Genomic DNA, 57,671 nt, shown 5'->3' with positions numbered 1-57,671 from the left:
AACATCTAACATTAGGAAACCTTTTCCATCTAGCGTTGGTAATGTTGGGCTTAATGCCGGACGATCAATTCCTTTAATTCGACCAACGACAAATAGTCCCGCACTCATTAGAGCCCCTGTATTTCCTGCAGATACACATGCATCTGCTCTATTTTCTTTTACTTCTTTAGCCATTAGAACAAGAGAAGCATTTTTTTTTCTTCTTACAGCCCGGACAGGCTCGTCTTCCCCAGTAATCATTTCTGTTGTATGTAAAACATTAATATTTGTTTGATTTGTTAAATAAGGTTTTATTTTTTCTTTATCACCAACTAGGGTGATCTGCAAATTATCTATTTGTTGAACTGCATCCATTGCACCTTCAACAATTGCTTTTGGTGCATGATCGCCACCCATAGCATCCACTGCTATCCTCATTATTTCTTTCCCCTTTAAATATAGATTATGATGAAAATGTATGTATAAGTATATTAATCATCTGTTGAACGAAACATATGAAATTCCCCAGAAAAAACAGGTTCTTCATGAACAAAACTATCAACTTTTACAATGGTTAATCCTTTGTCAGTCTTTCCCTCTACAGAAGCTTTAGCTATAACTCGTTCCCCCTCTTTTACTTGGCGTGTAAAAGAAATATTTGCTGTTGCTGTCAATGCTAATTCATCATTAATAACAGCAACGGCAAGAGAATTTGCTTGAGCGAACAAATGATGGCCGCGAGCAATGTTTTTTTGTGAAAATACATGCTCTTTTTGCACATCAAAAATAGAAATAGCTCGATTGTCTAACTCCAAATCAACCACTTCACCAATAATATCTTCAACTGCTAATGCACGAACTTGTTCATTCCATTGCAATTTCGCAACAGATTTAATACGTTCCCTTAACTCTGGGATCTGAAGTTCCATTCGATCTAGCCGTATTGTTTGGATACTAACTTCAAATATTTTAGCTAATTCTTCATCTGTAATAAATGGTGTATATTCAATCGTTTCTTTTAATAAACGTTGTCTTTCTGTTTTCGTTTTCTTCATAACTTACCTTGTCTCCCTTAAACCAATCAGTTGCATCATCCCATTGTACAAAATAAATATTAAGACTTGGTACTAAAAGTAATATATAATACCAATAAAAATTATGCAAGTGTAACTTAGTCTAATTTCAAAGAAAATACTCCTTCTTCCTCAAGATATTGAAGTAATGGCCGGTATTGAATATCCGAAATTAATAATTCCTCTTCTAAAATTTGACTTGCATCATTTCTAGCAGTCTCTAATGCTCGGTAGTCATGTACTACGTCTGCCACTTTAAATTCGGGTAACCCACTTTGTTTTTTTCCAAAAAAATCTCCAGGTCCCCGTAATTTTAAATCTTCCTCAGCTAGAAAAAAGCCATCCGTTGTTTCGGTCATAATACGCATTCGTTCTTTTCCAACCATTCCTTTTGGTTCAGCGATTAAAATACAGTAACTTTTAAGACTCCCACGGCCAACACGTCCTCGTAACTGATGTAACTGTGCTAGCCCAAAGCGTTCTGCATCATATATCACCATGACTGTTGCATTCGGTACATTGACACCAACTTCAATAACAGTTGTAGAAACAAGAACATGTAATTGATTATTAATAAAAGCCTTCATCACGTCGTCTTTTTCATTTGGATGAAGCTTCCCATGCATTAAACCAACTCTTATCTCTGAAGGATAATACGTAGCTAATTGTTCATATAAATCAACAGCATTTTGAATATCAAGTTTGTCCGACTCTTCAATCAATGGACAAATGACATAGGCCTGTTCACCATTCTTAATTTTTTTCTGAATAAAATCAAGAATTCGTTCTAACATATTTTCTTTTACCCAATAGGTTTCAATTTCTTGTCTTCCTGCAGGCATTTCATCAATAATAGAAACATCCATATCCCCAAATGCAGTAATTGCTAGCGTACGTGGTATCGGGGTCGCCGTCATGAATAATACATCTGCATGTTTTCCCTTATCTCGTAACATTCGTCGTTGTTTTACACCAAAGCGATGTTGTTCATCAATAATGACTAATCCTAGTTCATGAAAATACACATCATCTTGAATCAATGCATGAGTTCCAATAACAATATCTATTTCATTTTTCTCAAGTGCTGATAGAATTTTTTCTCTTTTCTTCCCTTTGATAGAACCTGTTAGTAATTCAATTGTTACTGAATCCCCATATAACTCACACAGGGATTCGTAATGCTGCTCAGCTAGAATTTCTGTAGGAACCATTAAAGCCCCTTGTCTATTGGCTGTAATTGATGCGTAAAGGGCAATCGCAGCAACAACTGTTTTACCAGAACCTACATCTCCTTGCAACAGACGATTCATTCGATATGGTGACTGGATATCATTTAAGATTTGCTTTAATGCTTTATCTTGTGCATTTGTGAGTGAAAATGGAAGTGAATTTTTAAATTGTTGAACACGTTCAAGCGAAAAATCTTGTTTTTGTCCAACTGTTGCCTCACGGTTTAACTTTCGTAATAATTGTATTTTTAATTGAAATAATAAAAACTCCTCATATGTAAATCTTCTACGTGCATGTTTCAACGCCTTTCTATTGGGGGGGAAATGCATTATTTTTAATGCCTCGTGTCGAATGGGCAATTTATAATTGATAAGATAATGCTGTGGTAAACGTTCTTCTATTTCCTCTCCATATCCATTTAATGCATCACTCATAATTTTTCTAAAACGATGGTTTTTCAAATCACCTTTTAAAGAATAAACAGGTTGAATCTCATCAGTTTGTTGGGTTTCACCCACCTTGTATTTATTAACTGTAATCTGCAGGCGATGTGCGTCCCATTTTCCTGTTAATGTAACAACATCCCCTTGTTTAATATGTTTTTTGGCAAAAGCCTTGTTAAACATGACTGCCTTAACAGCTACATTTTCTACCATTACATTGAAAAAAAGGCGTGATTTTTTTTTGCCAAAAAAGTTTAGGGAAGGTTCATTTGCCACCCTTCCCATAATTGTTACTTTATCCTCATGAATCAATTCGATAAGCGGTTTTATTTCAAAAATGTCATAACGATAAGGGAGATAAAACAATAAATCTTCTACAGTATGAATGTTCATTGACGCTAAATCCTCTGCTACCTTTTTTCCTACTCCCTTTATTTTCTTCACTGAATCGCTTAACACAAAGAATCACTCACTCTTTCCATTCTAATTCGTTCCAAATATCTTCTCTTTTAATAAGCGTCCTGTTGGTGTGTCTGCTAAGCCACCTTCGCCTGTTTCACGGAGAGTTGATGGCATTGTTTGACCAATACGATACATCGCTCCAATGACTTCATCACAGGGTATTCTACTTTTCACTCCTGCTAGTGCTAAATCAGCACTTACAATGGCTAAAGAAGATCCTGCAGCATTTCTTTTGACACATGGTACTTCAACAAGTCCTGCAACAGGATCACAAACAAGACCAAGCATATTTTTAAGCGTCATCGCAAATGCATCTGCACTCTGTTGCGGGGTCCCGCCAGCCATTTCAACAATCGCTGCAGAGGCCATTGCACCTGCCGAACCAACTTCAGCTTGGCATCCTCCAGCTGCACCAGAAATAAAAGCATTATTTGCTACAATAAAACCAAATGCACCGGCAGTAAATAAATAACGTACCATTTGCTCATGTGTTGGCTTTAACTGCTCCTTAACAGCAAATAACGTACCAGGGACACATCCAGCACTTCCAGCTGTTGGTGTTGCACATACCAACCCCATTGCCGCATTCACTTCATTTGTTCCCATCGCTTTACTGACAGCATCCAAAAGAATCGGACCTGACAATGTTTGGTTGTTTTTCATATATTGTTGCACACGTACTGCATCTCCACCAGTAAGCCCTGTTACAGATTGAATACCTTGTAAACTATCTTCAACAGCTCTTTCCATGACACGTAAGTTTTTCTCCATTTGGCTGAAGATTTCTTCACGCGACTGATTTTTTAAATCCATTTCCTGCTGAATCATGACTTCAGAAATGGATATATTTTTCTTTTCAGCTATTTTAACAAGCTCTGCTACTGAACGAAACATAAAGACACTCCCTTCCCTTTCTTTACTTCTATTCAATCAATTAAGTAAAGGTTTTCATTCTAACTTACTATTTTAGAAATTCGTATAATATGGGCTGCATTTCTTAATTCATTTAATATCGAATCACTTATATTTTCATCTACCTCAATAACCATCAATGCTTCTTTCCCAATATCTTTACGATTCACTTCCATATGCCCAATATTAATTTGATGTTTAGCAAGGACAGAAGTAACGGATGCTATTGCTCCGTATCGATCATTATGCATAATTAGTATAGCTGGATGATTTCCTGACAGACGAAGTGCAAAACCATTTAATTCTATAATTTCTACTTTTCCACCACCAATAGATACACCAATCATTTCAAGTGTATCTGTATCATCACCAATAATAATTCGTGCTGTATTTGGATGGTCTACTCTTGCACTTTCTACAATAAATTCGACTTTTAAGCGATTTGTTTTTGCGATCTGAAGTGCATTTTTCATTCGTTCATCATCTGTATCAAAACCTAATAGGCCACCAACTAAAGCCATATCTGTGCCGTGTCCTTGATATGTTTTGGCAAAGGATTCGTATAAATGAATCTTCGCCCATTTTGGTTGACGTCCAAATAAATTCCGAGCCGCAAGCCCTATCCGTGCTGCACCTGCTGTATGTGAACTGGAAGGACCCACCATTACAGGGCCAATGATATCAAATACAGACTGAAATTTCATTCTCTCCACCCCTATTCATCCTTGTAGCTTAATCTAAATTATAACAAAAATATGCCCATTTATCATATAAAATTCTTTCCAAACCAAATAGTATCTTCCTATATAAAAAAGAATCATATTTCAAGAAATATGATTCTTTTCATCACTATTCTACAGAAAAAATATAGGAATAGATGGGCTGTTTTCCATTATGAGTTTCTATTTCGAGATCTTCAAAATTATCTTCAACAAATTCCTCTAATTTTTCAATCTCATCTTCATCTACATCTTCACCATATAGAATGGTTAGAATTTCATCATCATCAGAAATTAGACTTTGAAGAAGTTTGGTTACTGTTTCTTTTTTATCAGATTCCGTTACTTTAATCTCACCATCCACAATTCCCATAAAATTGCCTTTTTTGATCAACATTCCGTTAATTGTAGTATCTCTTACAGCATATGTAACCTGTCCCGTTTTAACAACTTGACAATTAGCCTCCATTTGCTGCTGGTTTTCGGTTAAATCTTGCTCGGGATGGAATGCCAATAATGCACTAATACCTTGAGGAATTGTTTTCGTTTTCACGACAGCAACATTTTCTTTCGCTATTTCAGCAGCCTGTTCTGCTGCCATTACAATATTTTTATTGTTTGGTAAGATTAATATGTTCTCTGCGTTTGCTTTTTCAATCGCATCTGCAATATCTTTAGTACTTGGATTCATCGTCTGACCGCCTTCGATTACGACAGTTGCTCCCAGACTTTCAAATAGAGATTTTATACCAGTTCCCATTGCAACCGTGACAATAGCATATGTTTGTTTCTTTTGTTTGACTTTCTGCGGCTTTTGTTCACGTAATATAGTAGAATGTTGTTCGCGCATATTCTCAATTTTCATATTTATTAAGCTTCCATACTGCTGTCCTAGACTAAGAACATTTCCGGGATATTCTACATGAACATGCACCTTAACGACATCTTCATCACTAACAACTAATAAAGAATCTCCATGCTTACTTAATTCATTACGGAAATTTTCTTCATTAAAAGGGGTTTCTTTTGTTTTTTCATCTTCAAATTTCACCATAAACTCTGTACAATATCCAAATTCTATTTCGGATGTGTCCATAAATTCCTGATTAATTTTATGGTGTTCAGCATTGATTATTTCATCATATCGAATTGTCTCAACTTCTTCTGGTAGTTCTTCACCTTTAAGAGCTGCGATGAATCCTTCATAGATGGTTACAAGCCCCTGTCCCCCAGAGTCAACAACTCCGACCTCTTTTAATACAGGTAATAAATCTGGTGTTCTTTTTAATGAAGCTTTTGCTTCTTGAAGCACCATTTCCATAAATGAAATAATATCTGTCTCTTCTTCTGCTTTTTCGGATGCTTTCTCAGCTGCATCTTTTGCAACAGTTAAAATCGTCCCTTCAACAGGCTTCATTACTGCTTTATAAGCAGTCTTCACCCCTTCTTCAAATGCAACAGCTAACTCCTTTGTTGTTACATATTCATTATTTTCCATTCCTTTAGCAAATCCACGGAATATTTGTGATAAAATAACCCCAGAATTTCCTCTGGCCCCCATTAACAAACCTTTTGAAAAGGCTTTGGCAACATCTGAAATATGATTACTTTCTACTTGTTGAACCTCTTTGGCCCCAGAAGTCATTGACAAATTCATATTTGTACCCGTATCTCCGTCTGGTACCGGGAATACATTTAAAGCATCGATATTTTTAGCATTATTTGTTAAATGGCGCGCACCAACTAACACCATCTTAGCAAACTGTGTGCCATTTAATTTTTCCAATGTCACAATACTTCCTCCTCTTACTACTCATGCAACAAACTACTCTTTGTTAACACGAACACCTTGTATGTAAATATTTACAGAATCAATTTCTAGTCCTAATATTTGCTGTAAAGTATATTTAACCTGAGATTGAACATTATGTGCTACCTCAGAAATTTTCGTACCATAACTGACAATTATATACATATCTACGTGTAAATGTGTATCGTCTTGGCGGACGACAACACCACGGGAGTAATTTTCCTTCTTAAGAATTTCTGCTATACCATCTCGAATTTGACTCTTTGATGCCATGCCAACTATTCCATAGCATTCCACTGCGGCTCCACCGGCAATTGTTGCAATCACTTCATTTGTGATTGTCACTAAGCCATCATTTGTATTAAATTCGATTGCCATGTTAATCCCCCTTCATTACTAACTTATGCTTATACATATTTTACTACAAGCAACCTTTTTTTAAAAGTAGATATCGGTTATGACATCCTCTGAAACTACAATGAAAATTTACTACTTGCTATCAACCAAACCAAGATACAGAATACATATTTCTTATCCGATACATTAACTTATATTTTATTTTATGTTTTTCCTTTTCCCTTATATAGAATGAATGAATCTTTTTATTCTGTCAAGATTTATTACTTGAATACTTCATATTGCATCTTTTTCGTTCTTATGGTAAATTAAATAAAGTATTCGTTAGTTGTTAGATTAGGAGGGATTACTATGGCGAGAAGATGTGTTGTAACTAAGAAACAAACTCGCACTGGAAACAAGCGTTCCCATGCTTTAAATGCAAATAAACGTAAGTGGAAAGCAAATGTACAAAAAGTTCGTATCATGGTTGATGGTAAACCAAAACGAGTTTATGTATCTGCCCGTGCGCTTAAATCTGGAAAAGTAGAACGTGTATAAATGCACTAAATAAAACACCTTTAAAGACGTCTTTAAAGGTGTTTTTTATTATGTTTCTTTTCGGATAATCGTTATGATTTTTGGTTCTATGCTGATTGTGGTAGCCCCCCTTAGGATGATACGTCATACCAATTTTAAAAAATTCAGTTGTTTACACATGGTTTGTAGCTAATCGGAAAACAAAAAAGCTTTTGCCATTATTCGGCAAAAGCAAGAGGGTTTATTTCTCTTTTTTAAAAATACTAATAACTACTCGAACAAATCCTCCAATAAACCGCGGAAGTTTAATAGTATAAAATTTCATGAGTTCAACCTCCTCAAATAACAAACAAAGCTAATCCCTTACATAAAAGGCCCCTGTTGTGAATCACGACTCTTTATTAATAATAGTATGCCACTTCTAAAGGAAAAAGTACCATTATTTCGAAGAAGCTTGTTAGAAATACAAAGTGTTGAACCCAAATGGACTGTTTCATTTTTCAATGGATAATAAAATCCTTTCAACGTTAAGCCATAAACAGTTTCTGTCAAAGGAAGGAATGAGATATTAGGATACTTGTCATCCTTTACTACCATATGCACGCCTGGATAAAATAATTGTAATTCATTATATAAATCAATGACAAACCCGCGTACTCCTTGTTTCAAAAGTGGTAGAAGTAATTGAATATTAACAAGCAAGTGATCCATTCTCCCGCCAGTTACTCCAAATAAATAAATCTGCTTTGGATTATATTCAAGCGCTTTATCAATTGCTAATTCTAAATCTGTTTTATCTTTTTCTATTGGATAAGATTCTATTGATTTCGCATGATTATTAATCATAATTTTTTGTTCGTAAGTGGTTGAATCAAAGTCCCCAATTGCATGCTCTATCATTATATCTTGCTTAACTAAACATAGAGTTCCGCGATCTACACCAATCCAAATATCTATCTGTTTATTATAATTGGATAAGTCAGGAACCAATTCAGTTGGCCCATTCGCTACAATTCCTATTTTCATATAGTTTACTCCGTAAGATTCTTGGCCTGTTTAATTTTTTCGATTGCTAATGCACGATCTTTTTTACCGAAGATTGCACTGCCAGCTACAAGGATATCCGCCCCCGACTTTGTGCATTCTTTAGCGGTATGTTCATTAATACCACCATCTACTTCTATTTCAAAGGAAAGGTTTTTTTCTTTTCGCCATTTTGCTATTTGTTCAATCTTTTGAATCGTACCATCGATAAATGATTGTCCGCCAAATCCTGGGTTTACTGTCATAATTAAAACTAAATCTACATCAGGAAGTATTTCCTTAATCATTTCAACAGGTGTAGCAGGATTGATACTGACTCCTGCTTTTTTTCCTGTACTTTTAATCAATTGAATCGTGCGATGCAAATGTTTACATGCTTCTTGATGTACCGTAATAATAGAAGCACCAGCATTTGCGAATGTTTCTATGTATGAGTCAGGATTTTCAATCATTAAATGTACATCAAGTGGCAAAGTGGTTACTGGCTTAATTGCATCTACAACAAGTGGCCCAATTGTTATATTTGGAACAAAATGGCCATCCATAACATCTACATGAATATAATCTGCACCTGCATGTTCCACTTCCATAATCTCATTTTTTAATTTGGAAAAATCTGCTGATAAAATGGAAGGAGCTATTTTTACCATGTTTAATACCTCGGCTTTCGTGATTGGATTTCTTGTAAAAACTCAAGATAATGTTTATATCGAAAAGGAGCAATTTCTCCTTCTTCAATCGCTAATTTCACAGCACATGCTGGTTCCCTATGATGAAGGCAACCCCGGAATTTGCATTGATTCTCTATTTTTTTCATTTCTGGAAATAGTTGTCTTAATTGAAATTCTTCTACATCATTAAAATCAATAGAACTAAATCCAGGGGTATCTGCTATCAATCCATTTCCGATCTTCATTAATTCTACATGGCGTGTCGTATGTTTACCTCTTCCAAGACTTTTAGAAATATGTGCCGTATCCAGTAATAATGATGGATTTAATGTATTTAAAATAGATGATTTCCCTACCCCGGATTGTCCAGAAAACACCGAAATTTTATTATCGAAGTGCTTTTTGATTTGTTCCATATTTGTTGGTTGTTTAGCAGAAAATAGTTCAATTAAATAGCCAATTTTTTCATATGCCTTTTGATAATGTTTAATTAAATCTAATTCTTCCTTAGTAGCTAAATCAATTTTATTTATAATAATCATCGGTTTAATATTCCTAGATTCAATATATGCTAAAAATCGATCAAGTAATAATGTACTAAATTTCGGCATCACAACAGATGTAATTAAAATAGCTTGATCAATATTTGCTACTGGAGGTCTGATTAATTCCGATTTTCTTGGTTTCACTTCTTTAATATATCCTTCACCATTGCTAGATTTCTCAAATAATACGATATCCCCGACAAGGGGGGTTATCTTTTTCTTTCTAAATAATCCCCTCCCTCTACACTGAATAATTCCTTCATCTGTTTGTACATAATAGAATCCACTCAAGGCTTTAATAATTCGACCTTCTGTCATTCATTCACCTTCTTCTTTATAAGGTACTGTTTTCTCAATGATGATGTCTCCGTCACGAACAACTTTGTATTCACCTAATGAATCTGGTGCAATCACTAATGTAATTGTATATTCTGTATCTTTTTTGATTTTATCTTCTTTAAATACATCAGAAATTTTATGTTCCATGTCGTCGATGTAAATTTTCACAGTCTGTTCTATCTCTTTTTCATCATCTTCTTCATCTTCTTCATCTTGATGTTTAGTTGATGGGCTATATGGTACCGTAAATGTGATATTTTCCGATATTGGGGGTTTTTCTTTAGGGCCACTAGAAATATAAACCTCTACAGAATCCCCTTCTTTTAATTTTGCACCTGATTCAGGTGAATGCCGGATAACCTCTCCCTTTGCAACTGAGTCTGAATGTTCCTTTTTCTTATCCATACTCAAGCTATTCTTATTCAAATAATCTTTTGCCTCATCTTCCGACATACCTTTTAAATTGTTTAAACTGACCATTTCCGGACCACTACTAATTTCGAAAATGACCTTTGTCTCACCGGGTATGACCTCTGAATTAGGTGTAGGCTGAATTTGATTTAGTATTTCACCAACCGGTTTATCGGAATGTTTTTCATAGGATCTAACTTCCTGATATCCCTTTCCTTCCAATTCTTCTTTTACTGCTCCGTAGTCACTTCCAACATAATCATCCATTTTGGCCTTTTCTTTTCCTTCACTAACAAAAACAGTAACTGCTGACTCTTCTTTGACCGTTCTTCCAGGATTAGGATTGGTCTTTACAACATAACCCTCTTCCACATCTTCTGAATGAGTGAATTCTTGTTCTGCCTGGAGATTACTTTTTTCCAGCTCTTCTATCGCTTCTTCATAGGTATATCCCGTCACATCAGGAATAACTACATCTTTCGGTTGGAAAATAGCTGGAATTATAAATAAAGCAGCAATTCCAGATAAAAGCAATATCGTTAAAATCGTGAATATCCATCGCCATCTTTTTTTCTTTGGGTTTTTCTTTTTCTTTTTATTGCTAACTTTATTTTGTTGTTTATTTGTTTGCTTTTTATCATCTGTAATATTTATTGTTTGTTTATCTGTCTGATGAACAATTGTTTCATCATCTAGATTATTTGTTTGTGGAATATCTGTAATAATGGGAATTGCTTTTGTTTCTTCCCCAACTTCTTGTGGTGGTGTATATTTTTCTTCATCCATTTTATTCGGATTTAAAGCTTCCACAAGGCTTTGTCCCATCTCTTTTACTGTCTGGAATCGATGAAAGGGATCTTTAGCTGTTGCTTTTAAAACAATATTTTCCACACTTTGTGGGATATCTGGATTAAAATCCTTCACAGAGGGAGTATCCGTTTGTAAATGTTTTAATGCAATAGAAACAGCTGAATGTCCTGAAAAAGGTAGACGACCTGTTAACAATTCAAAAAACACAATTCCTAATGAATAAATATCCGACTTTTTTGTTGCCATTCCCCCACGTGCTTGTTCAGGAGATAGATAATGAACAGAACCTAGAATTGAATTCGTTTGTGTTAATGCTGTTGAACTAATTGCAATTGCAATACCAAAATCGGTGACTTTTATTTGACCATCTTTATCCATTAAAATGTTTTGTGGTTTAATATCACGGTGAACAATATTATGTTCATGAGCATTATTGATAGCAGCAGTAATTTGTTTCATAATACTAATAGCTTCAGGAACAGCAATTGGCCCAAAACGTTGTATGTATTCTTTTAATGTCATTCCTTCCACATATTCCATCACCATGTATAGGAGATGCTCTTCATCACCCACATCATAGATATTAACGATATTAGGATGGGATAAACTTGTGGCAGATTGTGCTTCACGATCAAACCTGGCAATAAATTCATCGTCATTAGCAAATTCTATCCGTAGCATTTTGATGGCAACTTTACGGTGAAGAATTAGGTCCTCAGCTAAATAAACATTTGCCATCCCTCCACCGCCAATTGTCTTTATAATCCGGTAGCGTTCATCTAATATATGTCCTATTAACATTCTTTGTCACCTTTTTCTTCAAGGAGCATATATTTCATGATAACTAAAGAAACATTGTCCTCGCCACCTCGTTCATTTGCTAGGTCAATCAATTGTTTACCAATGGTTACGATCGGCTGATCGGAGGTTAAATATTTTAAAATAGTATCATCACTGACTTTATCTGTTAAACCATCTGAACAAAGTAGAACCATATCTTCTTGTTCCCAACTGAGTGATTGTATGTCTGCTTTAATATCTGATTCTGTTCCTAATGCTTTTAAAACAACATTTTTTTGTGGATGATGTTGTGCATCTTGTTTTGATATTTCACCGGATCGAACAAGCTCATTGACAAGCGAATGATCTTCTGTAATTTGGGTTAGTTTACTGTTTTGGATTTTATAACATCTACTATCACCGATATGGGCTACCGTAATAAATTCTTCCGTAAAAATAGCAATAACGATCGTCGTTCCCATTCCACTACATTCTTGTTGTTTCTGTGATAGTTCATAGATTTCTGTATTAATAGACTGAATTATATTGCCCAGCCACTTTTCTGCTTGTTCAGGAGTATCGAGTTTATTTAGTTGTTTCCATTTTTTCCGAAACATAGTGGATGCCATTTCACTTGCAACATCTCCAGCCTTATGACCACCCATCCCATCAGCAATAACACCTAAATATTGCCCAGATATGTTTTGGAATAATCCACCTGCATCTTCATTATGGGATCTAACTTTCCCTCGGTCTGTATAAAATATCCCTTCCACCGTCTCTCACCTCTTTACTAAACGAGTAACTACTATCATATTAGTAACAGTATGCCACAAAAAGATAGAAAAAAGAATAACAAAATAACACTTTTTCTTTATTTCATACCGTGTGTTGTATGTATATAATTAAACTGTCATACGTAATTTAGTTTATTTTCTTTAAACGTGTTAGAAAAAAACCATCTGTTTCATAGGTTTGTGGAAAAAGCTGTAAACCAACATCGCTGAGTCCGGGAGATTCTTTTAATTGTTTTGGTAAATTCATAAAAAATGTTTCATCGACTTTATAGTTTGTATGCTCATGAAGGAAGTTTCGTACGACCTCCTCATTCTCTGTTGGTTCAATTGTACATGTACTATATATAAGTAAACCGTTCTTTTTTAATAATGGTGCGACTTCATGGAGAATACGCAATTGAATATCAGCCAGATGAATAATATCATCACTCTTTTTGTGATATTTAATGTCCGGCTTCCCCCTAATTACACCAAGACCAGAACATGGTGCATCAACTAAAATTCGATCAAAGCTTTCTTCCTCATATTTCTCAGATAGATGTCTTGCATCATGACAACTGGCGTCAATGATTGATAAATCAAGTTCTCTGGCTTTTCTTTCAATTAAGTTAATTTTCTTCGCATGTAAATCATGAGCATAAATCTTTCCCTCATTTTGCATTTTTTCTGCTAAATGGGTAACTTTTCCTCCAGGTGCACTACATGTATCTAAAACATTCATACCTGATTTCACATCTAACATTTCCCCTACCAGCATGGAACTTTGATCTTGAATGGTAATAAAACCAGATTGGAATAAATCAGATGTTAAGATGTTCCCCTTTTCGATAATTATCCCTTGTTTTGAAAAAGAAGAAGGCATTACTTGATAACCTTCTTTTCGTAGCTGATCAATTGCTTGTTCACGTGATAGTTTCATCGGTTGCACACGGACAGAGATTGGTTTATGGATTAGATTCGCTTCACAAATGTCTTTTGTTCGTTCATATCCATAATGGTTAACCCAACGTTCAACAAGCCATTTAGGGTGGCTTGTCTCAATAGATAGACGTTGTATGTCATCAGAAATTTCTGTCGTATCAGGAACACCTTTTCGCTGTATATTTCGAAGAACACCATTGACAAGCGAGGCAATCCCCTTATGACCGCGTTGTTTTGCTATCTCAACTGCTTCATGAATAATCGCATGTGCTGGAACTCTATCTAAATAAACCATTTGATAAATAGACATTCTTAATAGGTTTCTTACCCAAGGTTGCATTTTTTTATTAGGATTTACGAAGTCATTTAAGTAATAATCCAATGTGATTTTTCGCTGTATTGTCCCATAAACAACTTCTGTTAGTAACCCACGGTCTGCTTTTAAAAATTGTTCCTTCTTCATTTCATTGTCAAGCAATAAATGACTATATCCACTATCTTTTTCAATTCGGTTTAATAAATCAAGCATTGTATTCCTAAGTTTGTATTTATCCAACATTTTCACCCATTCTTGAACCAATTCTAATTTGGTCACGGTGTCCTTTTAGAAACGCTTTTACAGACATTCTTTTTTTACCAGCTGGTTGAATTTCTGTAATACGAACTGCTTGTTTGTCACCACAACAGACAATAATTGCTTCTTCTGTAATATCAATTATTTCTCCAGGTTTGTTTTCATATACATGATTATCTAATTCTGCCCACCATATTTTCATTGTTTGTTGATTATATTTCGTAAAAGCAACTGGCCATGGATGTAAACCACGAATTTGGTTATAAATTTCAAGATTTGATCTTGTCCAGTCAATTTTTTCTTCTTCTCGCTTGATATTTGACGCAAATGTTGCCTTTAAATCATCTTGCGGAATAGCTTGTATTTCCTGGGAGAAAAGTTTCGGTAATGTATCCAACAATAAATCCGTACCTAATTTAGATAATTTATCATGTAAAGAACCCGCATGATCATTCATTTCAATTGGGATACTTTGTTGCGTTAAAATATCCCCAGCATCTAACTTCTCCGCCATATACATAATGGTTATTCCTGTTTTTTCCTTTCCTTGAATAATCGCATAATGAATCGGTGCTCCACCACGCAATTCTGGAAGCAGTGATGCATGGACATTAATACAGCCAAATGGTGGAAATTCTAGTAGTTCATTTGGAAGTAATTGACCATATGCTGCTGTTACAATGAGATCTGGTTTATATTCTAGTATTGTTTCAAAGTCATTCCTTAGCTTCTCTGGTTGAAAGACAGGAATATGAAGGTTTTCTGCTTCTATTTTAACTGGTGGAGGGGTAATTTTCTTTTTTCTTCCAACAGGTCGATCTGGTTGTGTTACAACAAGTACAATTTCATAATTTGTATTTGCTAATGCTTGCAAAATTGGCACCGAAAAATCTGGTGTCCCCATAAAAACAATTCGTTTCATATTATTTCCTTCTTTCTACATAAATTGATATGGATTGGTATCAATTATAATTTGTAAATCTTCTTTTAAAATTTGATCTTCAAAAGGTCGAACAACACGTTCCAATTTTTCTTTTAAATTCGGTTCACGTTTGTATTTTATCATGCATTGATATCGATATCTATTTTTCAAACGCATAATCGGCGACGGTGTTGGGCCTAAAAGAGTTGTATTTCTCTCTATTATTTGTGATAAAAACTGCACAATTTGCTGCGTTACTTTAATTGCTACTGCATGTACAGGATGTGAAACGGTAATAAGTGTTAAAAATACATATGGTGGATACTGAAATTGCCTTCGAATCTTCATCTCCATATTAAAAAAACGTTTATAATCATATTGACTTGCTAACTGGACAGTATAATGGTCTGGTGTATATGTTTGAATAATTACTTCTCCAGGAAGTTCGTGCCTTCCCGCTCTCCCACTTACCTGTGTTAAAAGTTGGAATGTCTTTTCGGATGACCTAAAATCAGGTAAATGGAGCATAGAATCCGCAGCTAACACACCAACTAATGTAACATTTTCAAAGTCTAGTCCCTTAGCAATCATTTGTGTACCTAATAAAATATCTGCTTCTTGATTACTGAATTTTCCTAATAACCGTTCATGCGATCCTTTTCTTCTTGTTGTATCAACATCCATGCGAATAATTCTCGCATGGGGGATGAGCTTTGTTAAACTTTCTTCTACACGTTCTGTTCCCGTACCAAAATAACGAATTAATTCACTTTCACATGATGGACAAGTAAGTGGCATTCGTTCTTCATACGAACAATAATGACATTTCAATTGATTACTACTTTTATGATATGTTAAAGCGATATCACAATGTGGACATTCATTTACATGGCCACAATCACGACACATCACAAAAGTAGAAAAACCACGGCGATTTAACAGGAGTACAATTTGTTCATTCTTATCCATAGCTGTTTCCATTTTATTTTTTAAAGTCCTTGAAAACATGGTACGGTTTCCTGCATGAAGCTCTTTTCGCATATCTATAATTTCAACGCTTGGCATTGGTTTGTTATTTGTTCGTTTATCTAATACAGCTAAGTCATAGACTCCTTTTTGCGCTCGTGCATAGGTTTCTAATGTTGGAGTTGCACTTCCAAGAACAACTGGACATTTATGATAGTTTGATCTTTCGATGGCAACATCTCTCGCGTGATATCTTGGCTGGTCTTCTTGTTTATAGGATGTTTCGTGTTCTTCATCAATAATAATGATACCAAGATTTTCAAACGGAGCAAAAACGGCTGACCTTGCACCAACAACCACTTGAACCTCTTTGCGAAAAATTTTACGCCACTCATCATATTTTTCCCCTACAGAAAGTGCACTATGGAAAACAGCCACATTTGAACCAAATCTTCCTTTAAAACGTTTTACCATTTGGGGTGTAAGGGATATCTCTGGTACTAATACAATCGCTTCTTGTCCTTTTTGAAGCACATCTTGAATGGCTTGTAAATAAATCTCTGTTTTTCCACTTCCAGTTACTCCATGTAAAACAAATACACCTTGTTCTTGGTTATGAATGAATTCTTTAATTGGCTTAATTGCCTGTTGCTGCTGCTTTGTTAATGATAGTGGCTCCGTGCTTTTAAAATTATCATCATTGTATGGGTTCCGGTATACTTCTTTTTTATAAACATGAAGGAGTTGTTTATCTGTTAAACTTTTTATGGTGTTATGACTAGTTTTGAATTTTCGTAATAAAGAAGCTTGGTCTATTTCCGATGGATGGTTTATAAAATATTGTAAAATAGCACGTTGTTTTGTCGCAGTTTTTGATAAGTTATGGAAACCTTCCATTAGTTGATGTTCTTCTTTTCCTGGTTTTACCATCGTGATTGCTTTTTTAGCACCTTTTGATTTCACCAGATAATCAACATAAATCTCCCCGTTTTGGATTGCTTTTTGAACAACTGTGTATGTGATAGGAGAATTAACTAATCTCTCATAAGGAATTCTCTTTTTATTAGCAAACAAAAACTCTAATTCTTTTGAAATTTGTTCTTCTGTCGAACGAACAAGTTCTTTTTTATATGTCGCCTTCAATGCTTGAGGAAGCATCGCCTGGTATGCTGTAATATAAAAACTTAATGTTTGATTGCTCACCCATTTACCAAGCTGAATAAGCTCTTTCGTTAAAACAGGTGTTAAATCTAAAATTTCTTCAATTTCCTTTAATCTTGTGAAGTTTGATTGATCTGTTTTTCCAATAACAAATCCCATTATTTTTCGTGGGCCAAACGGTACAATTACACGCATACCTTCAGATAATACACCTTGAAAATGCTGTGGGATAATATAATCAAATGTTTGATTCACTTGTTTTGCTGGCACATCAACAATCACTTGTGCAATATTCAATTCGTTTCATCCTTTAAATCCCGGTGAATTCGCTTTAAGATTTCTTTAGCAATATCTTTCTTCATTGCTAATGGAATCATTTCTTCCTGTTCTTTCCTGTTGATATATGTAACAATATTCGTGTCTCCTGCAAACCCTGCTCCTTGTTTGGAAACATCATTAACAATGATGGCATCTAAATTTTTCCTTTTTAATTTCTTTCGTCCATTTACAAGCGGTTCATTTGTTTCAGCAGCAAAACCAACTAAAAATTGTTCTTTCTTTTTTTCACCAAGGGATAGTAATACGTCTTTCGTTCTTTCCATTTCTAACTTCATGTCCCCAGATTGTTTTTTCATCTTTTCTTTGTGAATTGTTTTAGGTCGATAATCTGCTACAGCAGCTGACATGATCACAATATCATGGAGTGGAAATTGTTCATTCATTGTTTCATACATTTCTTCTGCTGTTATAATATCAATTCGTTTCACATGTCTATGTTCTAATGTTTCTTCAACAGGTCCAGCTACTAATGTAACTTCTGCTCCGAAGTTTGCAGCAGCTTCAGCAATGGAGAACCCCATTTTACCGGTGGAACGATTTGTTAAATACCGGACCGGGTCAATTTTTTCTCGGGTTGGTCCAGCAGATACTAGTATTTTTTTATCTGAAAATAATTTTGTTTGTGCTTCTTGTTCTTTCAATACATTAATTATTATTTCCGGTTCTTCTAAACGACCTTTTCCAGTCCAACCACAAGCCAAGTATCCTGCATTCGGTTCTATAAATTGATACCCCCATTTTTTTAATGTGTTCAAATGCTTCATTACCGCAGGATGCTCATACATATTTACGTTCATAGCAGGAGCAATAAAAATCGATGCTTTTGTTGCTAAAATGGTCGTTGTTAACATATCATCGGCAATCCCATTGGCTAGTTTTCCAATAATATTAGCAGTTGCTGGTGCAATAACTATATAATCGGCCCAATCTGCTAAATCAATATGTGCAATCTTTAATGGATCCTTTTCATCAAATGTATCTGTATAGACCGGATTTCTCGATAATGCTTGAAAAGTTAATGGTGTTACAAATTTTGTAGCACTTTCTGTCATGATTACTTTTACCTCAGCACCTTCTTGTGTTAACTTACTCGTTAATGCACACGCTTTATATGCCGCAATTCCTCCAGTAACTCCAAGTACGATTTTTTTATTTGCTACCATTTATATCCCTACCTTCATACATTTGGTGAAATTCTATTCAGACAGTTTATCACGAAATATAATAAACGTAAAAAAACCCCTCGCGAAAAATTACGTGAGGGTTTTTTTACATGAAAAAATCATACATCTTCTTTTAATGTAATTTTTCCTGCATCAATTTCTTCTAGAGCTTTTCCTACCATCTTATAAGATTTTGGGTTTTCAATTTGTAAATTATCTAGTTCTTTCAATTGTCTAGCTCGTCTTGCCGAAAAAGTTACAAGAGAATATTTTGTATTTATTTTTTCTAATAAAGAATCAATTGATGGGTATAACATTATTCTACCTCCAATAATTTTTTATATTGATATGCCACTCGTTCACGTTTTAAATGTTCACTTTGGATAATGGATTGCACTTTTGATGCTGCATGCCTTACATCGTCATTCACAACAACATAGTCATATGCATCCATCATGTTGATTTCATTTTTTGCTTCGTTCAGGCGATTTCTTACAAGTTCTAAGGATTCTGTTCCACGATGCATGATACGATTCTTTAATTCCTCTAAACTCGGTGGTAAAAGAAAAATAAATACTCCTTCAGGAAAGTTCTTTTTAACTTGTAGTGCACCTTGTACCTCTATCTCCAAAAAAACATCATATCCATCTGTCAGCTGCTTTTCCACAAATTCTCTTGGTGTCCCATAATAATTATTGACATACTCAGCATATTCTAACAGTTTATTTTGTTTAATTAATGTTTCAAATTCTTCCCTTGTTTTATAGTAATAATCGATTCCTTCCCTTTCACCTTTTCTTCTTTCTCTCGTTGTCATAGAAATCGAATATTTTAAATCCGGCTTTCTTGCAAATATTTCTTTTCTTACTGTCCCTTTTCCGACACCTGATGGGCCAGAAAGAATGAAAAGAAGTCCCTTTTGTTTAATCAACGATGCTCCTCCTAACAGGTTCGTCCATTTCTATTCCTCGTACATTATCTATGTTGAAGGCTAAATAAATCTTATCATTTGTATTTATTCATCTGATAATTCGTCATGACTCATAAGGCGTTGGCCAACTGTTTCCGGTTGCACAGCCGATAATACAACATGATCACTATCTGTAATAATTACCGCTCTCGTTCGCCTTCCATAGGTAGCATCAATCAATTTATCATTATCTCTCGCAACTGTAATAATTCGTTTTATTGGTGCTGATTCTGGTGAAACGATTGATATAACCCTGTTAGCGGAGATAACATTCCCAAAACCAATATTAATTAATTGCAACCCCAATATGGTTCCCCCTTTAAAATAAATTAACATATTTTTTGAAAGGCTATTTTCGCTTTTTTAAAAGATAGCCTATTGGAAAGAATCACTGGTGACACTCTCCGCTGATAAACATCTTCATCTCTATCTGTTTCTACTTATACTATATTATAGAAGAAATGTTCTTTAAAAAACAACTATTTACTCGATATTTTGCACTTGTTCCTTTATTTTCTCAATCGCACTTTTTAATTGAATACTCCATTCACTGATTCTATGATCAATGGATTTGGAACCAATCGTATTTACCTCGCGAAGCATTTCTTGTGTAATGAAATCCATCTTTCTACCAATTGCCCCTAATTCCTTTGTTATCTTTTGAAAATGATCTACATGACTATACATTCGAGTAATTTCTTCCGTAATATCTCCTTTTTCCGTTAGAAGTGCAATTTCTTGTGCCAGTCTTTCTTCTTCTACAGGCGTGTTTCCTTCCAAGAAATCATAGATGCGATCCTTGATGCGTAAACGATATGCTTCGATTACCTTTGGGCGATATTTTTCTAACTGATGAATAAGCTTTTCAATCATATGTAAATACTTATGAATATCTTCTATTAAAAATTGTCCTTCCTTTTTTCTCATTTCTTGTAAATTCTCACATGCTCGTGTTACACCATCTAATAGTTGTTTTTCCCATTCTCCGGCCTCATTAATCTCGTCTATTACTTGAATACAATCTGGATTTGTCGCTAAAAAAGATAAAGATATATTGTCTGTTAATCCATATCTTTCTTTCATTTGTTTCATATAAGAGACATATTGATCCATCATTTCCCATTCAATACGCAATGTTTTTTTCATTAATTTTTCCCCAGATAGAGAAATGAACACTTCAATCCTCCCACGTTCAAAATAAGATTGAATGATTTTCCTTATTTTATCTTCTAAAAAGAGTAATGACCGTGGAATTTTAGGCACACAATCTAAAAAGCGATGGTTCACACTTTTTATTTCAACAGTTACAACGGTATCCCCTAATTTAATCACATCTTTACCGTATCCTGTCATACTTTTTACCATCTTTCTCACATCCTACAACAATAAAGAACCCTAAGACAAAAAGGGTTCTTTATTAAACATTATATCCATTATAACATAGGATTCTTTTATTACTTTTTAGATAAGCCAAAAACAACTGTAGGTATCGCACTTAATCCAATGATTAGGAGCCAATCATATAGTGATAAATATGTTGTTTGAAAGATAGGTTGCAAAGGTTCCCAATAAATTGTTATAAGCATAAGAAGTAAAGAAGACAACACAGCAATAATTAAATAAATATTTTCAAATGGATTACGATCAAAAATAGAATTTTCACTACGACAATCAAATACATGAATTAATTGGGCCATAACTAATGTTGTAAATGCGACAGTTCTCGCATATTCCAAATTACTTTCATTATTTTGATAAACAACCATAAATCCGATTAATGTCACGACACCAATTAAAAAACCACGGCTAATAATTTTAAATCCCAAACCTCTAGAAAAAATCCTCTCACGCGGACTTCTTGGTGGACGTTTCATCACATCTTCTTCTGGCTGATCTAATCCTAATGCCATTGCTGGTAGGCCATCTGTAACTAAATTCACCCATAATATTTGAACTGGAACTAGAGGTAGCGGCATTGCCATCAACATAGCAAATAACATGACTAAAATTTCCCCTACATTCGATGACAATAAATAACGAATAAACTTCCGGATATTTTCGTAAATATTTCTACCTTCTTGAATGGCATTTTTAATAGTTGCAAAATTATCATCCATTAATATAAGGGATGAAGCTTCTTTTGTAACATCTGTACCGGTAATCCCCATACTAATTCCTATGTCACTCGCCTTAATTGCCGGTGCATCATTGACACCATCACCAGTCATTGCTACAATATGCCCCTTTTCTTGAAAAGCTTCCACGATTTTCAGTTTATGTTCTGGTGTTACTCTAGCAAATACATAAACGTCTTCAATGATATCTGTCAAATCACTAGATGACATCCCATTTAACTCACGACCTTCTATAACTAATCCATCTTCTGGCATCATATTTAAATCATTAGCAATGGCCGCTGCCGTTTTTACATGATCACCAGTAATCATAACAGTCTTTATTCCAGCCTCTTTACAATCTTGAATAGCTTGTTTCACTTCTTTCCTTGGTGGATCTATTATTCCATAAACACCGATAAAAGTAAGATCTTTTTCTAAAATTGTTGTTTCCAGAGATTCTGTTCTAGAAAGAGGTTTCATTCCTATTGCAATCGTTCGGTAAGCCTTATCAGCCATTTGATTGACAGCATCTTCTAACTTATTTTTTTCCAATAAATCAAATGGGCGCCTCCCATTTTCTGTATAGTGATTGGAAAATCTCGGAAGTAATACATCTGGTGCTCCCTTTGTAATTAAAAATCGCATTTGATTTTCATCTTCTATAACAATACTCATTCGTTTTCGATTAGAGTCAAAGGGGATCTCCTGGATGATTTGAAATTTCTGGTCATAATTATGAGATAAACCTAATTTTCTTGCTGCCACCAATAAAGCCCCATCTGTGGGATCGCCTTCTACAGAGTATTTTCCTTTTTTAACTGTTAGAGATGCATGATTACATAGCATTCCATACAAAAGCATGGATTTTAAGTTAGGATGTTTTTCATCTAGCTTCTTATTTTCTAAATAAAAATTCCCATTCATATCATAACCATCACCAGATACTTGAATATATCTTCCGTTAAGGTATATTTCTTTTACTGTCATTTTATTTTCCGTCATTGTTCCTGTTTTATCACTACATATAATCGAAGTTGTTCCTAGAGTTTCTACAGCAGACAATTGCCGTACAATTGCTTTTCTCCGTATCATCCGTTGCACACCTAAAGACAGTGCTACAGTCACAATTGCGGGTAGTCCTTCTGGAATGGCTGCTACTGCAAGAGAAACCCCTGCTAAAAACATATGATATACTGGATGCCCCTGATAAATACCGACACCTACTACAAGAATCGTTAAACTTAACGCAACAAAGATCAATATTTTTCCTAGTTCTGCTAGTTTTCGCTCCAAAGGGGTAACTAACTTTTTTGTGCCTGCCATTAAAGATGCAATTTTTCCCATCATCGTTTCCATACCCGTATGAACAACGATTCCAATTCCTGAACCCCTTGTTACCATTGTTCCTTTAAAACCCATATTGACTTGATCTGGTGCATCTAAACCATCTTCTACGATTGGTAAGATTTGTTTTAAAACGGGAATAGATTCCCCTGTCAATGCGGATTCTTCTATTTCTAAACTATCAGACTTAATAATTCTAATATCAGCCGGGATACGGTCACCTCGATTGATTTTAATAACATCGCCGATTACAACTTCCTGTGAAGGCCTTTTTTCCCATTCACCTTCTCTAAGGATATTTGCAATCGGTGCTGCTAAATTTTTTAATTTGTCCATCGATTTTTCAGCTTTTTGCTCCTGGTAAAATCCTATACAACCATTTAATAAGACAATAACCATGATAGCAATTGCATCAATAAATTCGCCAAGCATTCCAGCAATTAAGGTTGCTGCTAATAGAATAAGAACCATAAAATCTTGAAATTGTCGTAGAAATAAGAGCCATTTGGATTGTTTTTTTTCTGTCTGTAAAATATTCGAACCAAATCGCTTACGTCGTTCTGTAACTTGTCTCTCACTCAATCCTTTATTTACCTTTACCTGCAATAATTCTTCGACCTGTTTCACATCTTTTTGATACCATTTTCCCATCATGCATTCCTCCACTAGAGAATCCTTGAACTAATAGAACAAGCTCTTACAGATATGTATGCTAGCTTGTCTTCATTCATGCTATAATTACGAAAGAGGTGAGTATAAATGCCATTTGATGGGATTGTTACAAAAGCAGTTGTAGAAGAATTAGAGGAATTATTAATACCTGGAAAAATTACCAAGGTTTATCAGCCAACGACAACAGAAATACTATTAATCGTTCGTAGTAATCGAAAAAATTATCCATTATTATTTTCCATACATTCTACATATGCAAGATTTCATATTACGAATGATACATTTCAAAATCCAAAAGAACCTTATATGTTTTGTATGGTCATGAGAAAATATTTAACGAATGCAATCATAAAACAAATTGAACAAGTCGGGATGGAAAGAGTTATACGTCTTTCTCTTGAAACAAGAAACGAATTAGGAGATTTAACTTCTTTTCAAATCGTCTTTGAATTAATGGGTAGGCATAGCAATTTTATGCTTGTTGATAACCGGGGAATCATCCTTGATAGTATGAAACATATATCTCAAGCATTGAATCGGTATCGTACGATTTTACCAGGTTCAACCTACCAATTACCACCATCACAACATAAAGCAAATCCTTTAACCATTACAGAGGAAGACTTTATAAAGAAATTAGATTTTAATGCAGGCAAAATGCATATGCAAATGGTCCAAACACTAGAGGGTATTTCACCTGTCATTGCAAAAGAAATCGTCCACCAAGCTAATCTTGGAAATGCAGAATCTTACAAAATAGCATTTACAAATTTTCAACAACAACTACTACACCGTAAGTATGAACCAACAATTTATCATATGAAAAAAGAAGATTTTCATGTTATACCGATGACTTATATAGATGGTGAAAAGGTAACATTTACATCTGTTAATGAAATGTTAGATTCCTATTATTCCGGAAGAGCAGAAAGGGAGCGAGTCCAACAACGGGCAAGAGATTTATATCGATTGATTAAAAATGAAAAAGATAAAAATGAACGGAAACTAATCAAGCATCAAAAAACAATCAAAAAAGCAGATCAAAGAGATAAGTATCAAAAATTAGGTGAACTGTTAACCGCGCATCTTCATCTTGTTTCAAAAGGAGACACAGTAGTTACCGTCATTGATTACTATGATCCACATCAAAAAGAAATGGATATCCCATTGGATTCCAATAAAACACCAAGTGAAAATGCACAATTTTACTTTAATAAGTATCAAAAACTGAAAAAATCTAAAGTAATCATTACAAAGGAAATTGCACGTACAAAAACAGAAATAATTTATCTAGAACAATTATTACAACAAATCGAAGTAGCTTCTGAACAAGATATTGAAGAAATTCGAGAAGAATTACGTGAAGAAGGTTATTTAAAACAAAGAAATACAAACAAAAAGAAGAAGAAAAAAGAAAATCCAAAGTTAGAGCAATTTATAGCTACAGATGGAACTGAGATTTTAGTTGGAAAAAATAATAAGCAAAATGAATACCTAACAAATAAGGTTGCCCATCGCAATGATATTTGGTTACACACAAAGGATATTCCAGGCTCACATGTTGTAATACGCTCCCATGAACCAAGTGAGGAAACATTAGTAGAAGCTGCACAACTAGCCGCATATTTTAGTAAGGCACAGCAATCATCCACTGTTCCTGTTGACTATACACAAATCCGCCATGTCCATAAACCAAAAGGAGCCAAACCAGGTTTTGTAACATACGAGCAACAAAAAACAGTTTATGTGACTCCAAGTGAAAAAATGGTGAAACAATTAAAAAAATAACATAAATTATCCCCCTCTTTTCACCATAGAGGGGGATAATAATTAAAGGATAGTTTCTAAATACAAACAGATAGACAATACAAAAAGTGACTAATTATATAACCTCAAAATTAACTTCTACATCCATGTTTCCATTAATTGCTTTAGAGAATGGACAGAATTGATGTGCTGCCTCAACTAAAGCTTCTGCCTCTTCCTCTGACACATCTTTTAATTGAACATGTAAGACAGCAGACATTTTATACCCCTTATCAGCTGAGTCATTATGAAAACCAATTTCTGCTGTAGTTTTTGATTCGATTTTTAATTTTTTCTTCATTGCTACGAAGTTTAACGCTCCATCAAAACAAGATGCATATCCGGCAGCAAATAATTGTTCTGGATTGGAACCTGTTTTATCGGATTTCATTAATGGATTGACCAAGGTTAAATCAATAAGACCATCCTCCGTTTTTACATAACCACCCTTTGGAGTATTATTAGAAGTTGCTACAGTCGTGAATAATGCTTTACTCATTTCTTATACCTCTCCTTTTTCTTTTTTGGGTAATAATTTTATTACAATTTACGTTTCAAGTATACCCTACAGAGTGTTATAGGGTGGGGAGTATTTTTTGTCTAGTTCTTTGCTTATTATTTTAAAAATGTTTGATTTGTAAGTATCCTCAGGAATGCATCTACTTGTGGTAACCGGCGTACACCTTCTTGATAACATACCCAGGTAGACCTTGTAACCGGTTTACCATCAATCATTAATGGTAAATGTGGATAATCATCCTTCATCGAACCGGAAACACTCTCTGGTAATACCGCCATCCCTATTCCCTGTTTCATAAATTGCCTACATGTTTCAATCTGATCCACCGTTATAGCCTTCTGTGGTTTAATGACATCACTATGATGATATAGCCAGTTATCAACTAATTCATGCATACTATCATCACTTTTAAATGAAATTAGGGGACGTTTTTTAATATCTTCTTTTGGAAAAGGAAATGTATCAAAAATATACAAAGGATCTTGAAATAATGGAATACATGTTGTTTCTTTTAGTTTTTTTCCACGTATGATACTTACATGGTAGTCTTGATGGTTATATTTAATATCTTCGCTAATACCTGTCACTAAGTCGATAATTACATTAGGAAATTTACTTGTGTATTCTCCTAGAATGGCTGGTAAAAATCGTTGACTAATAAGCGAAGAACAAGCAATTGCTAGTGTACCTTGAACTTCTTTACTAGTTTCGGCTAACATGTTTTTTAGCTCATTTTCTTTGGAAATTACCTCTTTAGCATGTTTTAAAATCATTTCACCACTGGAGGTTAATAAAAGACGTTTTGGAGTCCGAATAAAAATTTCCTCCCCAAAATAATTCTCAATATATTTCAAACGTTGGGTTACAGCTGGCTGAGAAATAAGGATTGTTTTTGCTGTTGCTCGAATTGTACCAATTTCATTGAGTTTTAATAAAAGTGCATAATCTTGTATTTTCATATGGAACTCCTTATCTGATAATTATTTGTTATCACATATATTATATAACATTACTTTACTTAATCATAAATAATAATTTTTTTATAATATAAGAATATGAAAAACAAGACATAAACATATGTACAATGAAGGTAGTGATTTTCATAAAAAAATGTGCGAGAAGCAATTTTCACACCTCTTGCACATTTTTATACAGAATAAGCGATTGTTCTCATAATTTAACTTTATTTGCCACAGTCGTTGCATCAATGATGAACGAAGGATAACTCCCTAAAACTTTTACATTACATTTCAATGCTTCCAATTCAGCAATCGCTCCGGGAATAAGTACATCATCGAGCTTACTTGCAATATCAATAATAAAAAAGTAATTTCCTAAACCTGTTTTCATCGGTCTGGATTCAATCTTAGTTAAATTTAATTTCCTCCAAGAAAAAGCGGACAATACTTGATGTAATGCACCTGAGCGATCATCAGGTAGCTGAACCATGACCGTCGTTTTGTATCCATTAAACTTTATTCCTTGATTTTGATTTATTTCATGACCATTTGACGTTAATATAACAAAACGTGTATGGTTATAATGAAAATCATGAATATCTGATTGAACAATTGTTAATCCATACTCCCTTGCTGCCAAGTTATTGGCAATTGCAGCAACATTTAATTGTGGGTGTTCAAACACATACTTTGCCGCTCGAGCTGTAGAAGTCGTGTTTTCACTTGGCACACCACGAAATTGTTTATGTAAAAACTTATGACATTGTGCAATCGCATGGGAATGGGAATAAATCTTCTCCACTTTTTTCCAACGGTCAACATTTTGTGGATGCACCATTAAATGTTGTCGAATGGGAGCGGTAATTTCACCAATAATTGGCAAATTAATCTCATGTGTTAAATAATCTAATGTAATATTGACAGACCCCTCTAATGCATTTTCCAATGGTACAACTGCTATATCTACTTCTTTAGCCTCAACTGCATCTAGACATTCTGGTATTGTTGAATATGATATTGCTGTTTCGTCAGGAAATAAAGCTCTGACAGCAATATCTGTAAAAGTTGCTTTTGGACCTAGAAATCCTAACCTCACAAACATCCATCCCCCTTAATTTTTTTATTATTCTAAATTACATTTTGTTATAGTCTACTTGACGTTTTTATTTCTGTCCAGTTAAGTAAAAATTATATTCATTCGTAATGAAAAAACAGAGGGGAAAACCTCCCTCTGTGCATAATAATCTGTTGGAAAAACATTTTATTATTTCTATACTGAATTAATTTGAATCTAAAACTACATTGAGTCTCGCCATGTTAACAATGATTGCACATCTTTTTGTTCGAATTTATTTTCCGTTTCTAATATCTCTAGTAAGTGATCAAATGTTGTAATCGTGTCAAAATCTAACTTCGCATCTGCGAAATTTTGGTTCGCTTTTTCTAGTCCATATGTAAAAATGGCCAGGACACCAATTACTTCAAAGCCTGATTCTTTCGCGGCCATTGCCGCATCGATGGAAGAACCACCTGTTGAAATAAGATCTTCAATCACTACTACTTTCTTACCTTTTTGGACTTCACCTTCAATTTGATTTCCTTTACCATGCTTTTTGGCTTCTGAACGTATATAAATCATTGGTAAGTCGAGTTCTTTGCTTAACCATGCCGCATGTGGAATGCCTGCTGTTGCACAACCAGCAATGACATCTGGTTGGACTCCCCATTCTTTTATTTTTTGGATAAATGCTTGTGTGATTCTCTCCCGTACTTTAGGATAGGACATTGTTAAACGATTATCACAATAAATTGGTGATTTAATACCAGATGTCCAAGTAAAATAATTTTCTGGTTCAGGATGAATTTGTACTGCCTTAATGGATAATAAATCCTTTGCTACTTCATGATTCAAGCCCATTATTCCATTCCTCCATTGCTTGTTTGTATGCCTTCACTGGATCGTTTGCTTTTGTCACACTTCGTCCTATAACAAGAATATCTGCACCAGCTTTCTTCGCATAGGCTGGTGTTGCAACACGTTCTTGATCATCTTTTTGTGATTGTTCTAAGCGAATGCCAGGTGTCACGGTAAGGAAATCATTCCCACAAACCTGTTTTATCTTACGTGCTTCATGAACAGAGCAAACTACTCCATCTGCACCACTCTCATTTGCCATATTTGCTAAATGACTTGCTACATGTTTTACCGTACCATTTATCATCAATTCTTCATTCATTTTTTCATCACTCATTGATGTAAGGATTGTAACGGCAATAAGTTTTGTGTCTATTCCAGATCCACCAAGAAGTAATCCTTCTTTTGCCCATTTAATCATTTCACTACCACCTAAGGCATGAACATTTACCATGTCAACACCAAGTGTGGAAATATTTCGCATGGCCTTCATCACTGTAGTTGGAATATCATGCAACTTTAAGTCTAGAAAAATTGGGTGATTATCTTGTTTCAATTTTTCAATGACCACTGGGCCTTCACGATAAAATAATTCCATTCCCACTTTAACAGGAACTCCTTTAAATCCATATGTTTCAATAAACTGCTTCGTTTCTTGCCAAGTTGGAAAATCAAGGGCAAGATATATTGGATGAATCATCAACAATCCCCTTCCCTACTGCATCCTTTACAGAATGAAACCCATTTTGTTTTAAAACTTCTGGTAATTTTTCGATAATATCAATACAAGTGAACGGGTTTTGAAAATTGGCTGTCCCAATTGCAACTGCATTTGCTCCTGCAAGAAGAAATTCTAATACGTCTTCTGCTGTTGAGATACCACCCATACCGATAATCGGAATTGAAACATGCTGCCTTACTTCATAAATCATTCGGATGGCGATAGGTTTTATAGCTGGACCACTTAATCCACCTGTTTTATTTGCTAGTAATGGCTGTTTACTTGGTAGATGGATTTGCATACCAGTTAATGTATTGATCATCGATAATCCATCTGCACCAGCTTTCTCCACTGAACGTGCCATTGCTGTAATATCAGACACATTAGGCGAAAGTTTTACATATACCGGTTTGTCACTAGCATTTTTTACGATTTCTGTAACACGTGCTGCCATTTCTGTATCTGTCCCAAATTGAATTCCACCTTCTTTCACATTTGGGCAAGAAATGTTTAATTCTAAAGCATGAACATCTTTTGTTTGATTAAATGCTTTAGCAACTTTCTCATATTCTTCTATTGTACTCCCAGCTATATTAGCTATAATTTTTGTATCATATTGTGCTAAGAAAGGTACTTCATTTTTAATGACTTCATTTACCCCAGGATTTTGTAGGCCAATCGCATTTAACATCCCAGAGGCTGTTTCTGCAACACGTGGTGTTGGATTTCCTAACCGTTTACTACCTGTAGCAGCTTTCATCATAATAGCGCCAAGTCTCGATAGGTCATAATACTCACTGTATTCACGACCAAATCCAAAACACCCAGATGCAGGCATGATTGGATTTTTCAATGATAGACCTGGTAACTCAACAGACAAATCAATCATATTTGTACCTCCTCTGCTTGGAACACTGGCCCATCTTGACAAATTTTCTTATAACCAGAGTCATCATTTGTTGGAACGACACAGGCAAAACATGCACCAACACCACACCCCATACGTTCTTCCAAAGATAAATAACCTTTTTTATGAGATAAATGAGACCGAACAGCTTTTAACATTGGAAGTGGTCCACAGGAATAATAACAGTCGATTTGTTCTATTTCATTTAATACATCTGTTACTAATCCTTTTTCTCCATATGACCCATCATCTGTAACAATAATGGTCTTTCCTATTTTAGAAAACTTTTGTTCATAAAATACATAGTCTTTTGTTTGAAAACCAAGAACAGATATAATCTTATATCCCTTTTCTACTAATGATTTACCTAAATAATATAGGGGTGGTACTCCTATACCACCACCGATTAATAGGATGGTGTCACCGTTTTTCTCCTGAAGATTAAATCCATTTCCATTCGGTCCCAACACATCGAGTGTAGCACCAACAGGGAGACTTGCTAATGCTTTTGTACCTGAACCAATTTGTTTAAAAAGAATGGTGATTGCATGTTCCTTTTTATCTACATCAGCAATGGATACTGGTCTTCTTAATGTATGGCCCGGTACAGAGATATGCAAGAACTGACCTGGAATGGCCGTTCTTGCAACTTCCTCATGTACTAATACCATTTCAGTGGTATCTAAGGCAATTGTGTTTACTTTTTTGATGATCATTTTTTGAATAGTTTTCATTTATACAAAACCTCTTTATTTATCATTGGTTTAGCACTAAAAGTTGTTGATTCCATAACATTTAGAATCGCATCTGCCGTATCTAAACTAGTTAGACATGGAATTCCATGTTCAACAGATTCACGACGAATACGGAAACCGTCTGATCGTGGCTGTTTTCCAGATGTTATTGTATTAATAACAAACTGTACTTCTCCAGAATTAATAATCGATAGTACATTTGGTTTTCCAGAGCCAATTTTCTCTACTTCTGTAACAGCTATTCCATTATTTTTTATAAATTCTGCAGTACCTTTTGTTCCATATAGTTTAAATCCTAATTCGTGAAATCGTTTCGCAATCATTGCTACCTCTTCTTTATCTTTATCAGCTACTGTAAGAAGTACTGAACCTTCTTGTGGGATAGATAGTCCAGAAGCTATTAGACCTTTATATAATGCTTTCTCTAATGTTTGATCATATCCAATTGCTTCTCCAGTTGATTTCATTTCAGGTCCTAAAATGGCATCTACACTACGTAGTTTTTCAAATGAAAAGACAGGAACTTTTACTGTTACAAGATCTACTTCCGGTAATAAACCTGTTGTATAGCCTTCATCAGCTAGGCGCGTACCTAATATACATTTCGTTGCGATATTCGCCATTGTTACACCTGTAATCTTACTTAAGAAAGGAATGGTACGACTTGCACGTGGGTTTACTTCTAATACGTACACATCTTCTCCACAAACAATGTATTGTATATTAATCAAACCTTTCACTTGTAATGCAGTTGCAAGCTTTACAGAAGCATCCATACATTTTTGCTTTACTGTTTCACTAATACGTTGTGGTGGATACACCGCAATAGAGTCTCCAGAGTGAACACCTGATCGCTCAATATGTTCCATGATTCCTGGAAGAATGGTTGTCTCACCATCACTTATTGCATCTACCTCCACTTCAATCCCTGTGATATATTTATCAATTAAAACAGGGTGTCCATTATTAAATCCTTCCGTCTTATTTAAATAAGCTTGTAGTTCATCATCATTATAGACAATTTCCATTCTGCTACCACCAATAACATAAGATGGACGAACCAAGACTGGATAGCCAATCGTATTTGCTACTTCTAACGCCTGATCAAGTTCTAAAACAGCTTTCCCTTTTGGACGTAATAAATCTAATTCATCTAAAAGTATTTCAAATTTATCCCGATCTTCTGCTTTATCAATTGCTTCCAAACTGGTCCCTAAAATATTTACACCATGTTTTTGTAATCCAGCAGCTAGATTGATTGCTGTTTGTCCACCAAACTGAACAATAACCCCTTCTGGTTGTTCTAATTCCACAACATGAAGCACATCTTCTAAAGTTAAAGGTTCGAAGTATAGCTTATCAGAGATACTATAATCCGTTGAGACTGTTTCAGGATTATTATTCATAATGATCGCTTCATAGCCCATTTCTTGAATAGCCTTTACAGAATGAACGGTTGCATAATCAAATTCGATCCCTTGCCCAATTCGTATTGGTCCTGAACCAAGAACTAAAATTTTCTTACGTTCAGAAGAAGTAGACTCATTTTCCACTTCATATGTGCTGTAAAAATAAGAAGTATCTGTATTAAATTCACCTGCACATGTATCAACCTTTTTATATACTGGTTGAATCTGTGCGTTCTTACGTATATCGTATACCTCTTCATAAGAAACATCCCAAAGTCTTGCAATACTAACATCTGATAGACCTACATTCTTTGCCTTTCGTAATAGAGACTTAGATAATTTATTTTCTTTTAATTCATTCTCTAAGTGAATTAATTTTGTCAATTTATAAAGGAAGAACAAATCTATTTTTGTAATATCATGGATTTCCTCCATGGTGACATCACGTCTTAGTAATTCAGCAATGATAAAAATTCTTTCATCATCTGATTGCTTTAATCTAGTAAATAAATCTTCTGTCGATAATTCTGCTAAAGATGCTAACCAAAGCTCTTCTGTGTCTAAATCTAAAGACCGAATACCTTTGAGTAAAGATTCTTCAAATGTACGACCAATGGACATGATTTCTCCTGTTGCTTTCATTTGTGTGCCAAGTGTACGGTCCCCAGTAACAAACTTATCAAATGGAAAACGAGGGATTTTTGTCACTATATAATCTAAAGTTGGCTCAAAGAATGCATACGTAGAACCTGTAATTGGGTTAACAATTTCGTCTAAAGTCATACCAATTGCTATTTTTGCAGCTACTTTGGCGATTGGATATCCGGTTGCTTTTGATGCTAATGCAGATGATCTACTTACACGAGGATTTACTTCAATCACATAGTAATTAAAACTATGTGGATCTAATGCAAGCTGAACATTGCATCCACCTTCGATTTTTAGAGCACGGATAATTTTTAGGGAAGCTGTTCGTAGCATTTGATGTTCCCGATCACTTAATGTTTGCGATGGTGCTACAACAATGGAATCCCCTGTATGTGTACCTACTGGATCCACATTTTCCATATTACATACAACAATTGCTTGGTCTTTACTATCCCGAATTACTTCATATTCTATCTCTTTAAACCCAGCAATATTACGTTCAACTAAACATTGATTTACTGGTGATAACGCTAGGCCATTTCGTGTTATTTCACGCAGTTCTTTTTCGTTATAGCACATTCCTCCACCCGTTCCTCCTAATGTGTATGCAGGACGAACAATTAGTGGGTATCCAATTTTCTCAGCAAAATCCACTGCCTCATCAACTGTTTTGACAATACTACTTTCAGGAATAGGTTCATTTAATTCTTGCATGAGTGTACGAAATTTTTCCCGGTCTTCTGCATTTTGTATTGCTTCTAAAGTTGTACCTAACAACCTAACATCATATTCTCGTAATATCCCCGACTTTTCTAACTCCATGGATAAGTTTAATCCTGTTTGACCACCAAGAGTTGGAAGCAGTGCATCTGGTTCTTCTTTTCGGATAATTTTGGTTAAAAATTCTACCGTTAATGGCTCCATATAAACCGTATCCGCTACAGTATGGTCTGTCATAATGGTTGCTGGATTTGAATTAGCTAGAACAACTGTATATCCTTCTTCCTGTAATGCTTGGCATGCTTGTGAACCAGAATAATCAAATTCAGCAGCCTGTCCGATCACAATTGGACCAGAGCCGATAACGAGTATTTTCTTTATCGAATTATTTTTAGGCATTACTTGTATCCTCCTTATTTTCCGAAAACTGTTTGATTTCTTGTAAAAACGAATCAAATAAATAAATAATGTCTTCTGGCCCTGGAGACCCTTCTGGATTAAATTGTACGGAAAAAGCTGGATATTCTTTATGTTTTAATCCTTCTACTGTTTTATCATTGAGACCAATATAAATTTTTTCTAGTTTTGTTCCATCTAATGAATTATTTGTTATTGTATATGATTGACTTTTTGCTACTAAATGTGATTGATTTGTTTCTAAATCCTTCACAGGATAGTTTCCATATTGTCCATATGGTAATTTCTCAGTAGATGCGCCACAAGCAAGCCCAAACAATAGCTGTCCTAAACCAATCCCGAATAATGGTGTTTTTCCGATTAGTTCCTTAATGGTCTCAATTACTTCTGGAATAGCAGTTGGATTTCCAGGACCATTGGACAATAATACTCCTTCTGGTTTTAACCGCATGATTTTTTCAAATCCATAATTATATGGTACGACGGTAATGTGACAACCTCTTTTTGTTAGTTCACGTAAGATTCCATGTTTAATTCCCAAATCAATAATCACAATACGGGAACCCCTTCCCGGAATAATATATGGTTTTACCGCAGAAACTTGCTCTACAACGTTTGTTTGTTCTGGTATAGATGTTAGTGTTTCAATAATGGAATCCAACGAACTTTCAATATTCGTTATCGACCCTTTCATTGATCCTTGATTACGGATATGTGTTACTAATTTACGTGTATCTACCCCAGTGATTCCTGGAATATCATGTGCTTTAAAAAAGCTATCCAAGCTTTCATCCATTCGAAAATTAGATGGGTAATCAGAAACTTCCTTTACAATCAAACCATTTATACATGGATCAAGTGTTTCAAAATCATCTTGATTAATACCATAATTTCCGACTAGTGGCTGTGTCATGACAATTATTTTACCTGCATTTGCTGGATCTGAAATCATTTCTTGGTATCCAGTTATCCCATTGTAAAAAACAACTTCTCCTGAAATACTTTCTGTACTACCAAATCCTGTTCCAATAAATGTAGTTCCGTCTTCTAACACAAGTTGTTGTTTAGTCATTGGTTTCCTCCTTAAACACAATTTCACCATCTACCACTGTCATTATTGGAAAACCATAAACCTCCCACCCATGGAATGGTGTGTTTTTCCCTTTGGAGTAGAATGTTTCTTTATCAATTTCTAATTGTTTATCTAAATCGACCAATGTTAAATCTGCTGGTGCATTTTCTTGTAATGTTCCATAAGGTAATCCAAACACTTCGGCAGGTTTTATTGTCATCCAATCAACTAATTGCTTCAATGTGATTCGATTTGTTTTCACAAAGTGTGTATATAATAATGGAAATGCTGTTTCTAAACCGACAATTCCAAACGGTGCATGGAGAAACCCTTTTTTCTTTTCTTCTTCTGTATGTGGTGCATGGTCTGTTGCAATAAAATCAATTGTTCCATCTAGTAATCCTTCAATTAGTGCATTCTGATCTTCCTTACTTCTTAATGGTGGATTCATTTTAAAATTAGCATCATCATTTACGACTGCTTCCTCATTTAATAAAAGATGGTGTGGTGTAACTTCTGCAGTGACATGAATACCTGCTTTTTTTGCATCCCGAACAACTCTTACAGATTCTTTCGTACTAATATGACATACATGATAATGACATCCAGTAGCCTCCGCTAAAAGTACATCTCTTGCAATTTGTAATGATTCCGTTAATGAATGATGTCCAGGTAAATTCAAACGTTTGCTAACTTCTCCTTCATGACATACTCCACCATAGACAACAGAGTTATCCTCACAATGAGCGACAATTGGCATGTTGTTTGCTTGAGCTTCTTTCATCGCTCGGAGCATCATATCAGCAGTCTGAATCCCAACCCCATCATCTGTAAAACCAAATACTCCAGTCTGAGATAGTGTTGTAATGTCTGTCAATTCTTCACCAGCTAACCCGTTTGTAATTGCAGCATAAGGTAACACTCTTACAACTGCATCTTTTTCAATTCTGTCAAAAAGATCTTCTACCTTTTCCATGTTATCTGGTACAGGATTTGTATTAGGCATTGGACATACAGTAGTATATCCACCTCTTGCAGCAGCTTCTGTTCCTGTTTTAATGGTTTCTTTTTCCTCACCGCCCGGTTCACGCAAATGAATATGAACGTCGATAAATCCTGGTAAAAGTAATTTTCCTTCACAATCGATCATTTGGTCTGCTTCTTCATTAATTTCATTGGCAATTTTTACGATTTGTTGACCTTCCACTAAAACATCACATTTTTCTTGTTCATTTGTTTCTATTAAACGATTCGCATTTTTAAATAGTATCTTCATCATAAATCCCCCATTTTTTTAATAATAATTGAATAATAGCCATGCGCATATAAACACCATTTTCCATTTGTTTAAATATCCGTGAACGGTTGCATTCTACTAAATCTTCATCAATTTCAACTCCCCTATTAATTGGAGCTGGATGCATAATAATCGCCTTTTCTTTCATTTTCCTTTCACGTTCTTTTGTTAATCCATACGTACTTAAGTAATTTGTGGTCGTATTCATTTCATGGTGTCTTTCGTGCTGTATTCGGAGTAACATCAATACATCGGATTGCTCAACAGCTTCATCAATGGATACATACGGAAAATCTAAATTTGTATCTTTGAATTCTGGTGCTGCACATAAAGAAATATTTGCTCCCAACCTTTGTAGTGCTCTTGCATTGGAATGTGCCACACGACTATGCTTGATATCTCCAACAATTGTAACTCGTATATCCTTAAATGTATTAAATTCATGGTAAATGGTAAATAAGTCAAGCATACATTGTGATGGATGTTCTAATTTACCTGCACCAGCATTTATTATTGGTATGGACAAGTTCCTTCCTAATTGTTTGGCCCAATCATCATCAGGATGACGAATAACTAATAAATCAGCGCCAATTGATTCCAAAGTTTTTACCGTGTCATATAAACTTTCTCCTTTTTGAACACTGGATGAATCAGGATTAAAATCCAATACTTCCAAACCTAGTTTCTTTTGTGCAACGGTAAAACTCATTTTTGTTCTTGTGCTCGGTTCAAAAAACAAATTTAATGCAAAAATTGGTTTTTTAACTTGTTCAATTCCTTGTTGACATTTCTTAGCAAGTGCGATTAAATGATAAATTTCCTCTTCATTAAGCTGGTCAACAGATAGAAAATGTTGCATCTAAATTCCTCCTCGTTCTCATATAGATATATCATGTTGTATTACTCCAAGGATACGTTTTTTGATTTTTAGCAAAAATAAAACCTCTTTGCTAAAAAGGTCGCAAAGAGGTAGGCATAAACAAAACGCTTATGCAAAACTAGGCGACCTTGAAAATCTCTCTGGATTTTCTTAAAGGCCTATTATTCATCTTTTTTATATAAGATTACTTCATCTTCATTGTCTATTTCATTTAAGTGAACAACAACAACTTCTTTTTCAGATGTAGGAATGTTTTTTCCTACATAATCTGCTCGGATTGGTAGTTCACGATGTCCCCTATCAATAAGGATAGCTAATTGAATGACGGCAGGTCTTCCGATATCCATCACCGCATCCATTGCTGCACGAACTGTTCGTCCTGTAAATAAGACATCATCCACTAAAATCACTTGTTTACCGGTAACATCTACATCAATATTGGTCTCTTTTAGTTCGGGTTCATCTGTTGGGACAACCTTTTGTAAATCATCTCGGTATAAAGTAATATCTAATTCACCGATTGGTACATCGATTCCTTCTATTTGTTTAATTTTCTCTTGTAATCGTTTTGCTAAAGGTACACCTCTCGTTTTAATACCAACGAGTACGAGATCTAAGCCCCCTTTATTTTTCTCTAGGATTTCATGGGCTATTCTCGTTAGTGAGCGGCTAATAGTTGCATTATCTAGTAATTCCGTCTTTTTTTGCATTGTTGTCACCCCTATACATAAAAAATCCCTTATCCGTGAGGACAGGGATTTTGGATAGACGAATTCCACATCTATTTTCCGTTTCCTTTATAGCCTCACGGGACTAAGTTTAAAGGTTCTTCATCTTTTTTCATTATGACAAACTTCGGCATTTGTGTCAAGACATTTTCTCTAATTGATGGATTATTTCTTGAAAATCCTTGGGTGGTTCTACTTCAAATGTAAGTTTTTTTCCGTTGATTGGATGGGTAAATTGTAAATACTTTGCATGTAGTACTTGACCTGTTTTCATCACATTTTTCCGTCTTGGGCCATACTTCGGATCACCAAGTACCGGATGACCGATGTATTTCATATGAACCCGAATTTGATGCGTTCTTCCTGTTTCTAATTGACACTCTACATGTGTGAAATTAGTAAAACGCTTTAACACATGAAAATGGGTAATTGCTTCTTTTCCTCCATCAATTACTGTCATATTTTGTCTTTGTTTCGGATCCCGCCCAATTGGGGCATCAATTAAACCATCATCAGGACCAATTGTACCATGCACAACCACTTCATATGTTCTTTTGACAAGACGTGCTTTGAATTGTTCGATTAATTTTTGATGTACTTGGTCTGTTTTTGCTACCACTAATAAACCACTTGTGTCCTTATCAAGTCGATGCACAATTCCAGGACGATCCTCACCGCTTACCGTTGACAATTGATCATAATGATATAATAAAGCATTGACCAATGTCCCTCTTATATGACCTGAGGCTGGATGAACCACCATACCAGATGGCTTATTGATAATGATGAGTGTTTCATCTTCATATACAATAGAAAGAGGAATGTTTTCACCTTCTAATGACAATGTTTCCTCTTTCGGTATATTCCATTTGATGACATCTCCTTCCATACAACGATAATTTGCCTTTGTTGGTTGATTGTTTATGGTAACGAGATGACTTTTAATCCATGTCTGAATTTCACTTCTTGATCTATCTGGTTGTAGACTGGTTAATAGTTTATCAATTCGTATATTTTCTTCTTGATTTGTGACAAGGTGATTTTTTTTCATACCTATTTTGTTTCCTTTCTTTTCTCTTCTTTAAACGTGACAATCATTAATAGGATAACACCTATAACCAAGGCTGAATCAGCTATATTGAATATTGGGTAGTCATATGTAAAAATAATAAAATCTAAAAAGTCGATTACCTCTTTATGTAAAAGACGATCTATAAAGTTTCCAATTGCTCCACCTAAAATCAGACTAAGTGATACAGACATTAATATCGAATCTTTTCCATATTTATGCAGAAAATAAACAATCCCGATAATGACGATAACTGTAATGATATAAAAGAATATCATTTGGTCTTGTAAGATTCCCCATGCAGCCCCTCGATTTCGGTGAGACGTAATATAAAAAAATCCATCAATTACTGGAATCTGTTCATAAATTTCCATATTCTTTACGATAATCCACTTGGAAAGTTGATCAATTCCAATGACAATTAAAGCAATCAAATAATACCAATACATGTACTTTCCTCCACATCACAATTGTTTAGTTTGATTTTACCATAAACTGTTTCTTCTATCATGAAAAAATATCTCTTTCCCTAAAAGGAAAGAGATATTTTGAATTAATCCATATAATGATGTTTAACCACTTCGGCACAACGAGTGCAAATTGTTGGGTGTTCTTCATCTTCTCCTACTGTATTAGAGGTAACCCAACAACGTTCGCATGTTTCACCTGAATGTTTTTCAACTTTTACATCAACATAGCGATATTCTTTTGCTTCTCCATCTTTTTCTTTCATAATCGCTTCTGAGACAATAAATAATTGATGCACATTTGGAATAGCTTCTAATATTTCTTTTGTTTTCTCATCTTTTGGAACGATTGTAATCACTGATTCTAGTGATTTACCGATTACTTTTTCTTCTCTTGCTTCTTCTAAAGCTTTTAACACGTCATCACGAATTTCCATGAATAGATCCCATTTTTCTTTTTTCGCTTCATCAAAATCTGTGATTTCTCGTTTAACAGGCATATCTGTTAAATGGACCGTCTCTTCTGTAACACCAGGGATATGCTCCCAAACTTCTTCAGCTGTATGCGGAATAATTGGTGCTAGTAATTTCACTAATGTGACCACAATTTCATAATATGCTGTTTGGATGCTTCGGCGACGATGATTATCTTTTGCTTCAATATATAGAATGTCTTTAGCAAAATCTAAATAGAAAGAACTTAAATCATCTGCACAGAAATTATGGATACGGTGGAAAATTGGTGAATATTCATATGCCTCATAGCTTTCATGAACGTCTCCAACTAGCTCTTGTAAGCGATAGAGCATATATCTGTCAATACCTTCCATGTTGGACTCTTCCACTCGATCTGTTTCTGGATTAAAATCAGTTAAATTACCGAGTAAAAAGCGGAATGTATTTCTAATTTTACGATATGATTCAGATGTTTGTTTCAAAATAGCATCTGAAATTCGTGCATCTGCATGATAATCAACAGAAGCAACCCATAGACGTAAAATATCTGCACCAAGTTGTTTAATTACTTTCGATGGAAAAATAACGTTTCCTAATGATTTACTCATCTTTCTTCCTTCGCCATCCATCACAAATCCATGACTAATAACATTTTTATATGGCGCTTTACCAGTAACTGCTACCGCAGTTGATAAGGAAGAGTTAAACCATCCACGGAATTGGTCTGAACCCTCTAAATAAACATCTGCCGGACGACGGTGGCCTTCTCGGTGTAATAGAACTGCCTCATGAGAAGAACCGGAATCGAACCAAACATCCATGATATCGGTTTCTTTGGTAAACTCTCCATTTGGGCTATGTTCAGATGTGAAGCCCTCTGGTAATAAATCTTTTGCCTCACGTTCGAACCAAATATTTGAACCATGCTCTCTGAATAAATCTGCTACATGATTAATCGTTTCTTCGGTAATAATTGGTGTTCCGTCTTCACCGTAAAACACTGGTATTGGTACACCCCATGTACGCTGTCTTGATATACACCAATCTTCACGGTCTTTTACCATATTATGAAGTCTTGTTTCACCCCATTTTGGATACCAATTAACAGCTTTAATTTCTGATAAGATTTGGTCACGGAAATCTTTAATAGACGCAAACCACTGTGGAGTAGCTCGAAAAATAATTGGTTTTTTCGTACGCCAATCATGTGGATAAGAGTGCGTAATAAAACTCAATTTAAGTAAGGCATCAACTTCTTCTAATTTTTCAGTAACCATTTTGTTCGCCTTATCATAAAACACTCCTTCAAATCCAGGAGCTTCTTTTGTAAATACTCCTTTATGGTCTACTGGACTCAATGGTTCAATACCATAAGCTTTAGCCATGTTGAAGTCATCTTCCCCATGACCTGGAGCCGTGTGTACACAACCAGTACCAGAATCTGTTGTAACATGCTCACCTAACATAACAAGTGATTCACGATCATAAAATGGATGTTTTGCGACGACGCGATCAGCTTCTTCCCCTTTAAATGTTCGTAAAACTTCTGGGCTTTCCCATTCCAATTCTTCTGTAAGATCTTCCAATAAATCATGGGCAACTACATATTTATCTTCTTTTACTTGAACAACAGCATATTCTAATTGTGGATGAAGAGCGATTCCTAGGTTTGCAGGAATTGTCCATGGTGTTGTTGTCCAAATAATAATTTTTTCATCTGTATTTAATACACCTTTCCCATCGATGACATTAAAAGCAACATAGATAGATGGTGAACGTTTATCGTGATATTCAATTTCTGCCTCTGCTAAAGCAGATTCAGAAGAAGGTGACCAATAAACAGGGCGTAAACCTTTGAAAATATAGCCTTTGTTTGCCATTTCACCAAATACCTTTATTTGTGCTGCTTCGTATTCCTTTGTCAACGTAATATATGGATTATCCCAATCCCCTGTAGCACCTAGTTCTTTACGTTGTTCACGTTGCCTATCTACCTGAGTAAGAGCATAATCAGCACATTTTTGTCTGAATTCCGCTGTACTCATTTTTTTACGGTTTACTTTTTTCTTTTTGGTCAAAGCTGTTTCAATCGGTAAACCATGTGTATCCCAACCAGGTACATATGGAACATGATAGCCTGTCATCGATTTGTAACGAACAATAAAGTCTTTTAAAATTTGATTTAAGGCGTGCCCTATATGCAAATCACCGTTCGCATATGGTGGACCATCGTGTAAAATAAACGTCGGTCTTCCTTCTGTTCGCTCCAATTGTTTTTCATAATACTCTTCTTCATTCCATTTTTTTCGACGTAGTGGTTCTTTATTTGGCAAGTTTCCACGCATCGGAAATTTTGTTTTTGGTAATAACAATGTTTTCTTATATTCCATTCTTTTTCCTCCTTATTATCAATAAAGTGAAACTTCAATCAGCAGATGTCTGGCAGCCAGTCAACTTATGACAAAAAAAGCCCTCACATCCCTTAAGGGACGAGAAGACTCGCGGTACCACCCTTTAAAATGAAAAATAGTTCATCTCTTACATGCCACATTCTTCATTCACTCAGTTGATTTATAACGTTAATCAGACGGCCAAATTTACTAAAATCTTTCAAACTGGCTATTCCGGAGTGATTTTCTAAAAGGATGTCTGCATCAGGCTCCCACCATTTCCTAATTCGCTTCTCAGCCATACCCTTTTATACTGTCTCCATCAAAATATTTCATCTATTATAATTTGTCGATTCTTATCTATGCATTATATGTAAAAAAATTGTTTACGTCAAGAAGTTATGCTTCTGTACTAACAATATCTTCATCAATTAATTCTGTTTCTAAAAGGTCTTCCCAATCATTGGTATTAACCATATCTAATTGTGCTTCCACTAACATTCTTAAGCGAGTACGAAACACCTTTGCTTGTTTTTTCAAATCTTCTACTTCAATAGCGATGGTACGTGCTTTTGTTAATGCTTCATTAATAATTCGATCCGCATTTTTTTCAGCTTCCTTAACAATTAACTTTGCTTCTTTCGATGCATTGCCTTTTACTTCTTCTGCTGTCTCTTGGGCAACTAAAATAGATTTATTTAATGTCTCTTCAATATTTGTAAAATGGCTGAGTCGTTCATTTAATTGTGCGACCTTATCTTGAAAATCATTTTTTTGCCTAATAACTGATTCATAATCTTTCATTAATTGATCGAGAAATTTATTTACCTCATCTTCATCATACCCACGGAAACTCTTTGTAAACTCTTTATTATGAATATCGAGTGGTGAAAGGGCCATGATGACACCTCCTAGTATTTTAATCGTAATTAAGTAGCATCATTCAGGAATGACTAAAAGACATGTGCCTTCACTTTAATTTTGCAGTCGTTATTCGCCATTTTCCTTTTTTGGTTTGTCCATTAATTTCAACTAATTTACTTCTTCCTTTACGTCTAAAAGAAATTAAGTCATCTTCTCCTAGTATAAACTTTGCATCATCAACTACTTTGAAATTAACTTTAATCAGTTGTTTCTTAATAGCTTCTACGGCGAGTTTTCTAGATATATTATATATTTCTTTCACAACATTATCCAGTCTTAATGAAGAAACAGTTTGATTTGATTCTATCCAATTTGGTTTATTTTCTATCCATTCTGTAAAGGTTTTTTCACAAAAAGTTACTCTCGCTTGTTTTATCTGTGTGAAATTCATACGTACAAAATTTGCAATTTCTGTTGCAACAATCATTTGAATTTTACCGTTATCCACATAAATATCTCCCAATTTATCACGAACAAGTCCTAATGATAAAAAGGCACCTAAAACATCGCGATGGGATAGCGTAACAAACTTTGTAGGATATGTTGCTTCCAATAATGTTAACTGAAAATCATCTTTCTGAATCAATGAATAAAATGGCGCAATTATGACACGGGTTCTTTCCGTGTACTTTCCACCACCATCGTGCTTTACTTGTAATGCATCATCACTTGTTGGAATTAACATATGAACTATTTTTCTTTCCCTGGGGTCTAAAAAATCAGTTAATTTCTCCTCATATGTTCGTTCAACAATTTCTTTCCATGATAACACTTGATCGATAAAAGGTTGTTCTTCTTTTCTGAAATGTTCATATACACTCATATTTGTCCATCCTTATCAAAGTCCAAGGATAAATCCAAACAATGCTGATAGACCATAAACTCTCGCAAAGTTTAATACAAGTATTGCTATAATTGGTGAAAAGTCAATCATACCTAATGGTGGAATAAATCTACGGAATATCTCTAGATACGGTTCACAGATTTTCATTAGAAACAAACCAAAAGATGATTCTCTTGCACCCGGGAACCAAGACATGAAAATATAAATAATTAACAAGTACCCGTAGATAACTAATGCGTAATTAATAATACTATACAACTGCAGAATCATGTACTACTACCACCCTCTATTAATTTCACTTTCTTCATTTAACTCATCTGAAATCGCACCTGAAACATTCACATTATCTGGTGCACAGAGAAATGTTCCTATTCCTAGTTTTTGGATTGTGCCATTAACTGCGTAAACAGTTCCACTCATAAAATCAACGATACGCATTGCTTGTTCATGATCCAAACGCTTTAGATTAAAAACAACAGAACGTCTATTAACAAGATGGTCCGCTATTTCTTGCACCTCATTATATGTTCTAGGTTCACATAAAATCATTTTTGAACTTGCCTCTTGTAATCGAGTCAAATTAACAACATTTGACTGTTCTTCTGGAGGTTGTGCAGAGGGATTAGAAACTTCCATCTCTTCATATTCTCCCGTTTCAAACAGTGATTTAAACTTATCTTTTAGGCTCATTTTTACCTCTCCTTTACAAAAGGACATATATAAATAATGTTTCTACCCATCATTACCAACAAGTTTAGTACCAATGCGAATATGTGTGGCGCCTTCCTCAATAGCAATTTCATAGTCATTACTCATACCCATAGATAAATAATGACAAGGTGCATATGGTAATTCTTTTCTTTCTACTTCATCTCTTAATAATCGCAATCTACGAAATATAGTACGAATCTCTGTCTCATCATCTATATGAGGGGCCATTGTCATCAAGCCGACAACATGAATCTTCGTAAATCCTTCCAATTTTTCAATAAAAGGAATAACCTCATCCACAGACAATCCATGTTTCGTATCTTCTTCACTAACATTTACTTGAACAAAGCAATCGATTGGTTCACTAGCTCGTTTTTCAATTTCTTTTGCTAAAGAAAGACGATCTAATGAATGAATGGCTTTTACTTTATCAACGACATCTCTTGTCTTTCTCGACTGCAATGTACCTATAAAATGCCATTTTGCCCGTTCTTTTAATGCATGATACTTTTCCTCAAACCCTTTTAAACGGTTTTCACCAAGATTTGTGATTCCACTAGCAAGTGTTTCCTTTGCTCGCTCTATTGTAACATATTTCGTCACAGCAATGATGGTTATTTCATCCATTTTTCGACCACTTTTATGACAAGCCTCTTCCATTTTTTCTTGAATCTTTGCTAAATTTTCAGCTACCCCCATTTACTACTCTCTCTCCTTTTAGCTATAGTCACGGTTGATAACCAATAAACCCTAACATTCTCCCTGTTTTCCCTTGATCTCTTCGATGAGAGAAAAACAAATCAGAATGACTATATGTACAATATTTTGTTACTACTATATTAGTACGAAGCACACCACAATGCAAAAATATTTCAACATTTAATTGCTTTAGATCTAATAAATATTGACCATTTTTCTGTGGAAATACAGTTTTACTTTGATACTCAATTGGAATATGATTAATTACACGTTTATCTACTTTATATTTTTCTCTTGATATACATGGACCAATCGCTACCAATAAGTCATGAGGATTTACGCCAAGTTCAACCAATTTTTCGACCATTTTCTTAGCTATCTGTCGCACTGTCCCCTTCCATCCAGCATGAGCAATCCCTATATATTTTGTTACTGGATCAAAAAAGTACAATGGGACACAATCCGCAAATACAGCTGTACATAAAACACCCTGTTGATTGGTAATTAAGCCATCGATTCCTTTTAAAGCTGTTTCAGAAGAATTGGAACCAAATCCTCTATCATCTTTGTCAATCACTTGAATGACAGCATCGTGAATTTGTTCACCTTGTACCCAATTATTTAAAGGAAAACGTATATGTTTTGCAAGTATTTGTCTATTTTCAAGAACAGAGTTTAAATCATCTGAAACATGAAGCCCCATATTCAAACTTGCAAATGAAGCTGTACTCACACCTTCATTTTTTGTTGTGAATCCTGTTATTAAATTGGACTCTTTCTGTTCCCACTGTTTAATATGTAAAGTAGAAGGATTTGTAAGCTTAAATGCATCGGACATTCAAAGACCTCCCTAAGAAACATTTCTATTATCTTAACATACATTATATATTATCATGTTGATAAACAGTAGAATCTTCCCTTTCTTCAATTAATATAACATCATCACCAATCGTAATTATTTGTTCCCAATAAATAATTAGCTCCTCTTGCTTTCCAAAAAACGCATTACCATCTCGTAAATAAATAATAATCGCTAATATATTCCCATAATGTGGGTCTATTTCTAAATCAGAAAGATGTCCCAATCGCTTCCCATTATTGATTGTAATCACTTCTTTTAATTGAAGCTCTGATAATGTTATCATTTTACTCACCTCTATATCTATATATATGCACAGCCTCCCCAATTTAAAATAGGTTATCTAATTTAGTTACAAAAGGCCTTTTTTCGTAAAATTTACTGATACCTGGATAAGGCTTTACCTATTTACTTCAATCTTTTAGGAAACAACCATACAAAAAAACAGGCTCCACGGCCTGTTTTTTAATAAAGTATAAATCATTCAAACATTTCTTTATTTACTTGCTGTATGGCAGCTTTTTCTAAACGTGATACTTGCGCTTGCGATATTCCTATTTCTTCAGCAACTTCCATTTGTGTTTTTCCTTGAAAAAAACGTTTATTGAGTATTAGTTTTTCCCGTTCGTTTAAGCGATGTAACCCTTCCTTCAAGGATAAAACATCAACCCATGAACGATTCTCTTCTTTTTCATCACTAATTTGATCCAATACATAAATTGGATCTCCACCATCATTGTAAATTGGCTCAAATAAAGAAATCGGATCTTGAATAGCATCTAATGCAAAGACAATTTCTCCATGAGATATTCCCATTTTCTCCGCTATTTCAGATGGGGTCGGCTCTTTAGATGTTTTATTTATCAATTCTTCTCTTACTTTTAAAGCCTTGTATGCAATGTCCCTTAAGGATCTGGATACCCTAATTGGGTTATTATCACGTAAATATCTACGGATTTCTCCAATAATCATCGGTACTGCATAAGTAGAGAATCTGACATTGTGACTTAAATCAAAATTATCAATTGATTTCATCAGTCCAATACAACCGACTTGAAATAAATCATCGACATATTCCCCACGATTATTAAAACGCTGAATCACACTTAATACGAGCCTTAGATTACCATTGATTAACTTTTCTCTTGCTGATAGCTCGCCACTTTGCAATTGTTTAAACAAGATACGCATTTCTTCATTTTTTAATACTGGTAATTTTGATGTATCGACTCCACATATAACAACCTTATGTCTAGACATTCTGTACCCTCCCAGTTGGAGTTGCTGTCATGGACAGTATCTCCGCCTTAGGAGGTTTTTATGCAAAGGTATATTTCTAATTCCTCTTTAAAAATGTGTTTATTCCAAGCATATCAAGGCTAAACCATTTTATTAAATTCTTTTTTCAAGCGTTTGATGATTTTTTTCTCTAAGCGTGAAATATATGATTGAGAAATCCCTAAAATATCTGCAACATCTTTTTGTGTTTTTTCTTCTTCACCTACTAATCCGAATCGTAATTCCATTATTTTCTTTTCTCGCTCATTCAATGTTGTTAACGCATTTTTTAGTAAATGCTTTTCCACTTTTGACTCTAAATCTTTTGTTACAATTTCTTCATCTGTTCCTAAAACATCTGATAATAAAAGTTCATTACCATCCCAATCAATGTTTAAGGGTTCATCAAACGAAATCTCTGACTTTGTTTTATTATTTCTTCTTAAATACATTAAAATTTCATTTTCAATACATCTGGATGCATATGTTGCTAATTTAATTTTCCGTTCTGGATTAAAGGTATTAACAGCTTTGATTAAGCCGATTGTCCCAATACTAATTAAGTCTTCAATATTGATTCTAGTGTTTTCAAATTTACGTGCAATATAAACAACCAAGCGTAAATTACGTTCGATTAAAATAGCTCTTGCTGATTTATCTCCTTTTGGGAGAAGTTGCAAAAGTTCTTGTTCCTCTTCTTTTGACAGCGGTGGTGGTAGAGATGTTTTTCCACCAATATAATAAATTTCGTCAGATTTTATACCTAGCTTATTGAGTATTTTGTACCACCATAACGTAAAACGTAATTTAAATCGCCTCAATAGTCTTCGCTCCTTTTTTATTTATTGTAGTTAAGCTGGCAAGGAAGCTTTGTATTTCATCATTTGTGGATGGAGTAGACAATGATATTTCCCATCTTTTGTAAGCGTTCCAAATTGAATACCAATCAAGACATGATTTGTTACAATTTCTTTTTCATTATTTAAAACAGATAACTTTTCTGGGCGGATAGCATATAGAAAACTATTATTCCCAGAAACACCGTGAAATGGGATGACTTGAATCATATCCTGCCAATTAAATGGAATATTCTGAATTGAAAAGTTTGAAAATGACTCCTTTAATTGATTCCATTCTTCCTCAGAAAACCATTGTTTCATGAAGTATTCATCACAAATAACAACACAACGCTTTGTTATTGGGTCTACTAATTGATTTCCACTATCAACATAGCCTGTAGTGCGAAAAGTTTGATTTTTTATCGTAATTGCTACGGGATATAATTGATCATAACGGATTTTTTCGTTACCATGGTTGTCCATACGTTTCTTTGTAAAGTACCAAGAAATGGGAAAACCAATGATCACAAATAACCAACTGATTGGATCACCCAATCCACTATGAAAAGTTAAAATGCCTGTTTCCGCTATTGAAAATGAATGATTCATTAAAAAATAGACGGCAACCAATCCACCTCCTATTGAAAATGAAATAAAATAGAACAATAAAACAAGCTTCATCAATCGATTGATAGAAAAGAAGCCGAATGTAGCTAAGATAATAATGATAGAATACAGACATTTACCATATAAAGTTGTAAAAAATGATTGTGGCATAAGAATGGAAATTGGTACTAGTAATGATGCAATAAAAGCACCAAAGAAAATTCGCCAATTACTTATATGTTCTTTTGCTAGAGCTTTGGTTAACATCAATAACATGCTATCAAGAAAAAAATTCAGCACCCAAATTACATCTAAATATATTGACATACCAACCTCCCCAAACATTATCTATTGTTCATTTCAACATGTACCAAAGAGTATAGCCTAATTCCTACGCAAAGTCTGTCATATCTTGTATCGTTTTTCATACTAATTTCAACTAGTTATCTAGAAATTTGTCGGAAAGCAAAAGCAGTAGATTAAGAGTGTTTATACTCCAATCTACTGCCTACAAAGTTACATATTATATTCTCACCCAAAAATAGGTTAACTACATAAGAGCTTACATATTATTGATTTCGATTTCGGTTTCTATTTCTTAAAAAGGTTGGAATATCTAAAACGTCTTCTTCTTGTTTTGGATATTGTTGTTGTTGAACAGGTGGCTCTTTCGGCATGTCCTCGTTTACCTTTGTAGCTGCTGCCTGTTGACGATCAATGGCAGGTCTTTTTCTTACCGGTGGCTCTTGTTTTTTCGCTTCATCAAATCCTGTTGCAATAACTGTGACAACAATTTCATCTTTTAGATTCTCATTAATAACTGAACCAAAAATAACGTTCACTTCTTCATCTGCTGCAGTTGTAACAAGATCAGCTGCTTCTTGTACCTCGTATAAGCTTAAATTAACTCCGCCAGTAATATTCATTAATATACCATGTGCACCATCGATGGAAGTTTCTAACAATGGTGAAGAAATGGCTTTTTTAGCCGCTTCTGTTGCGCGATTTTCACCTGTGGCTACACCAATTCCCATCAATGCTGAACCTTTATCATACATAATAGTCTTTACATCAGCAAAGTCAACATTAATTAAACCTGGCTTTGCAATTAAATCTGAAATCCCTTGTACACCTTGGCGCAATACATTGTCAGCTTCTCGGAAAGCTTCTAACATAGGTGTATTTTTATCGACAATTTCTAATAAACGATCATTTGGAATAACAATTAATGTATCAACCGCTTTTTTGAGTGCATCGATTCCTGAGATTGCTTGGGTTGACCGCCTTCTTCCTTCAAAAGAGAAAGGTCTTGTCACCACACCAACTGTTAATGCACCGAGCTCTTTAGAAACCTGTGCAATGATTGGAGCTGCTCCAGTACCTGTTCCCCCACCCATTCCAGCAGTGACAAAGACCATATCTGCGCCTTGCAGTGCTTCTTCGATTTGCTCACGGCTTTCCTCTGCAGCCTTTTTTCCTACTTCAGGATTCGCACCCGCACCAAGCCCACGAGTTAACTTGTTTCCGATTTGCAACTTTAACTCTGCTTTCGAAAGATTTAATGCTTGTGCATCTGTATTAACTGCAATAAATTCGACACCTTCGACTCCATGTTCAATCATTCTATTAACAGCATTGTTTCCACCGCCACCAACACCGATTACTTTTATAGTTGCTAATTGGTCCATATTCATATCAAAGTCCAACATATCTTCTTTCCTCCTAATATGCAAAAATTACAAGACATTTCCAATGATCACAGAATGATAGTTTTAACTATAATTTGAAAAACTATTTTTTTCTTATTCAAAAAAGTTTTTAAAAAAGTTAGCAATTCCAGACTTTTTCTTTTCCTCTTTCGGCATGTTTCCAGTTTCCTGCTTTTTTCTAATTTTTTTCTTGTTTCCTTCTTGATGTGTTAAGACAACGGCAGGGAATAATTCTTTTCCTTGTATTTTCGCATTCTTATAGGCAAATTGCAAGATACCCACCCCTGCAGTGTATTGTGGTTCTCTTACACCAATATAATCAGATATAGCAATACGTACATTAGCTTGGAATATATCTTGAGCTAATTCCAAGACACCTGGCATTTTCATAGTACCTCCAGTAAGGACATAGCCCCCAGGTAGGTCATTATAGCCCATTAATTGTAACTCTCTTACAACATAAGCATATATTTCTTCTAATCTAGCTTCAATGATATCAGCTATTTGTAATTGATTATAAGACTCTCTACGATCACTACCAATTATCGAAGCTTTAAAAACTTCATCTTCTCGTGCATCTGCGTAAAAAGCATGTCCATGATTCAATTTTATTTCTTCTGCTTCAGCAGTTGTTGTCCTAAGACCAATGGAAAGGTCTTTTGTAATATTGTCTCCACCTAATGGAAGAACATTCGTTGAAACAAGATGTTCATTTTCAAAAACAGAGACAGTTGTACACCCTCCACCAATATCGATGAGAGCAACCCCAAGATTTTTTTCATCATTGGATAAAGCAATTTCTCCTGCAGCAAGAGGTTGTAATACAATATCAGCTATTTGTAGATTGGCACGCTCCACACACTTTAAAATATTATGTAAGATTGTCTTAGAACACGTTATGATAGTTCCTTCCATTTCAAGACGTACACCAATCATTCCACGTGGATCTGTTATATCTTCTAGTCCATCCACAATGAACTGCTGTGGAATTACATCAATAATTTCACGTTCTGGTGGGATAGAGATAACTTGTGCACCTTCAATAACTCTTGCCACATCTTCGTCTCCAATTTCACGGTCTTCACTTTGAACCGCAACAACTCCATGACAAGCTTGTAATTGAACATGATTACCATTAACCCCTACTACAACACTTTCAATTTTCATACCTACCATACGTTCAGCTTGTTCAACGGCATTTCTGATGGATTGAACAGTCTGATCTATATCTACAATGGCACCTTTTTTCATCCCCTTTGATTCTGCACTGCCTACGCCGATAATATTTAGGGAGTCATTCATTATTTCTCCAATGATTACTTTTATATTTGTTGTACCAATATCAAGGCTTACCAAAATTTCATTATTATTCAAAAGAAGGCACCTCCGACCTAATCCTATCTTTTATAAGCTCAAGTTAAGCTTATACTCCTTTAATATTCTATCTTAAATGATTTCATCGTAAAAATAAATATTTTTAGGTGTTTTTTTACGGGAAAGCATAGAAAATCATCAAAAATTCTATTATTTCATACTTTTTCATTGATTATTCCTTAAATTCTTCAAAATATGTACCTACACCGATATGAATAATTCCTTTTTTATCGGGGTCAATTTGTGACACAATCGATGGATACATTTCCATTTTAGTAGCGAAATCACGAATTGTACTAGATACAATTTGTCCATCATTCATATAAACAGAAATTTTATGCTTATTCTTTTTCGATGGCTCCCAGTAAATTTCTGATATAAGGCTAGTAATAGTATCTGATAATGCATCTAGTTCATGGACCATACTCGATAAATATTTTTCATCTGTAAATTGATGCAATATTGGTGCATCCCCACGGACATGTGCGTTTTTTTTCTGTTTTACTACTTTTTCATTGTCAAGCACTGGATAATAGCCTTTCTTCGTCTTTACATAACCTACATGTTCAAATTCTTTAATATTTATGATTACGGTCCAAGGTAGTTTCCTTTCTACTTTAACCGTATCAATTATTGGATTTTTTTCTAGTGTTTTTTTTATCCTATTTTTTTGGATTGCCCATATATTACTATTTAATTCCAGTCCACTTTGTTCTATAATTTCTTCCTTATCAAGCAAATCATTCCCTTTGATTGAAATGGTTTGCACATCACTTAAGGAGGACTGTAGATAAACAATGACTGAAATTAATAAGAAAAAAATAAAAATGTAAAAAATAAGACGTCTATTCGTTTTTTTCTTACGAGCTTGTTTTAACTTTGGTAGATGGTCTTCAATGGAAACAACTTTTTTCTTCTCCATCTTCATTTCCCTCTTAAAAAATATTAACAATGGTTTGCAAATATATGTTTTGCATTCCTTTGTTAAGTGAATTATACCATAACATGTGGTGATACTGATAGTACTGTCTAATAGATTCCTATAAAAATCTATTAGGATACAAAACTATATATTTGCTGATTTACTTATACTAAGTAAAATTCCAGAAGAACATAAGGTTAATGTTAAAGAGGAACCACCATAACTCAAATATGGTAACGTAATTCCAGTAACAGGAATCAAACCGATAACAACACTAATATTGATTAACACTTGTAATGTAATCATAGATACAATGCCCAGTGCAAGGTACCTACCAAAAGCATCCGGTGCTGCTAAAGCAATTTTAATTCCTCTCCAAAATAAAATAACAAATAAAATGAGCAAAAAAGTTCCACCTAAAAATCCGAGTTCTTCTCCTAAAATAGCAAATATAAAATCTGTCTGTGGCTCTGGTAAATAAAAGTACTTTTGTAAGCTCTTTCCTAATCCTGTTCCCATTAATCCGCCAGGTCCTAATGCATATAATGATTGAATAATTTGAAAACCGTCTCCTAATGGATCTTCCCAAGGATTTAAAAATGCAGTAATTCGACTGATTCGATATGGTGCAGATAGGATAAGAAATACAAAAGCAACAATCCCTAATAAGCCAACCCCTACAAAATGAGATATTCTTGCTCCTGCTACAAAAATCATCACCACACAAGTTAAAATAAGCACAACACCTGTCCCTAAATCGGGTTGTAACATAATCATTCCAAAAGTAGCAAAAACAAGCAATAATAAGGGGAAAAAACCTTTTTTAAATGAAGTAATATATTTTTGTTTTGTAGCTAATTTCATGGAAAGAAACATCATTAACCCTAGTTTAGCAAATTCGGATGGTTGAATACTAAAAGCACCTATACCTATCCAGCTTTGTGCACCACCACGAACCATTCCTATCCCGGGAATAAGTACAAGGATTAATAGTGTAAAACAGCCAAGTAGTATTATTTTAGAGTATTTCATCCAGATTTGATAAGGGAATGCCATGATCAATAACATGAGGATAACACCTATCCCAGCAAAAAGCATTTGCCTCTTTACAAAAAAGAACATATCATCATATTTATATTCGGCCCACACATAGGATGAAGTAAATACGGTAACCATCCCAATGATAAGTAACAAGAAAATTACAAGCATCAATATATAATCAGGATTGTTCTTCCCATTTATCTTTTTCTCCAAAAGAAAACACCCCTTCACCGTTTGGTTTGGGGCTTTATCTTTCTATTTATATTTTTTAAAGATGAAACAAGCCCCTATTTTAATCTATGCACGGCTTGTATAAACATGTCACCTCTTTGTTCGAATGTTTTATATTGGTCCCAACTAGCACAAGCTGGGGACAATAAAATAACATCTCCAGCCTCTGAAATATCAAATGCTTTACATGCTGCATCCGCAACATTTTCGGCATGTTCGATGACTTTTATCCCAGCTTCTTTAGCAGTTTTTTGGAGTTTATTTGCTGTTTCTCCAAATACGATCATTGCTTTTACTTGTTTTAAATGTGGCATTAAATCAGTAAACTCATTTCCCCTATCAAGTCCTCCAGCAAGCAATATTGTCGGCTTTGTAAATGATGCTAATGCTTTTTCTGTTGCTAGCATATTCGTTGCCTTGGAATCATTGTAAAAGAAGCGTCCTTGAATCATTTCTACAAATTGTAATCGGTGTTTTACACCAGCAAATGAAGTAAGCACTTTTTTTATTCCTTCATTCGATGCATGGGATAGTTTCGCAGCACAAATGGCAGCCATAATATTTTCCAAATTATGTTCGCCAACTAATACAATATCTTTTCGATTAATAATTTTTTCTTTTTTAAAATAGACGGCATCTTCATCCATCCATGCCCCATCTAGTTGCTCTTCATGAATAGAAAAAGGAACTTTAATAGATGGTGTGCTCTCAGCAATTTTTGAAACAATAGCATCATCTGCATTGTAAATAAAATAATCGGTTGCTTTATGATTTTTTACAATGTTTGCTTTGGCCTCCATATAATTATCGAATGTCCCATGAAAATCAAGGTGAGCCTCAAAAATATTTAATAAAACAGCAATGTGAGGGTTGAATTTGTCTATTCCCATTAGTTGAAAAGAAGATAGTTCTAACACAAGTTGTTCATTTTCTTGTAATTTATTAGCAATTTCAGAAGCTGCTGTACCAATATTACCAGCAACTTGGATGGATTGATTGCTGTTTTTTAGCATTTCTCCGATCAAAGTAGTTGTTGTAGTTTTCCCGTTGGAACCTGTAATACAAATCATACGATTTCCTGCTAGCAACCCCGCTAATTCTATTTCAGTAAGTATAGGCAGGCCTCTGTTTACTGCTTCTTCTAATATCGGATTACTATAAGGAATTCCTGGATTTTTTATAATTACTTCTATATTATCCAATACCGATACTGGATGGGAACCAACAATAACTTCTGCTCCCATTGTTTTTAATTCCGAGACAACCGGATCTGTTTCATTTGTTTTCCAATCATTAATCCGTACATGTTTCCCACTATCTAATAGTAGCCTTGCTGCTGCTGTACCACTCTTTGCTAAACCAAGCACAAGTACATTTTCATAGGGGAATTCAGTTAATCTATTCATCCTAACCACACCTCAATGTAAATACCTAATGCAGAGAATATAAGTCCAATTAGCCAAAATGTTGTTACGACACGCCATTCAGACCACCCTAATAACTCGTAGTGATGATGTAATGGACTCATTTTAAAAATCCTTTTTCCAGTTGTTTTAAAGGAAGCGACCTGGATGATGACGGACAATGTTTCAATGACAAATACACCACCAATAATAACAAGTAAAACTTCTAATTTCGTTAATATAGCAATGGCAGCAATTGCCCCACCTAACGCCAAAGAGCCCGTGTCACCCATAAACACTTTTGCTGGATGCGCATTAAAAACAAGAAAACCGAGTAATGCCCCGACCACTGCTAATGAAAAAATGGTGACTTCAGTTTGGCTAGAGGTATGCCAAGCTAAAATTCCAAAAGTACCAAAAGCAATAGCGGCTGTTCCGGCAAGTAATCCATCCAACCCATCTGTTAAATTGACAGCATTAGATGAACCAACAAGCATAAAAATAATAAGAATTGCATAGCCCCAACCGAGTTCCAATTCAAACGTAGTGCCTGGTATTTCTATTGCTGTAGAAAAACCTTGATTACGGATTATAAAATAAAAAATAAGGGCAATAATAATTTGACCGATCATTTTTTGCTTTGAAGTCAATCCAAGATTTCGCTTCATCGCCACTTTAATAAAGTCATCTAAAAAGCCAAGGAATCCATACCCTAGAAGAACAAAGATAAGTAACCATAGCTCATAACTTTGTAAATTGCCTGTATATTTATATGACATAATACACGCTGTTACAACAACACTAAAAACAATGACAATTCCTCCCATTGTAGGAGTTCCAGTTTTTTTCTGATGTGATTGTGGTCCTTCTTCCCGTATACTTTGTCCATATTTTAAACGTCTTAAAAATGGAATAAATATTGGTGACAAAAGGACGGTAATTAGAAATCCTATTAAAATAGTCATGATTAATACAGATAAATTCACTATACTTCCTCCTCTTACGAAAACCGTCCATTTCAAGATTGCATTCCTGATTAACTTCG

The 57,671-nt window shown here is 34.7% G+C and carries 56 protein-coding genes and 1 other annotated feature (2 of these 57 only partly in view); of the genes, 2 read left to right on the top strand and 54 right to left on the bottom strand.

The genetic code is table 11. The features are described 5' to 3' along the window. The 7 genes from plsX to FHP05_RS01095 all read right to left on the bottom strand — a co-directional run. Positions 1-417: the 5' end (the start) of a phosphate acyltransferase PlsX gene (plsX, locus tag FHP05_RS01125; RefSeq protein ID WP_147665261.1), read on the bottom strand. It extends 594 nt beyond the left edge of the window; the window shows 417 of its 1,011 coding nt (coding positions 1-417); it begins with the start codon at positions 415-417; its stop codon lies off the left edge, out of view. 53 nt (positions 418-470) lie between these two features. Next, positions 471-1,034, bottom strand: coding sequence for a transcription factor FapR (gene fapR / locus FHP05_RS01120; protein WP_147665259.1), 564 nt, complete (start codon positions 1,032-1,034; stop codon positions 471-473). A 116-nt stretch (positions 1,035-1,150) separates the two neighbouring features. Further along, positions 1,151-3,184, bottom strand: a complete 2,034-nt coding sequence (gene recG, locus FHP05_RS01115; RefSeq protein ID WP_147665257.1) for an ATP-dependent DNA helicase RecG — start codon at positions 3,182-3,184, stop codon at positions 1,151-1,153. 24 nt (positions 3,185-3,208) lie between these two features. Then, entirely contained in the window at positions 3,209-4,081 is an 873-nt protein-coding gene (gene sdaAA, locus FHP05_RS01110) for an L-serine ammonia-lyase, iron-sulfur-dependent, subunit alpha (protein ID WP_147665255.1), read from the bottom strand. 59 nt (positions 4,082-4,140) lie between these two features. Next, a complete protein-coding gene (gene sdaAB, locus FHP05_RS01105) occupies positions 4,141-4,803 on the bottom strand; it encodes an L-serine ammonia-lyase, iron-sulfur-dependent subunit beta (RefSeq protein WP_147665253.1) in 663 nt (220 codons plus the stop codon). Between the two features lie 145 nt (positions 4,804-4,948). Next, entirely contained in the window at positions 4,949-6,610 is a 1,662-nt protein-coding gene (locus FHP05_RS01100) for a DAK2 domain-containing protein (protein ID WP_147665251.1), read from the bottom strand. 33 nt (positions 6,611-6,643) lie between these two features. Then, the gene (locus FHP05_RS01095) at positions 6,644-7,006 is read right to left on the bottom strand and encodes an Asp23/Gls24 family envelope stress response protein (protein ID WP_147665249.1); all 363 of its coding nucleotides are present in this window, start codon (positions 7,004-7,006) and stop codon (positions 6,644-6,646) included. Positions 7,007-7,336: 330 nt separating this feature from the next. Between FHP05_RS01095 and rpmB the strand changes: the two genes are divergently transcribed. Continuing rightward, on the top strand, positions 7,337-7,525 hold the full coding sequence (gene rpmB / locus FHP05_RS01090; RefSeq protein ID WP_147665247.1) for a 50S ribosomal protein L28: 189 nt from the start codon (positions 7,337-7,339) through the stop codon (positions 7,523-7,525). A gap of 220 nt (positions 7,526-7,745) precedes the next feature. On the opposite strand, the gene spoVM is transcribed toward rpmB, so the two are convergent. The 15 genes from spoVM to FHP05_RS01015 form a co-directional block, all read right to left on the bottom strand. Next, positions 7,746-7,829, bottom strand: a complete 84-nt coding sequence (gene spoVM / locus FHP05_RS01085) for a stage V sporulation protein SpoVM (RefSeq protein ID WP_147665848.1) — start codon at positions 7,827-7,829, stop codon at positions 7,746-7,748. Positions 7,830-7,867: 38 nt separating this feature from the next. After that, positions 7,868-8,530 carry a thiamine diphosphokinase gene (locus FHP05_RS01080; RefSeq protein ID WP_147665245.1) on the bottom strand — a complete coding sequence of 221 codons (663 nt, stop codon included), beginning with the start codon at positions 8,528-8,530 and terminating at the stop codon, positions 7,868-7,870. 5 nt (positions 8,531-8,535) lie between these two features. Further along, positions 8,536-9,198, bottom strand: coding sequence for a ribulose-phosphate 3-epimerase (gene rpe / locus FHP05_RS01075; RefSeq protein ID WP_147665243.1), 663 nt, complete (start codon positions 9,196-9,198; stop codon positions 8,536-8,538). 2 nt (positions 9,199-9,200) lie between these two features. After that, positions 9,201-10,082, bottom strand: a complete 882-nt coding sequence (gene rsgA / locus FHP05_RS01070; protein ID WP_147665241.1) for a ribosome small subunit-dependent GTPase A — start codon at positions 10,080-10,082, stop codon at positions 9,201-9,203. Beyond that, entirely contained in the window at positions 10,083-12,125 is a 2,043-nt protein-coding gene (pknB, locus tag FHP05_RS01065) for a Stk1 family PASTA domain-containing Ser/Thr kinase (RefSeq protein ID WP_147665239.1), read from the bottom strand. It lies immediately after the preceding gene. Then, positions 12,119-12,880 (bottom strand): Stp1/IreP family PP2C-type Ser/Thr phosphatase, encoded by a 762-nt coding sequence (locus tag FHP05_RS01060; RefSeq protein WP_147665237.1) that lies wholly within the window; start codon positions 12,878-12,880, stop codon positions 12,119-12,121. The genes pknB and FHP05_RS01060 overlap by 7 nt, the downstream gene beginning before the upstream one ends. A 148-nt stretch (positions 12,881-13,028) precedes the next feature. Beyond that, positions 13,029-14,378 carry a 16S rRNA (cytosine(967)-C(5))-methyltransferase RsmB gene (gene rsmB / locus FHP05_RS01055; RefSeq protein WP_407923408.1) on the bottom strand — a complete coding sequence of 450 codons (1,350 nt, stop codon included), beginning with the start codon at positions 14,376-14,378 and terminating at the stop codon, positions 13,029-13,031. Then, on the bottom strand, positions 14,371-15,318 hold the full coding sequence (gene fmt / locus FHP05_RS01050) for a methionyl-tRNA formyltransferase (protein ID WP_147665233.1): 948 nt from the start codon (positions 15,316-15,318) through the stop codon (positions 14,371-14,373). The genes rsmB and fmt overlap by 8 nt, the downstream gene beginning before the upstream one ends. 15 nt (positions 15,319-15,333) lie before the next feature. Then, entirely contained in the window at positions 15,334-17,742 is a 2,409-nt protein-coding gene (gene priA, locus FHP05_RS01045) for a primosomal protein N' (RefSeq protein ID WP_147665231.1), read from the bottom strand. Then, complete coding sequence (gene coaBC, locus FHP05_RS01040) at positions 17,739-18,947, bottom strand: bifunctional phosphopantothenoylcysteine decarboxylase/phosphopantothenate--cysteine ligase CoaBC (RefSeq protein WP_147665229.1); 1,209 nt, start codon at positions 18,945-18,947, stop codon at positions 17,739-17,741. Before coaBC ends, priA begins: the two co-directional genes overlap by 4 nt. Positions 18,948-19,066: 119 nt before the next feature. Beyond that, positions 19,067-19,264, bottom strand: a complete 198-nt coding sequence (gene rpoZ, locus FHP05_RS01035) for a DNA-directed RNA polymerase subunit omega (protein WP_147665227.1) — start codon at positions 19,262-19,264, stop codon at positions 19,067-19,069. Then, positions 19,264-19,878 carry a guanylate kinase gene (gene gmk, locus FHP05_RS01030; RefSeq protein ID WP_147665225.1) on the bottom strand — a complete coding sequence of 205 codons (615 nt, stop codon included), beginning with the start codon at positions 19,876-19,878 and terminating at the stop codon, positions 19,264-19,266. Before gmk ends, rpoZ begins: the two co-directional genes overlap by 1 nt. An 84-nt stretch (positions 19,879-19,962) precedes the next feature. Further along, a complete protein-coding gene (remA, locus tag FHP05_RS01025) occupies positions 19,963-20,223 on the bottom strand; it encodes an extracellular matrix/biofilm regulator RemA (RefSeq protein WP_147665223.1) in 261 nt (86 codons plus the stop codon). A gap of 177 nt (positions 20,224-20,400) precedes the next feature. Beyond that, on the bottom strand, positions 20,401-21,282 hold the full coding sequence (locus FHP05_RS01020; protein ID WP_147665221.1) for a YicC/YloC family endoribonuclease: 882 nt from the start codon (positions 21,280-21,282) through the stop codon (positions 20,401-20,403). Between the two features lie 89 nt (positions 21,283-21,371). Then, positions 21,372-24,029, bottom strand: a complete 2,658-nt coding sequence (locus FHP05_RS01015; protein ID WP_147665218.1) for a cation-translocating P-type ATPase — start codon at positions 24,027-24,029, stop codon at positions 21,372-21,374. Between the two features lie 108 nt (positions 24,030-24,137). Between FHP05_RS01015 and FHP05_RS01010 the strand changes: the two genes are divergently transcribed. Continuing rightward, positions 24,138-25,838 carry an Rqc2 family fibronectin-binding protein gene (locus tag FHP05_RS01010; protein ID WP_147665216.1) on the top strand — a complete coding sequence of 567 codons (1,701 nt, stop codon included), beginning with the start codon at positions 24,138-24,140 and terminating at the stop codon, positions 25,836-25,838. A gap of 94 nt (positions 25,839-25,932) precedes the next feature. Here the strand turns inward: FHP05_RS01010 and FHP05_RS01005 are convergent, their stop codons facing one another. From FHP05_RS01005 to FHP05_RS00850, 32 genes are all read right to left on the bottom strand, one after another. Then, positions 25,933-26,355 (bottom strand): Ohr family peroxiredoxin, encoded by a 423-nt coding sequence (locus tag FHP05_RS01005; RefSeq protein ID WP_147665214.1) that lies wholly within the window; start codon positions 26,353-26,355, stop codon positions 25,933-25,935. A gap of 116 nt (positions 26,356-26,471) precedes the next feature. Beyond that, positions 26,472-27,335 carry a LysR family transcriptional regulator gene (locus tag FHP05_RS01000; protein WP_147665212.1) on the bottom strand — a complete coding sequence of 288 codons (864 nt, stop codon included), beginning with the start codon at positions 27,333-27,335 and terminating at the stop codon, positions 26,472-26,474. 211 nt (positions 27,336-27,546) lie between these two features. Then, positions 27,547-28,431 carry a prephenate dehydratase gene (pheA, locus tag FHP05_RS00995; RefSeq protein ID WP_147665210.1) on the bottom strand — a complete coding sequence of 295 codons (885 nt, stop codon included), beginning with the start codon at positions 28,429-28,431 and terminating at the stop codon, positions 27,547-27,549. 201 nt (positions 28,432-28,632) lie between these two features. Further along, positions 28,633-29,253, bottom strand: a complete 621-nt coding sequence (gene pyrE, locus FHP05_RS00990; protein ID WP_330998057.1) for an orotate phosphoribosyltransferase — start codon at positions 29,251-29,253, stop codon at positions 28,633-28,635. Next, on the bottom strand, positions 29,237-29,950 hold the full coding sequence (pyrF, locus tag FHP05_RS00985; RefSeq protein WP_147665208.1) for an orotidine-5'-phosphate decarboxylase: 714 nt from the start codon (positions 29,948-29,950) through the stop codon (positions 29,237-29,239). The genes pyrE and pyrF overlap by 17 nt, the downstream gene beginning before the upstream one ends. Next, positions 29,922-30,857, bottom strand: coding sequence for a dihydroorotate dehydrogenase (locus FHP05_RS00980; protein WP_330998068.1), 936 nt, complete (start codon positions 30,855-30,857; stop codon positions 29,922-29,924). Before FHP05_RS00980 ends, pyrF begins: the two co-directional genes overlap by 29 nt. Continuing rightward, positions 30,857-31,612, bottom strand: a complete 756-nt coding sequence (locus FHP05_RS00975; RefSeq protein WP_147665204.1) for a dihydroorotate dehydrogenase electron transfer subunit — start codon at positions 31,610-31,612, stop codon at positions 30,857-30,859. Before FHP05_RS00975 ends, FHP05_RS00980 begins: the two co-directional genes overlap by 1 nt. Further along, a complete protein-coding gene (gene carB / locus FHP05_RS00970) occupies positions 31,609-34,809 on the bottom strand; it encodes a carbamoyl-phosphate synthase large subunit (protein ID WP_147665202.1) in 3,201 nt (1,066 codons plus the stop codon). The genes FHP05_RS00975 and carB overlap by 4 nt, the downstream gene beginning before the upstream one ends. Further along, positions 34,802-35,899: a carbamoyl phosphate synthase small subunit gene (locus tag FHP05_RS00965; protein WP_147665200.1), complete on the bottom strand. Its 1,098-nt coding sequence runs from the start codon at positions 35,897-35,899 to the stop codon at positions 34,802-34,804. Before FHP05_RS00965 ends, carB begins: the two co-directional genes overlap by 8 nt. Continuing rightward, positions 35,892-37,175, bottom strand: a complete 1,284-nt coding sequence (locus tag FHP05_RS00960; protein ID WP_147665198.1) for a dihydroorotase — start codon at positions 37,173-37,175, stop codon at positions 35,892-35,894. The genes FHP05_RS00965 and FHP05_RS00960 overlap by 8 nt, the downstream gene beginning before the upstream one ends. Continuing rightward, a complete protein-coding gene (locus FHP05_RS00955) occupies positions 37,159-38,055 on the bottom strand; it encodes an aspartate carbamoyltransferase catalytic subunit (protein ID WP_147665196.1) in 897 nt (298 codons plus the stop codon). The genes FHP05_RS00960 and FHP05_RS00955 overlap by 17 nt, the downstream gene beginning before the upstream one ends. Before the next feature lie 182 nt (positions 38,056-38,237). Continuing rightward, positions 38,238-38,786, bottom strand: coding sequence for a bifunctional pyr operon transcriptional regulator/uracil phosphoribosyltransferase PyrR (gene pyrR, locus FHP05_RS00950; RefSeq protein WP_147665195.1), 549 nt, complete (start codon positions 38,784-38,786; stop codon positions 38,238-38,240). Between the two features lie 157 nt (positions 38,787-38,943). Beyond that, positions 38,944-39,855 (bottom strand): RluA family pseudouridine synthase, encoded by a 912-nt coding sequence (locus FHP05_RS00945; RefSeq protein ID WP_147665193.1) that lies wholly within the window; start codon positions 39,853-39,855, stop codon positions 38,944-38,946. Between the two features lie 2 nt (positions 39,856-39,857). Then, positions 39,858-40,322, bottom strand: a complete 465-nt coding sequence (lspA, locus tag FHP05_RS00940; RefSeq protein ID WP_147665191.1) for a signal peptidase II — start codon at positions 40,320-40,322, stop codon at positions 39,858-39,860. Positions 40,323-40,426: 104 nt separating this feature from the next. Next, positions 40,427-43,186, bottom strand: a complete 2,760-nt coding sequence (gene ileS, locus FHP05_RS00935; protein ID WP_147665189.1) for an isoleucine--tRNA ligase — start codon at positions 43,184-43,186, stop codon at positions 40,427-40,429. A gap of 92 nt (positions 43,187-43,278) precedes the next feature. After that, positions 43,279-43,521, bottom strand: a binding site (T-box leader). A 64-nt stretch (positions 43,522-43,585) separates the two neighbouring features. Then, entirely contained in the window at positions 43,586-44,086 is a 501-nt protein-coding gene (locus tag FHP05_RS00930; RefSeq protein WP_147665187.1) for a DivIVA domain-containing protein, read from the bottom strand. Positions 44,087-44,156: 70 nt separating this feature from the next. After that, positions 44,157-44,933, bottom strand: coding sequence for a YlmH family RNA-binding protein (locus tag FHP05_RS00925; RefSeq protein WP_147665185.1), 777 nt, complete (start codon positions 44,931-44,933; stop codon positions 44,157-44,159). Between the two features lie 15 nt (positions 44,934-44,948). Continuing rightward, on the bottom strand, positions 44,949-45,224 hold the full coding sequence (locus FHP05_RS00920; RefSeq protein ID WP_407923407.1) for a YggT family protein: 276 nt from the start codon (positions 45,222-45,224) through the stop codon (positions 44,949-44,951). A gap of 6 nt (positions 45,225-45,230) precedes the next feature. Then, the gene (locus FHP05_RS00915) at positions 45,231-45,644 is read right to left on the bottom strand and encodes a cell division protein SepF (RefSeq protein ID WP_147665183.1); all 414 of its coding nucleotides are present in this window, start codon (positions 45,642-45,644) and stop codon (positions 45,231-45,233) included. 42 nt (positions 45,645-45,686) lie between these two features. After that, positions 45,687-46,364 (bottom strand): YggS family pyridoxal phosphate-dependent enzyme, encoded by a 678-nt coding sequence (locus FHP05_RS00910; protein ID WP_147665181.1) that lies wholly within the window; start codon positions 46,362-46,364, stop codon positions 45,687-45,689. Positions 46,365-46,392: 28 nt separating this feature from the next. After that, positions 46,393-47,202 (bottom strand): peptidoglycan editing factor PgeF, encoded by an 810-nt coding sequence (gene pgeF, locus FHP05_RS00905; protein WP_147665179.1) that lies wholly within the window; start codon positions 47,200-47,202, stop codon positions 46,393-46,395. 43 nt (positions 47,203-47,245) lie between these two features. Beyond that, positions 47,246-47,509 carry a YlmC/YmxH family sporulation protein gene (locus FHP05_RS00900; RefSeq protein ID WP_147665177.1) on the bottom strand — a complete coding sequence of 88 codons (264 nt, stop codon included), beginning with the start codon at positions 47,507-47,509 and terminating at the stop codon, positions 47,246-47,248. A 194-nt stretch (positions 47,510-47,703) separates the two neighbouring features. Beyond that, positions 47,704-48,483 (bottom strand): RNA polymerase sporulation sigma factor SigG, encoded by a 780-nt coding sequence (sigG, locus tag FHP05_RS00895; protein WP_147665175.1) that lies wholly within the window; start codon positions 48,481-48,483, stop codon positions 47,704-47,706. A 119-nt stretch (positions 48,484-48,602) separates the two neighbouring features. Continuing rightward, positions 48,603-49,322 carry an RNA polymerase sporulation sigma factor SigE gene (sigE, locus tag FHP05_RS00890; RefSeq protein ID WP_147665173.1) on the bottom strand — a complete coding sequence of 240 codons (720 nt, stop codon included), beginning with the start codon at positions 49,320-49,322 and terminating at the stop codon, positions 48,603-48,605. A 30-nt stretch (positions 49,323-49,352) separates the two neighbouring features. Continuing rightward, positions 49,353-50,273, bottom strand: coding sequence for a sigma-E processing peptidase SpoIIGA (gene spoIIGA / locus FHP05_RS00885; RefSeq protein WP_147665171.1), 921 nt, complete (start codon positions 50,271-50,273; stop codon positions 49,353-49,355). Between the two features lie 242 nt (positions 50,274-50,515). Beyond that, positions 50,516-51,655 carry a cell division protein FtsZ gene (ftsZ, locus tag FHP05_RS00880; RefSeq protein ID WP_147665169.1) on the bottom strand — a complete coding sequence of 380 codons (1,140 nt, stop codon included), beginning with the start codon at positions 51,653-51,655 and terminating at the stop codon, positions 50,516-50,518. A gap of 93 nt (positions 51,656-51,748) precedes the next feature. Next, positions 51,749-53,029 carry a cell division protein FtsA gene (gene ftsA, locus FHP05_RS00875; RefSeq protein ID WP_147665167.1) on the bottom strand — a complete coding sequence of 427 codons (1,281 nt, stop codon included), beginning with the start codon at positions 53,027-53,029 and terminating at the stop codon, positions 51,749-51,751. A 172-nt stretch (positions 53,030-53,201) separates the two neighbouring features. Beyond that, positions 53,202-53,951: a cell division protein FtsQ/DivIB gene (locus tag FHP05_RS00870; protein WP_147665165.1), complete on the bottom strand. Its 750-nt coding sequence runs from the start codon at positions 53,949-53,951 to the stop codon at positions 53,202-53,204. Positions 53,952-54,095: 144 nt separating this feature from the next. Then, the gene (spoVE, locus tag FHP05_RS00865; protein WP_147665845.1) at positions 54,096-55,160 is read right to left on the bottom strand and encodes a stage V sporulation protein E; all 1,065 of its coding nucleotides are present in this window, start codon (positions 55,158-55,160) and stop codon (positions 54,096-54,098) included. Between the two features lie 119 nt (positions 55,161-55,279). After that, a complete protein-coding gene (gene murD / locus FHP05_RS00860) occupies positions 55,280-56,629 on the bottom strand; it encodes a UDP-N-acetylmuramoyl-L-alanine--D-glutamate ligase (protein ID WP_147665163.1) in 1,350 nt (449 codons plus the stop codon). Next, positions 56,626-57,612: a phospho-N-acetylmuramoyl-pentapeptide-transferase gene (gene mraY / locus FHP05_RS00855; protein WP_191126194.1), complete on the bottom strand. Its 987-nt coding sequence runs from the start codon at positions 57,610-57,612 to the stop codon at positions 56,626-56,628. Before mraY ends, murD begins: the two co-directional genes overlap by 4 nt. Positions 57,613-57,662: 50 nt before the next feature. Beyond that, positions 57,663-57,671 carry the final stretch of a UDP-N-acetylmuramoyl-tripeptide--D-alanyl-D-alanine ligase gene (locus FHP05_RS00850; protein WP_147665161.1) on the bottom strand. Its footprint extends 1,356 nt past the window's final position, so the window shows 9 of its 1,365 coding nt (coding positions 1,357-1,365); the start codon falls outside the window, past its right edge; the stop codon is at positions 57,663-57,665.

It is taken from the genome of Cerasibacillus terrae (assembly GCF_008039555.1).
Classification (GTDB): Bacteria; Bacillota; Bacilli; order Bacillales; family Amphibacillaceae; genus Cerasibacillus; species Cerasibacillus terrae.
The sequence above is the reverse complement of the archived record's forward strand: the minus strand, read 5'-3'. Positions and strand labels throughout refer to the sequence as shown.

Bases quoted from the DNA above. Each gene is read 5' to 3' on its own strand.
- fapR (WP_147665259.1), bottom strand. From the start codon at position 1,034: ATGAAGAAAACGAAAACAGAAAGACAACGTTTATTAAAAGAAACGATT.
- sdaAA (WP_147665255.1), bottom strand. From the start codon at position 4,081: ATGTTTCGTTCAGTAGCAGAGCTTGTTAAAATAGCTGAAAAGAAAAAT.
- sdaAB (WP_147665253.1), bottom strand. From the start codon at position 4,803: ATGAAATTTCAGTCTGTATTTGATATCATTGGCCCTGTAATGGTGGGT.
- FHP05_RS01095 (WP_147665249.1), bottom strand. From the start codon at position 7,006: ATGGCAATCGAATTTAATACAAATGATGGCTTAGTGACAATCACAAAT.
- rpmB (WP_147665247.1), top strand. From the start codon at position 7,337: ATGGCGAGAAGATGTGTTGTAACTAAGAAACAAACTCGCACTGGAAAC.
- spoVM (WP_147665848.1), bottom strand. From the start codon at position 7,829: ATGAAATTTTATACTATTAAACTTCCGCGGTTTATTGGAGGATTTGTT.
- FHP05_RS01080 (WP_147665245.1), bottom strand. From the start codon at position 8,530: ATGAAAATAGGAATTGTAGCGAATGGGCCAACTGAATTGGTTCCTGAC.
- rpe (WP_147665243.1), bottom strand. From the start codon at position 9,198: ATGGTAAAAATAGCTCCTTCCATTTTATCAGCAGATTTTTCCAAATTA.
- rsgA (WP_147665241.1), bottom strand. From the start codon at position 10,082: ATGACAGAAGGTCGAATTATTAAAGCCTTGAGTGGATTCTATTATGTA.
- pknB (WP_147665239.1), bottom strand. From the start codon at position 12,125: ATGTTAATAGGACATATATTAGATGAACGCTACCGGATTATAAAGACA.
- fmt (WP_147665233.1), bottom strand. From the start codon at position 15,318: ATGAAACGAATTGTTTTTATGGGGACACCAGATTTTTCGGTGCCAATT.
- coaBC (WP_147665229.1), bottom strand. From the start codon at position 18,947: ATGGTAGCAAATAAAAAAATCGTACTTGGAGTTACTGGAGGAATTGCG.
- rpoZ (WP_147665227.1), bottom strand. From the start codon at position 19,264: ATGTTATACCCATCAATTGATTCTTTATTAGAAAAAATAAATACAAAA.
- FHP05_RS01020 (WP_147665221.1), bottom strand. From the start codon at position 21,282: ATGGTAAAAAGTATGACAGGATACGGTAAAGATGTGATTAAATTAGGG.
- FHP05_RS01015 (WP_147665218.1), bottom strand. From the start codon at position 24,029: ATGGGAAAATGGTATCAAAAAGATGTGAAACAGGTCGAAGAATTATTG.
- FHP05_RS01010 (WP_147665216.1), top strand. From the start codon at position 24,138: ATGCCATTTGATGGGATTGTTACAAAAGCAGTTGTAGAAGAATTAGAG.
- FHP05_RS01005 (WP_147665214.1), bottom strand. From the start codon at position 26,355: ATGAGTAAAGCATTATTCACGACTGTAGCAACTTCTAATAATACTCCA.
- FHP05_RS01000 (WP_147665212.1), bottom strand. From the start codon at position 27,335: ATGAAAATACAAGATTATGCACTTTTATTAAAACTCAATGAAATTGGT.
- pyrE (WP_330998057.1), bottom strand. From the start codon at position 29,253: ATGGGCTTGAATCATGAAGTAGCAAAGGATTTATTATCCATTAAGGCA.
- pyrF (WP_147665208.1), bottom strand. From the start codon at position 29,950: ATGATTCATCCAATATATCTTGCCCTTGATTTTCCAACTTGGCAAGAA.
- FHP05_RS00975 (WP_147665204.1), bottom strand. From the start codon at position 31,612: ATGAAAACTATTCAAAAAATGATCATCAAAAAAGTAAACACAATTGCC.
- carB (WP_147665202.1), bottom strand. From the start codon at position 34,809: ATGCCTAAAAATAATTCGATAAAGAAAATACTCGTTATCGGCTCTGGT.
- FHP05_RS00965 (WP_147665200.1), bottom strand. From the start codon at position 35,899: ATGACTAAACAACAACTTGTGTTAGAAGACGGAACTACATTTATTGGA.
- FHP05_RS00960 (WP_147665198.1), bottom strand. From the start codon at position 37,175: ATGAAGATACTATTTAAAAATGCGAATCGTTTAATAGAAACAAATGAA.
- FHP05_RS00955 (WP_147665196.1), bottom strand. From the start codon at position 38,055: ATGCAACATTTTCTATCTGTTGACCAGCTTAATGAAGAGGAAATTTAT.
- pyrR (WP_147665195.1), bottom strand. From the start codon at position 38,786: ATGCAAAAAAAGACGGAATTACTAGATAATGCAACTATTAGCCGCTCA.
- FHP05_RS00945 (WP_147665193.1), bottom strand. From the start codon at position 39,855: ATGAAAAAAAATCACCTTGTCACAAATCAAGAAGAAAATATACGAATT.
- lspA (WP_147665191.1), bottom strand. From the start codon at position 40,322: ATGTATTGGTATTATTTGATTGCTTTAATTGTCATTGGAATTGATCAA.
- ileS (WP_147665189.1), bottom strand. From the start codon at position 43,186: ATGGAATATAAGAAAACATTGTTATTACCAAAAACAAAATTTCCGATG.
- FHP05_RS00930 (WP_147665187.1), bottom strand. From the start codon at position 44,086: ATGGCCCTTTCACCACTCGATATTCATAATAAAGAGTTTACAAAGAGT.
- FHP05_RS00925 (WP_147665185.1), bottom strand. From the start codon at position 44,933: ATGAGTGTATATGAACATTTCAGAAAAGAAGAACAACCTTTTATCGAT.
- FHP05_RS00920 (WP_407923407.1), bottom strand. From the start codon at position 45,224: ATGATTCTGCAGTTGTATAGTATTATTAATTACGCATTAGTTATCTAC.
- FHP05_RS00915 (WP_147665183.1), bottom strand. From the start codon at position 45,644: ATGAGCCTAAAAGATAAGTTTAAATCACTGTTTGAAACGGGAGAATAT.
- FHP05_RS00910 (WP_147665181.1), bottom strand. From the start codon at position 46,364: ATGGGGGTAGCTGAAAATTTAGCAAAGATTCAAGAAAAAATGGAAGAG.
- pgeF (WP_147665179.1), bottom strand. From the start codon at position 47,202: ATGTCCGATGCATTTAAGCTTACAAATCCTTCTACTTTACATATTAAA.
- FHP05_RS00900 (WP_147665177.1), bottom strand. From the start codon at position 47,509: ATGATAACATTATCAGAGCTTCAATTAAAAGAAGTGATTACAATCAAT.
- sigG (WP_147665175.1), bottom strand. From the start codon at position 48,483: ATGTCTAGACATAAGGTTGTTATATGTGGAGTCGATACATCAAAATTA.
- spoIIGA (WP_147665171.1), bottom strand. From the start codon at position 50,273: ATGTCAATATATTTAGATGTAATTTGGGTGCTGAATTTTTTTCTTGAT.
- ftsZ (WP_147665169.1), bottom strand. From the start codon at position 51,655: ATGTTGGACTTTGATATGAATATGGACCAATTAGCAACTATAAAAGTA.
- FHP05_RS00870 (WP_147665165.1), bottom strand. From the start codon at position 53,951: ATGGAGAAGAAAAAAGTTGTTTCCATTGAAGACCATCTACCAAAGTTA.
- spoVE (WP_147665845.1), bottom strand. From the start codon at position 55,160: ATGCTTGTAATTTTCTTGTTACTTATCATTGGGATGGTTACCGTATTT.
- murD (WP_147665163.1), bottom strand. From the start codon at position 56,629: ATGAATAGATTAACTGAATTCCCCTATGAAAATGTACTTGTGCTTGGT.